The 56,457-nt window shown below is 61.8% G+C and carries 53 protein-coding genes (1 of these 53 running past the window's edge); 17 read left to right on the top strand and 36 right to left on the bottom strand.

Features of this window, described 5'->3' with window-relative positions; genetic code table 11:
- The 3 genes from BC363_RS36220 to BC363_RS10495 all read left to right on the top strand — a co-directional run.
- On the top strand, positions 1 to 1,742 hold a 1,742-nt coding region (locus tag BC363_RS36220), incomplete at its 5' end, for a type I secretion C-terminal target domain-containing protein (RefSeq protein ID WP_280139293.1).
- Positions 1,743 to 1,817: 75 nt separating this feature from the next.
- Complete coding sequence (locus tag BC363_RS10500; protein ID WP_065781757.1) at positions 1,818 to 2,183, top strand: hypothetical protein; 366 nt, start codon at positions 1,818 to 1,820, stop codon at positions 2,181 to 2,183.
- A 19-nt stretch (positions 2,184 to 2,202) separates the two neighbouring features.
- Entirely contained in the window at positions 2,203 to 3,411 is a 1,209-nt protein-coding gene (locus BC363_RS10495) for an ABC transporter substrate-binding protein (RefSeq protein WP_065781758.1), read from the top strand.
- Between the two features lie 188 nt (positions 3,412 to 3,599).
- On the opposite strand, the gene BC363_RS10490 is transcribed toward BC363_RS10495, so the two are convergent.
- Together BC363_RS10490 and oiaX are read right to left on the bottom strand one after the other, a co-directional pair.
- Positions 3,600 to 4,901 (bottom strand): four-carbon acid sugar kinase family protein, encoded by a 1,302-nt coding sequence (locus tag BC363_RS10490; RefSeq protein ID WP_065781759.1) that lies wholly within the window; start codon positions 4,899 to 4,901, stop codon positions 3,600 to 3,602.
- Positions 4,902 to 4,904: 3 nt separating this feature from the next.
- Entirely contained in the window at positions 4,905 to 6,161 is a 1,257-nt protein-coding gene (gene oiaX / locus BC363_RS10485; RefSeq protein ID WP_065781760.1) for a 3-oxo-isoapionate-4-phosphate decarboxylase OiaX, read from the bottom strand.
- Between the two features lie 149 nt (positions 6,162 to 6,310).
- On the opposite strand from oiaX, the gene BC363_RS10480 reads away from it, so the two are divergent.
- Entirely contained in the window at positions 6,311 to 7,027 is a 717-nt protein-coding gene (locus BC363_RS10480; protein WP_065781761.1) for a transcriptional regulator NanR, read from the top strand.
- A gap of 3 nt (positions 7,028 to 7,030) precedes the next feature.
- On the opposite strand, the gene BC363_RS10475 is transcribed toward BC363_RS10480, so the two are convergent.
- From BC363_RS10475 to BC363_RS10445, 7 genes are all read right to left on the bottom strand, one after another.
- The gene (locus BC363_RS10475; RefSeq protein WP_065781762.1) at positions 7,031 to 8,899 is read right to left on the bottom strand and encodes a hypothetical protein; all 1,869 of its coding nucleotides are present in this window, start codon (positions 8,897 to 8,899) and stop codon (positions 7,031 to 7,033) included.
- Complete coding sequence (locus BC363_RS10470) at positions 8,896 to 9,930, bottom strand: Gfo/Idh/MocA family oxidoreductase (protein WP_065781763.1); 1,035 nt, start codon at positions 9,928 to 9,930, stop codon at positions 8,896 to 8,898. Before BC363_RS10470 ends, BC363_RS10475 begins: the two co-directional genes overlap by 4 nt.
- Before the next feature lie 2 nt (positions 9,931 to 9,932).
- Positions 9,933 to 10,997, bottom strand: coding sequence for an ABC transporter permease (locus tag BC363_RS10465; RefSeq protein WP_065781764.1), 1,065 nt, complete (start codon positions 10,995 to 10,997; stop codon positions 9,933 to 9,935).
- The gene (locus BC363_RS10460) at positions 10,997 to 12,541 is read right to left on the bottom strand and encodes a sugar ABC transporter ATP-binding protein (RefSeq protein ID WP_065781765.1); all 1,545 of its coding nucleotides are present in this window, start codon (positions 12,539 to 12,541) and stop codon (positions 10,997 to 10,999) included. The genes BC363_RS10465 and BC363_RS10460 overlap by 1 nt, the downstream gene beginning before the upstream one ends.
- A gap of 2 nt (positions 12,542 to 12,543) precedes the next feature.
- Positions 12,544 to 13,182, bottom strand: a complete 639-nt coding sequence (locus BC363_RS10455) for a DUF2291 family protein (RefSeq protein ID WP_065781766.1) — start codon at positions 13,180 to 13,182, stop codon at positions 12,544 to 12,546.
- Positions 13,183 to 13,251: 69 nt separating this feature from the next.
- A complete protein-coding gene (locus BC363_RS10450) occupies positions 13,252 to 14,193 on the bottom strand; it encodes a D-ribose ABC transporter substrate-binding protein (protein ID WP_065781767.1) in 942 nt (313 codons plus the stop codon).
- 124 nt (positions 14,194 to 14,317) lie between these two features.
- Entirely contained in the window at positions 14,318 to 15,145 is an 828-nt protein-coding gene (locus BC363_RS10445) for a phosphogluconate dehydrogenase C-terminal domain-containing protein (RefSeq protein ID WP_065781768.1), read from the bottom strand.
- A gap of 585 nt (positions 15,146 to 15,730) precedes the next feature.
- Between BC363_RS10445 and BC363_RS10440 the strand changes: the two genes are divergently transcribed.
- The gene (locus BC363_RS10440) at positions 15,731 to 16,759 is read left to right on the top strand and encodes a four-carbon acid sugar kinase family protein (protein ID WP_065781769.1); all 1,029 of its coding nucleotides are present in this window, start codon (positions 15,731 to 15,733) and stop codon (positions 16,757 to 16,759) included.
- 3 nt (positions 16,760 to 16,762) lie between these two features.
- On the top strand, positions 16,763 to 17,464 hold the full coding sequence (locus BC363_RS10435) for a FadR/GntR family transcriptional regulator (RefSeq protein WP_065781770.1): 702 nt from the start codon (positions 16,763 to 16,765) through the stop codon (positions 17,462 to 17,464).
- A 77-nt stretch (positions 17,465 to 17,541) separates the two neighbouring features.
- Here the strand turns inward: BC363_RS10435 and BC363_RS10430 are convergent, their stop codons facing one another.
- From BC363_RS10430 to BC363_RS10420, 3 genes are read right to left on the bottom strand one after another with little or no spacing between them, the layout of a single operon-like run.
- Positions 17,542 to 18,660: an iron-containing alcohol dehydrogenase gene (locus tag BC363_RS10430; protein ID WP_065781771.1), complete on the bottom strand. Its 1,119-nt coding sequence runs from the start codon at positions 18,658 to 18,660 to the stop codon at positions 17,542 to 17,544.
- Between the two features lie 7 nt (positions 18,661 to 18,667).
- On the bottom strand, positions 18,668 to 19,624 hold the full coding sequence (gene pdxA, locus BC363_RS10425; protein WP_065781772.1) for a 4-hydroxythreonine-4-phosphate dehydrogenase PdxA: 957 nt from the start codon (positions 19,622 to 19,624) through the stop codon (positions 18,668 to 18,670).
- A complete protein-coding gene (locus tag BC363_RS10420; RefSeq protein WP_065781773.1) occupies positions 19,621 to 20,817 on the bottom strand; it encodes an exo-alpha-sialidase in 1,197 nt (398 codons plus the stop codon). The genes pdxA and BC363_RS10420 overlap by 4 nt, the downstream gene beginning before the upstream one ends.
- A gap of 237 nt (positions 20,818 to 21,054) precedes the next feature.
- On the opposite strand from BC363_RS10420, the gene BC363_RS10415 reads away from it, so the two are divergent.
- The 6 genes from BC363_RS10415 to BC363_RS10390 all read left to right on the top strand — a co-directional run bounded on the left by BC363_RS10415 (position 21,055) and on the right by BC363_RS10390 (position 27,925).
- Complete coding sequence (locus BC363_RS10415; protein ID WP_065781774.1) at positions 21,055 to 21,939, top strand: DMT family transporter; 885 nt, start codon at positions 21,055 to 21,057, stop codon at positions 21,937 to 21,939.
- A gap of 27 nt (positions 21,940 to 21,966) precedes the next feature.
- Positions 21,967 to 23,466, top strand: coding sequence for an ABC transporter substrate-binding protein (locus BC363_RS10410; protein ID WP_065781775.1), 1,500 nt, complete (start codon positions 21,967 to 21,969; stop codon positions 23,464 to 23,466).
- Positions 23,467 to 23,554: 88 nt separating this feature from the next.
- Positions 23,555 to 24,469: an ABC transporter permease gene (locus tag BC363_RS10405; protein ID WP_065781776.1), complete on the top strand. Its 915-nt coding sequence runs from the start codon at positions 23,555 to 23,557 to the stop codon at positions 24,467 to 24,469.
- A gap of 11 nt (positions 24,470 to 24,480) precedes the next feature.
- Complete coding sequence (locus BC363_RS10400; protein WP_065781777.1) at positions 24,481 to 25,404, top strand: ABC transporter permease; 924 nt, start codon at positions 24,481 to 24,483, stop codon at positions 25,402 to 25,404.
- The gene (locus tag BC363_RS10395) at positions 25,397 to 27,016 is read left to right on the top strand and encodes an ABC transporter ATP-binding protein (protein WP_065781778.1); all 1,620 of its coding nucleotides are present in this window, start codon (positions 25,397 to 25,399) and stop codon (positions 27,014 to 27,016) included. Before BC363_RS10400 ends, BC363_RS10395 begins: the two co-directional genes overlap by 8 nt.
- Before the next feature lie 27 nt (positions 27,017 to 27,043).
- Positions 27,044 to 27,925 carry a dihydrodipicolinate synthase family protein gene (locus BC363_RS10390; protein WP_065781779.1) on the top strand — a complete coding sequence of 294 codons (882 nt, stop codon included), beginning with the start codon at positions 27,044 to 27,046 and terminating at the stop codon, positions 27,923 to 27,925.
- Positions 27,926 to 28,000: 75 nt separating this feature from the next.
- Here the strand turns inward: BC363_RS10390 and BC363_RS10385 are convergent, their stop codons facing one another.
- Together BC363_RS10385 and BC363_RS10380 are read right to left on the bottom strand one after the other, a co-directional pair.
- On the bottom strand, positions 28,001 to 29,122 hold the full coding sequence (locus BC363_RS10385) for an HPP family protein (protein ID WP_065781780.1): 1,122 nt from the start codon (positions 29,120 to 29,122) through the stop codon (positions 28,001 to 28,003).
- Positions 29,123 to 29,183: 61 nt separating this feature from the next.
- Positions 29,184 to 30,212: a LysR substrate-binding domain-containing protein gene (locus tag BC363_RS10380; protein WP_244519844.1), complete on the bottom strand. Its 1,029-nt coding sequence runs from the start codon at positions 30,210 to 30,212 to the stop codon at positions 29,184 to 29,186.
- Between BC363_RS10380 and BC363_RS10375 the strand changes: the two genes are divergently transcribed.
- The gene (locus BC363_RS10375) at positions 30,187 to 30,858 is read left to right on the top strand and encodes a 5-formyltetrahydrofolate cyclo-ligase (RefSeq protein WP_065781869.1); all 672 of its coding nucleotides are present in this window, start codon (positions 30,187 to 30,189) and stop codon (positions 30,856 to 30,858) included. The genes BC363_RS10380 and BC363_RS10375 overlap by 26 nt on opposite strands.
- A gap of 39 nt (positions 30,859 to 30,897) precedes the next feature.
- Here the strand turns inward: BC363_RS10375 and BC363_RS10370 are convergent, their stop codons facing one another.
- Complete coding sequence (locus BC363_RS10370) at positions 30,898 to 31,281, bottom strand: hypothetical protein (RefSeq protein ID WP_139110149.1); 384 nt, start codon at positions 31,279 to 31,281, stop codon at positions 30,898 to 30,900.
- A gap of 178 nt (positions 31,282 to 31,459) precedes the next feature.
- Here BC363_RS10370 and BC363_RS10365 point away from each other — a divergent pair, with 178 nt between their 5' ends.
- Complete coding sequence (locus BC363_RS10365; protein WP_139110150.1) at positions 31,460 to 31,855, top strand: hypothetical protein; 396 nt, start codon at positions 31,460 to 31,462, stop codon at positions 31,853 to 31,855.
- Between the two features lie 40 nt (positions 31,856 to 31,895).
- On the opposite strand, the gene BC363_RS10360 is transcribed toward BC363_RS10365, so the two are convergent.
- Positions 31,896 to 32,225 carry a DUF6522 family protein gene (locus BC363_RS10360; protein ID WP_065781785.1) on the bottom strand — a complete coding sequence of 110 codons (330 nt, stop codon included), beginning with the start codon at positions 32,223 to 32,225 and terminating at the stop codon, positions 31,896 to 31,898.
- Positions 32,226 to 32,504: 279 nt separating this feature from the next.
- Between BC363_RS10360 and BC363_RS10355 the strand changes: the two genes are divergently transcribed.
- A complete protein-coding gene (locus BC363_RS10355; RefSeq protein WP_244519843.1) occupies positions 32,505 to 33,188 on the top strand; it encodes a pyrroline-5-carboxylate reductase in 684 nt (227 codons plus the stop codon).
- Positions 33,189 to 33,254: 66 nt separating this feature from the next.
- On the opposite strand, the gene BC363_RS10350 is transcribed toward BC363_RS10355, so the two are convergent.
- From BC363_RS10350 to BC363_RS10335, 4 genes are all read right to left on the bottom strand, one after another.
- Positions 33,255 to 34,865: a DHA2 family efflux MFS transporter permease subunit gene (locus tag BC363_RS10350; RefSeq protein ID WP_065781787.1), complete on the bottom strand. Its 1,611-nt coding sequence runs from the start codon at positions 34,863 to 34,865 to the stop codon at positions 33,255 to 33,257.
- Complete coding sequence (locus BC363_RS10345) at positions 34,862 to 35,959, bottom strand: HlyD family secretion protein (RefSeq protein WP_065781789.1); 1,098 nt, start codon at positions 35,957 to 35,959, stop codon at positions 34,862 to 34,864. Before BC363_RS10345 ends, BC363_RS10350 begins: the two co-directional genes overlap by 4 nt.
- A gap of 92 nt (positions 35,960 to 36,051) precedes the next feature.
- Positions 36,052 to 36,465, bottom strand: coding sequence for a cupin domain-containing protein (locus tag BC363_RS10340; RefSeq protein WP_065781791.1), 414 nt, complete (start codon positions 36,463 to 36,465; stop codon positions 36,052 to 36,054).
- 80 nt (positions 36,466 to 36,545) lie between these two features.
- The gene (locus BC363_RS10335) at positions 36,546 to 37,298 is read right to left on the bottom strand and encodes an SDR family oxidoreductase (RefSeq protein WP_065781795.1); all 753 of its coding nucleotides are present in this window, start codon (positions 37,296 to 37,298) and stop codon (positions 36,546 to 36,548) included.
- A 251-nt stretch (positions 37,299 to 37,549) separates the two neighbouring features.
- On the opposite strand from BC363_RS10335, the gene BC363_RS10330 reads away from it, so the two are divergent.
- Positions 37,550 to 39,145: a winged helix-turn-helix domain-containing tetratricopeptide repeat protein gene (locus BC363_RS10330; RefSeq protein WP_065781870.1), complete on the top strand. Its 1,596-nt coding sequence runs from the start codon at positions 37,550 to 37,552 to the stop codon at positions 39,143 to 39,145.
- Positions 39,146 to 39,383: 238 nt separating this feature from the next.
- On the opposite strand, the gene BC363_RS10325 is transcribed toward BC363_RS10330, so the two are convergent.
- From BC363_RS10325 to gspD, 10 genes are all read right to left on the bottom strand, one after another.
- Entirely contained in the window at positions 39,384 to 40,178 is a 795-nt protein-coding gene (locus BC363_RS10325; RefSeq protein ID WP_065781797.1) for a dipeptide/oligopeptide/nickel ABC transporter ATP-binding protein, read from the bottom strand.
- The gene (locus BC363_RS10320) at positions 40,171 to 41,124 is read right to left on the bottom strand and encodes an ABC transporter ATP-binding protein (protein WP_065781872.1); all 954 of its coding nucleotides are present in this window, start codon (positions 41,122 to 41,124) and stop codon (positions 40,171 to 40,173) included. Before BC363_RS10320 ends, BC363_RS10325 begins: the two co-directional genes overlap by 8 nt.
- Positions 41,111 to 41,953: an ABC transporter permease gene (locus BC363_RS10315; RefSeq protein WP_065781799.1), complete on the bottom strand. Its 843-nt coding sequence runs from the start codon at positions 41,951 to 41,953 to the stop codon at positions 41,111 to 41,113. Before BC363_RS10315 ends, BC363_RS10320 begins: the two co-directional genes overlap by 14 nt.
- Positions 41,950 to 42,969, bottom strand: coding sequence for an ABC transporter permease (locus tag BC363_RS10310; protein WP_083222684.1), 1,020 nt, complete (start codon positions 42,967 to 42,969; stop codon positions 41,950 to 41,952). Before BC363_RS10310 ends, BC363_RS10315 begins: the two co-directional genes overlap by 4 nt.
- 18 nt (positions 42,970 to 42,987) lie before the next feature.
- Positions 42,988 to 44,565 (bottom strand): ABC transporter substrate-binding protein, encoded by a 1,578-nt coding sequence (locus tag BC363_RS10305; protein ID WP_065781801.1) that lies wholly within the window; start codon positions 44,563 to 44,565, stop codon positions 42,988 to 42,990.
- Positions 44,565 to 45,728 (bottom strand): DUF917 domain-containing protein, encoded by a 1,164-nt coding sequence (locus BC363_RS10300; protein ID WP_065781804.1) that lies wholly within the window; start codon positions 45,726 to 45,728, stop codon positions 44,565 to 44,567. Before BC363_RS10300 ends, BC363_RS10305 begins: the two co-directional genes overlap by 1 nt.
- Positions 45,725 to 47,278, bottom strand: a complete 1,554-nt coding sequence (locus BC363_RS10295) for a hydantoinase/oxoprolinase family protein (protein ID WP_065781806.1) — start codon at positions 47,276 to 47,278, stop codon at positions 45,725 to 45,727. Before BC363_RS10295 ends, BC363_RS10300 begins: the two co-directional genes overlap by 4 nt.
- Positions 47,275 to 47,796 (bottom strand): Lrp/AsnC ligand binding domain-containing protein, encoded by a 522-nt coding sequence (locus BC363_RS10290; protein WP_065781808.1) that lies wholly within the window; start codon positions 47,794 to 47,796, stop codon positions 47,275 to 47,277. Before BC363_RS10290 ends, BC363_RS10295 begins: the two co-directional genes overlap by 4 nt.
- A 450-nt stretch (positions 47,797 to 48,246) precedes the next feature.
- The gene (locus BC363_RS10285; protein WP_244519842.1) at positions 48,247 to 48,819 is read right to left on the bottom strand and encodes an A24 family peptidase; all 573 of its coding nucleotides are present in this window, start codon (positions 48,817 to 48,819) and stop codon (positions 48,247 to 48,249) included.
- A complete protein-coding gene (gene gspD, locus BC363_RS10280; RefSeq protein ID WP_244519841.1) occupies positions 48,819 to 50,822 on the bottom strand; it encodes a type II secretion system secretin GspD in 2,004 nt (667 codons plus the stop codon). The genes BC363_RS10285 and gspD overlap by 1 nt, the downstream gene beginning before the upstream one ends.
- A gap of 395 nt (positions 50,823 to 51,217) precedes the next feature.
- Here gspD and BC363_RS10275 point away from each other — a divergent pair, with 395 nt between their 5' ends.
- Complete coding sequence (locus tag BC363_RS10275; RefSeq protein ID WP_244519840.1) at positions 51,218 to 52,828, top strand: GspE/PulE family protein; 1,611 nt, start codon at positions 51,218 to 51,220, stop codon at positions 52,826 to 52,828.
- Here the strand turns inward: BC363_RS10275 and BC363_RS10270 are convergent, their stop codons facing one another.
- The 6 genes in view from BC363_RS10270 to BC363_RS10245 are tightly spaced (at most 16 nt apart) and all read right to left on the bottom strand, a layout consistent with a single transcriptional unit that may run on beyond the window.
- Positions 52,829 to 53,281, bottom strand: coding sequence for a hypothetical protein (locus tag BC363_RS10270; RefSeq protein ID WP_065781814.1), 453 nt, complete (start codon positions 53,279 to 53,281; stop codon positions 52,829 to 52,831).
- On the bottom strand, positions 53,278 to 53,844 hold the full coding sequence (gene gspM / locus BC363_RS10265) for a type II secretion system protein GspM (protein ID WP_065781816.1): 567 nt from the start codon (positions 53,842 to 53,844) through the stop codon (positions 53,278 to 53,280). Before gspM ends, BC363_RS10270 begins: the two co-directional genes overlap by 4 nt.
- Positions 53,841 to 54,896: a PilN domain-containing protein gene (locus BC363_RS10260; RefSeq protein ID WP_065781878.1), complete on the bottom strand. Its 1,056-nt coding sequence runs from the start codon at positions 54,894 to 54,896 to the stop codon at positions 53,841 to 53,843. Before BC363_RS10260 ends, gspM begins: the two co-directional genes overlap by 4 nt.
- Positions 54,897 to 54,912: 16 nt before the next feature.
- Positions 54,913 to 55,794, bottom strand: coding sequence for a type II secretion system protein GspK (locus tag BC363_RS10255; RefSeq protein WP_065781818.1), 882 nt, complete (start codon positions 55,792 to 55,794; stop codon positions 54,913 to 54,915).
- The gene (locus tag BC363_RS10250; protein ID WP_065781820.1) at positions 55,781 to 56,446 is read right to left on the bottom strand and encodes a hypothetical protein; all 666 of its coding nucleotides are present in this window, start codon (positions 56,444 to 56,446) and stop codon (positions 55,781 to 55,783) included. The genes BC363_RS10255 and BC363_RS10250 overlap by 14 nt, the downstream gene beginning before the upstream one ends.
- Positions 56,443 to 56,457, bottom strand: partial view of a prepilin-type N-terminal cleavage/methylation domain-containing protein gene (locus tag BC363_RS10245; RefSeq protein WP_065781822.1) — the end only. The gene runs 399 nt beyond the window's last position; 15 of the gene's 414 nt are visible here — the last part of the coding sequence; its start codon lies beyond the right edge, outside the window; the stop codon is at positions 56,443 to 56,445. The genes BC363_RS10250 and BC363_RS10245 overlap by 4 nt, the downstream gene beginning before the upstream one ends.

Genomic DNA, 56,457 nt, shown 5'->3' with positions numbered 1-56,457 from the left:
TGAACCATGCGAACACGAGCAGCTACGACGAGGCGGTTTCGCTGGCCTCGAATGCGCTGCAGGCGGTTCTGACGGTGACGGACGGCGACAAGGACGTCGCCACCGATACGGTCGACCTCGGCGGCGGCCTCATCAAGTTCGAGGACGACGGAATTGCAGTTGGAACGGTCACCAATGCAATTCTCGCCAACGAAGTTGGAAAGCTGCAAGGTTTGTTGGCCTTTAATGCAGGAGCCGATGGCTTGGCGTCAGAGGTGATTTCCAGCATTTCCGGCCTTCCCCAGGGATGGACGACCAGTGCCAGCGGGAGTTCTTCGATCAACGTATTTGCGCCCGGATCAGCGACGCCCACCTTCACTATCAAGCTGAACCTGGACGGAACCTATGAGGTGACGCAGCTTGCTGTTCGACCAGGCACGACGTTACCGATTGATTTGGCCAGCAATATCAAAAACTCACCCACTGGAGATTATGATTTTGGCTTCGTAAAGCTCACGGCACTTGCCGACGACACGGGTGGGGCCGACAACTTCAATGCCTATGCTTTTGAGAGTAGTAATGCGTTTGGCTTGGGCAACACCACCTTTGACGCTAATGACAGTTTCACAATGGAATTCGCCAGCCCGGTCTCCAACTTCAAACTTAATATCGCCGAGGTCGACGAAGATGGATGGATTAATGTCACTCTATCGAATGGAGGGCTAAACCCCGTAACCATTCCGGTTAAGGTTAATGCAGAAGATACATTCGTCGAGGTTTCGCCGAGTGTATTTTTAGCCAATGAGATAACTCCTTTCAATTTTAATACTGTTACAATCACGGGCGTCGACGAAGCTGGAAATAAAGACATAAAAGTTTCCTTCACGACGTTGTCATATCAGGAATCCGTGGCGGCGACCGATATGAATTTCACCGTCAATGCGGTTGGTATGGATGGTGACGGAGATACGGTAAGTACCAGTTTTCTCGTGACGTCAGCTGGCGGGAGTTCAGCAAACAACACATTTACCGGCACTTCTGCTAATGAAGTATTTCATGGCGGTAGCGGCACAGACACCATCAACGGTGGCGCGGGTACTGACATTGCAGACTATACCCGCAGCAGCGGAGCCCTCTCGATCAACCTGACCGATGGGGGCGCAGCGTCAGGGGCCGAGATATTCAGCAACCCGGCCGAAGGCAAGATTGACGGCGGAGATGCCGCTGGCGACACTCTCGCCAACATCGAGGGGCTAATTGGCGGTTCGGGGAACGATCTCCTCTTTGGTAACTCTTCCGCAAACTATCTGTCCGGAGGTCTCGGCGATGACACTCTCTACGGCGAGGGTGGCGCCGATTCTCTCTACGGCGGCCTTGGCAATGACACGCTCTATGGTGGAACGGGCGCCGACCGGATGACCGGCGGTGGGGGTGGCGATACATTCGTTATCGGTCCTGACGCTCCTAGTATCGAAGACGTCATCACCGACTATAATCGCGGTGATGAGGATGCCGTCGATCTATCGGCGCTCCTCGGCAACCTCCCTTCGGACACCATCAACAACTTCGTGCGCGTTCAGGACGCCGGCGACGGCGATGCCAACCTGCAGGTGGACACCGACGGCAGCGCCGGCAATACTTCGACATGGCACACGGTCGCCGTGCTGGAAGATTTCCAGGTCTCGACCGAGGTGGTGAAGATCCTGTTCAACAACGAAAACGGGACGAAAACGTCGCAAAACATCACACCAGATGTTCCCTAAGCCAACGACGGTCTCGACAGCTCAGCGGTTCTCGGTCAACATCCGGGAACCGCATTTTCCAGGGGGAGTCTTTTCATGATCAGAAGCATGCTGGCGGGGGCGATGGTCGCTCTGATGCCTCTTTCAGGTTTCGCAGCCGATCTCATCGTCGACTATGCGCCGGCCGCCAGGCAGTGCACCGAGCTCAGCCAGTCCTCGTTGACGGTCGAGCAGGATGTCACCACCCTGACGAAGGAAGTCGTATCGCGCATGGACGAGGCGATCGCCGTTGCCGATGATCCGCGCTGGATCTCCTCGACGCGACCGGCCTTCGTCTGGGCGTCCGAGACCAAGGTCGCCTGCGGCAAGGCCTACGGTTACCTTCAATCCAATTGGCGCGACGAAGACTACCTCGCCAAGTGCGATTGCTTCTACGCCAAAATGCATCACTTCATGAACTGACACAGGCGGTCTGCTCGTCATGTCTCGCGCTGTCGTTTCGCCGGCCAAGTGTGTGTCGTTCCGCCGGCAATGGCTGACCCTCGGCGTGTTCGCGCTCGCTGTGCTCGCGGGCTGCCAGGGTGCCCCCTCCCCTCAAGACGTGCTCGACGTGGAATCGCCGCAGGCGATGCACGCCCGGCGTGCGGCCGAGCATGCGGCGAAACCGCAGGAAACATTCGGCAATGGCGCGACGCGGATCGCGCTCATCACCGCCCTCATGGCGCCGACGGGCGAAACCGTGCGCGAACGCGATATCCGCGACGGCGCTTCGCTCGCGGTCGACGAGCTTGGCGACGGCCAGCTCTCGCTACTGGTCGAGAATACCGACGGCTCGCCGCAACAGGTCAAGGACGCGGCAAAGAGGCTCGCCGATCAGAAAGTCGCGCTTGTCGCTGTGTCCGCCGCCGACGTGCCTGTCAGCACCTTGCGTGACGGGCTAGGCTCCGCCCGCACGCCGCTGCTGATGCTCCGCGGCAATGGCGCCGAGCGGCCGGCCGGCACTTTCGCTTTTGTGTCCGATCGTATCGACAGTGCCGTCGAGGGCGCTTCCTATGCGGCGGCGGCGGGCCGTAAGCGGCTCGTCGCGCTCCTGCCCGGCGATGTCTCCACCGGCGACCGACAGAGGCTCGAGCGCGGGCTTGCCGACTATGGCATCAAACCGGTTCTACTCGCCGTAACCGGCTCCACCGCGTTTTCCGGTGACGCGGCATCGAAGGCCAAGCTCAAGGATATCGACGCGGTGCTCCTGGTTGGCGCGGCGGATGCCGACGTCGGCGCGCTGTCGCAACTCAAGGCCAATGGCTATCTGAAGCCGAATGCGATGATTGTTGGAAGTTCCGGTTGGATCGCTGCCGCCTTCAAACGTCCGGAGCTTTCCGGAAGTCATCTCTGTCTGTTCGGTCCGGAGAACGGCTCCCGGATGACCTCGCGCTATCTCAGTCGTTATGAGCGCGCCGCTGCCGCCGATGCGGCCTACGGCTTCGATGTGATTGCGCTTGCGGCCGGCCTCGTACGCAGCCAGGGTGAAAACGCCATCAGCCAGGAAAGCATCCGGTCTCCCAACGGCTTCGTCGGCGCGGCGGCTGCATTCCGGTTCGAACCGAACGGCACTGTGCAGCGAACCTGCGCAATCTATCAAGTCACGGGCGGGAACTTGAAGCTCCTGGATCCGGCCCCACGCTCGTTCTGAGCCGAGTGCTCTGGCTCGTTGGTGAATTCGGGAGGCGCAACCAGCCCGCCTCCCTGAATGAAGCCGGAAAACTCCAGTCTCCGGCGGTCCGAGGTTTGGGGGCGGTTCAGGTGATGTTTGAACTGCGGACGAACTCCGTAGATTCCAGATCACGATGTTCTGTCATCCCGCCTTGCCGCAGGCTGACCCTAGAAACCGCCGGCGCGGATCATGGAAAAATAGTCGTCATCGCCCACCTGGCCGCCCTTGAGCGCGATCTCCAACCCGTCCGCTTCGCCGCCATGGGCGATACAGAGCGGCGAACCGGGCGTCTGTGGCAGTGGCATCTTCAAGGTCAGGGCTGAGATGCCCATCTCGCCAAGGGCGTGACTTGAGGTGTCGCCTCCCGCAACCACAACCCGCGCAAGTCCGGCACGCGAAACAAGTTCGGCCTGGATTCGACCAAGCGCCCTGCCGAGGCGATGGCGGGCGCCATCCGACGTATCGAGTTCGCGGCCCCTGTCCGCTGATGGCCCAAGCGCCGTATATAGAATGACGCTACGGCCACGTTCCAACGTGCTTAGGCCAGCGGCCACCGCTGCAGCAATTTCTCTCCCATCCGTGCCGCCGGAGAGCTCAAGCGGATCAAGCATGACACCTTCGAAACCGTGTGCGAGCGCATGATGGATCTGTCTCTCTGTCGTGGGTGAAACGCTGCCCGAAACGACGGCGATGCGATCGACCGGTCCGGCCGCCGCGAAGACGGGTTTGTTCCCGATCAGCCGTTCACTGCGCCAGGCGGGGATCAGGGCATATTCGACGCCGGAGGAACCGCAGACGAACCGGCTCTCCCGGCGGAGTTTATTCCAAAGCAGCGCACCGGCTGCAACCTGCGTTGCGTCGTCAACGACATCGAGGAGCAGCACATCAGCCTTCTCCGGCCGAATCGCGCCCGGAAGCGAGACAATGTCGACGAGCGCCGATGACAGCTTCGTCTGCCCTGCAAGATGCAGCAGCAGATTGGCCTCGTCCATCGGCGTAACCGGATGGCGCGACATGACCGGGTGACGATCAATGCGATAGTTGCGGCCCTGGTAGGCGGCGAAGAGTTCACCAAAGGCGGTATAGCGCCGAATCTGCGGCGCGCCGACGATGAGTGGCACCGTCTCCTCGCCGAAGACCTCACGCCCGATCTCGATCGCCCGGCCGATATTGCCGACATGCGGCGCGGAATCGAAGGTCGAGCAGACCTTATAGTGGCAGAGCTCGGCATCAAGCGTCTTCAGCCAGCCGAAGGCATCGCGGAGATGCACATCCATCCACGCCGGCGTTTCGCTGCGGCTGGTGCCGGCAAGCCCGAAGGCGCGCGCGCCAGAAAAGCGCGACAACAGGTCTGCATCTGGCACTTTCAGGAACAGAACGGTCTCGACGCCGTTCGAGGCAAGCGCCTCCATCACGTCCGTCGAGCCGGTGAAATCGTCGCCGTAGTAGCTGATCAGGGGTCGTGACATGATTCAGGCCGCCTTGCCGTCGGCAAACTTTTCGATCGATTGCGCCAGTTCCGGGTGATCCTTCGCATAGGTCTCAAGCGGCACACCCGCAACCGCCGCCTCCCAAGCCTGCTTGACGGCCTTCACACCGGCACCGGGTCCACCCGGATGGCTGACGATGCCACCGCCGCAAAGATAGAGCAGCTCGGTGGAGCCACCTGTGGCCGCAATCGTATCCGGCGCCTGTCCGCCCCACTGACCCGAGCCGATGACCGGCAGCGCCACGTCATTCTCGGAAAAGAGCGGCGTGCTGACGGCTCTGTAGGAACGCACGAAACTTTCATCCGGCTCCCAGTACTTCACGCGGATACCGTTGATCTGAAACTGATCGACGCCGAGCAGGCGCCAGAACTGCTGCCAGACGGAAAATTCGAACCCGAGGCCGGCATGGCGCGTGAGGATATCCCAACCGTTGCGATGGGCGTGCAGCACGAGGCCGGAGCGCTTACGCAGGAAGGCAAGACCACCGAAGCCAATCGAATTGATATTGACCACGGCGCAATTGCCACCGGCATTGTGCACGATGTCGTGGTTGCGCATCATTTCGTCAGGGTCGGCATGGCTGATGCCGAAGGCATACATCACCTTCTTGCCGGTTTTCTGCTCGTGATCGAGGATCAGTGGCATGATTGCGGCTACCCGGTCCTTCAGGGGCGAGTAGGCCGGGCTCATCAGTTTCTCATCATCCTTGACGAAATCGACACCCGCCTCGATCAGATCGCCGACCATCGCGGCGCTCTCGTGGGGCCGGAGCCCGAGCGCCGGCTTGACGATGGTTCCGATGATCGGCCGGTCCTTCACTCCAGTCAGCGCGAAACTGCCCGGCACGCCGAACTGCGGGCCCGGATGCGCAGCTGCGAACTCCTGCGGCAGTTTCATCCCGACTATGCGAATGCCCGTCATGCCCTTGATCGAGTAGACGCCGCCGATTGCAATTGTCATCAAGGCGGCGAGATCGGTACCGACCGCATCCATCGGAAAGTCGATATCGACGTCTGCGCGATTGAAATGCGTGTTCCCACCGGCCTCATCGGGAAGGGAGGCCTGGCTGGTCGCAGGCAGGGGACGGATGGCAACGACACGGGCAGCCACCCGTGCCTTAAGCTCTTCCGTCTCGCCTGGCAGGGCAACGAAGGTGCCCGTCGACTGATCGCTGGCGATCTTTGTCGCCATCGCTTCCACCGAGCCGGGCGTCTCTATCCGATAGGTCAGGCGGATCACGTTTTCTCCCCTCCACGACATGGCGGCATGCTTGTTAAGGTGCGCCAACTGGTATAATGAGTATTTATGTGATTGCAAGTCGTCTCCGGCAAGGCTATTGCGGCGATGGAACTTGATGCATATTCAAACCTGTCCAAATCAGGTGACCCATGAATGTCATTTCCGAACCGATCGTCCGCAAAAAACTCTCCGATGAAGTCTTCGCGCGACTGAAGCAGATGATCGAAACCGGTGAGCTGAAGGCGGGCGACGACATGCCCTCCGAACGCGAACTCATGGAACGCTACGGCGTCGGCCGCCCGGCCATACGCGAGGCGATGCAGGCGCTCGCCGGAAAAGGCCTCGTCGAAATCTCGCAGGGCGAGCGCGCCAAAGTCCTGCGCATCACCGCCGAATCCATCATCAGGCAGGTCGACCTGCCGGCAAAACTGATGCTCTCCGGCTCGTCTGACACGCTGGAACACCTGAAGAACGCGCGCATCTTCTTCGAGCGCGGCATGGTTCGCGAGGCAGCGGCCAGGGCAGACGCGACGCATATCGCCGAGCTTCGCGCCCTCCTCGACAAGCAAAAGCAGAGCCTCGGCGATGCGGATGCCTTCATCGACGCGGACATGGAGTTTCACCAGGCGATCGCCCGAATTTCCGGAAACCCGATCTTCGCTGCGGTGAGCGGAGCGATGCTGGGATGGCTCAAGTCCTATCATACGGAAATGCTCATCTGGACGGGTCGCGAGAATTTCACGCTCTCGGAGCATGAGGAAATCATCCGCGCCATCGAAAGCCGAGACGCCGATCTCGCCGAGCAGGCCATGGTCAAGCACCTGGAACGCTCCCGCGCACTTTACGCCCTCAAGGGCCAGAAATAGCGCTCAGAGCACGATCTCCACGCAGCCGTAGGGCGGCAGCGTCATCCGCTGGTGCGCCGGCAATTCAGCCCCTTCAGCGGCGATCATTGCAACCTTGTTCGGTGTGGCGGGCAACACAATGGATTGGACGGCAGAGGTGATGTTCGCGAGAAGCAACCGCTCCTTTGAGGCCAGTCCAACAACCGCGTCCGGTCGCGACGTCTCGACCGCATGCATTGGCTGATGTGACATGGCACCGAGGCGCGTCAGTACATGCGCCAGCGGCCGCAGTTCTCCCCTTGCCGTTGCCTCTCCATCGCCGGCCGAAAGCCCGAAGGGACCGGCAAGGGTCGAAAGCGTCAGGACCTCCAGCGCCGCCGTCGCCACTGTCGCGGCATAGGCCAACGTATAGGCTGCGCCAAACTGGCCATTGTGGCGCGGGTCGGTATCGGCCATCGGAATTCGGGACCCTGCCGGGTTTTCCTTCGTCGCGCTGCCATAGGGGTTCTGGCGCATGGCAATCGTCGAGGGGCCGATGCGGTAGGGCTTGTCGCCATAGATCGCCCGGGTGGTGCTGATGACGTAGCGCAATGCCTCGAAGGTCTGCATGACCGAAAGATCGTCGGCCGCATGCACGATCGGGTTCGTCGAATGGCTGACATAGTCGATCAGACCGGAAGGCACCCGCTTGCGATTGAGCTCGGTGAAATAGCTCATCATGCCGCCGCCAAGCCGGACGCCAGGAAAGGCGGCGCGCGCTGCGGCATAGACATCGGCGAGATCCGGGCATTCCGGCCACGCGCTGCCGGGCGGCGTTGACTGCCGATCCACAGACGGAGAGACGAACAGCGTATCAAGCGCAAGACCCGCGCGATCGACGAGGGCCGCAAATTCCGCCATCTCCTCTTCGAGCGGTCGCGCGCACGGCACGGCAAGCTCCAGCGTTACCTTCAGGCCGGACCGAGCCGCGATCGCAGCGTAGCCCCTCAGCGCCTCAAGCCCATGTCCCGCGCCGGGATCGAAATGGGCGATCAGATGCTCGGCACCAACCGTCGTCAGCGCATGGAGCGAAGCCAGTTCTTCCTCGCGGCATTCAGGACGCAACCCTATGCCGATCGCCGGAAACCGCATGTTTGTCGGCACCAGTCTCACCGCAATCGAATCCGAAGCTCCGACCGCCGATGCCGCGCCCTCCTCCGCCCGGATTTGCGCAGAAATCCGCTGGCAGAAGGGCTCGTTCTTCGGCACAAGATAGGGCCAGGGCAGAGCCAGCGGTCGCACGTAGGTCTTATAGGAACCATCCGTCCAGTTCCGCTGATCTTCCATTTCGAAGACGTCGCCCACGAATTCCGTTGTCGCCACAATGCCGGGTGCAACGCGGTGCGTGATCGCGGCGATGTCCTTGAAGGGCTGCCAGGGCTCGATCTCATCGGGCCAACGAGCGTCTTGCATGCTGCCGTCACCATGCCTGACCTCGACAGGTTCTCCAGCGACACCGACGACGGGGTGCAAGACCACGAAACCCGCCCGCGCGGTTTCGAAATCCGCGTCGCTGACGCAGTCTGCAGTAAAGGTCACGCTGTCCGACGTTCCAGTGATCGCTATGTCGCAATCAAGATTTGCGCCGCACGGCGCGGTAAAGCGTGCGTGATAACGGAGCAAGAAGCCGTTTTTCCGTTCCGTCACCGCGAGACCGCTGATCGTTGCACTGCAGGTGCCCCAATCCTTGTCGCGCACGAGGAAGGAAATGGCGCGCAGGACCTCGTGACCGCGGAAACGCAAACCGTGCAGATTGCCGTTCTGCAGCTCGACGCTCAAATCGCCGGCGACAAGCATCCGGCTTTCCGGCTCGCGCTCCGCCGTGCCATAAAGTCGGAGCGTGTCTTGGCTCATGCCAGCAAGTCTCCAACGGCGACGGTCTCGCCGCGCGCGGCGCTCAGATAGGCAGCCTCAACCAGCGCGAAGGTCTTCAGATTGTCCCGGCCCGAAGTATCGGGTTGCTGGCCGGACGCCAGCCGCTCGATCCAATGCTTCTGGATGAGCGCGACGCTCTCCTGAATGTTGTGCCAGGGCCGCGAGGCCCAGGGCAGCAGGTTCGGCGCAACGACGCTTTCCGTCGTGCCATCCGGGGAGTGGACGGTAAGTCTGTAGCCCTTGCCGAGGCGTAGCGTACCCTTGCTGCCATCGATCTCCACGAAGGTTTCCGGAAAGGGTTCTTCCGGAAGCTTGGTTGCATAGCTGACATCGACAATCGAGGTGATGCCATTGTCATGGTCAAGCAACATGGTTGCGACGTCCTCGCCAGCGATAGTCGGGTTGATGCGGGCCGTGCGGGCTGTCATGCGGCTTGCATCACCGAACAGGAAACGGGCGATGTCGAGCGAATGGATGCCGAGATCCTCGATGATGAAGCGCTCGCCTTTGGCGAGGTAAGGTTGGCCGGAAAAGACGTCGAAGCCGGAGCGGAACGAGATGCGACCCCAGAACGGCACGCCGATCGCACCGCTCGCCAGCACGTCCTTGATCGCGAGGATCGGCGTCTGCCACCGAAAATTCTCGTGGATCATCAGGGCGATACCCGCCTTTTCGGCGATCTTCACCATGGCCTTGGCGTCCTCAAGCGTCGGTGCGAATGGCTTCTGGCAGATCGCCGGTACTTTGGAAGAGGCGGCAAGTTCGACAAGTGCACGGTGGCTGCCAACCGTCGTGGCGATATCGACGAAATCAAAACCGCCATCGGCAAACATCGCCTCCGCCGACAGGTAGCGCCGTGCTATGGAGAACTGATCGCCGACGAGCCGAAGCCGTTCCGGATCGCGATCGCAGATCGCCACGATCTCGACATCAGACAGGTCCTTCCAGCCGTGCATCTGGTTGACTGCAAAGAAGCCGCAGCCGATCAGCGCGCCCTTGACCTTCGCCATGCTCAGCCCGCCTTTGCCATCTGCATGAGAGTGACCCGTTGCTGCAGGCGGCGCTGCGCCTGATCCACCACAACGGCGACGATGATCACCAGCCCCTTGATCACCATCTGCCAGAACGAACTAACGCCCATCATCACCAATCCGTCAGAGAGAATGCCGATCACGAAGGCGCCGATGATCGTCCCGCCGATCGTCCCACGCCCACCCGACATCGATGTACCACCAAGAACGGCCGCCGCAATGGCATTGAGTTCGAGATTGGTACCGGTTGCCGGGTGCGAGGCCATCAGTTCCGACGAAATGACCAGCCCAACGATTGCGGCGCAGAAGCCGGAGAACATGTAGACGAACATTTTGACGCGGTTGACGCGGATGCCCGACATGCGCGAGGCGCGTTCGTTGCCGCCGACGGCGAAGATATGCCGGCCAAGCGGCACGAAGCGGGCAAAATAGGCAGCCCCAAGCGCAACGGCGACGAGAATCCACACGGAGACGGGCAATCCGAGGATCGTGCCTGAACCGAGGTAGCTGAAACCCTGGTTGCCCAGGTCCTCGCGCCCCGTGAGATTGGGCAATGTCTGGCCATCCGAGTAAAGCAGGGCCATCCCGCGCGCGACATAGAGGGTACCAAGTGTCGCGATAAAGGGGGCGACGTTCAACCGGGTGATCAACAGGCCGTTGATCGCACCGATCAGGATGCCGACGACCGCGACGATGATCGCCACCTCGATGACGTTGAAATACATCGTATAGCCGAGCGGCAACGCCACGCCGTACATGATGAGCCCGCCGGCGATCATGCCGCAGAGGCCGACGATCGAGCCGACCGACAGGTCAATGCCGCCGGTAATGATGACGAAGGTCATGCCGATCGCGAGGAAAGCGTTCTGCGTCGCGTGCTTCGTCATCAGGATCATGTTGGCGGTTGAAAGGAAGTTTGGCGCGAAGATCGAGAAGAAGATGATCACCGCGAAGAGCGCGATGAATGTCCTCAGCTTCATGAGCGTGAGGAGCGCCGACCCGCTGGAAAAGCTGTCGGCGGCGGCAGTTTGAGTTGCTGTCGTCATCACGCATGCATCCTTTTGGTTTTATGTCCCTCTGCAGAGGCCGAAACGATCATCTCATCGGTCGCGTGCCTGCGGTCGACCACGGTGACCAGCCGGCCGTTGCTCATGACCGCGATGCGGTCGGAAAGTGCCATGACCTCTTCGAGGTCCGAGGTGGAAAACAGGATGGCGAGGCCCTCGCCCGCCAGGCGCCGCATGGTCAGGAAGACATCGGCCTTTGCGCCGACATCGATCCCACGGCTCGGTTCGTCCATCAACAGGACTTTCGGGCCGGTCATGAGCGCCTTGCCGATCACGACCTTCTGCTGATTTCCACCCGACATAGACGTCACGTCGAATTCCGGGTTTCTCGCCTTGATCGAGAGATTGCGGATCGCCTCGTTGATCGCCTTGGCTTCGCGCGCGACGTCGATGTGGAATCCCGCCCTCAGAAACTGACCAAGGCTCGCCATGGTCAGATTGTTGGCGATCGACATCGACTGAACCAGGCCCTCGCGCTGGCGATCTTCGGGGATGAGCGCCAGCCCGTTGCGAATGCGGCGGGTCGTGTCGCGCCCCTTGAGCTCCTGGCCGTCGACATAGATCTTGCCGGTATAGTGTTCGTGGCAACCCATGATGCACTCGAAAAGCTCCGAGCGGCCGGCGCCCATCAGACCGTAGATGCCGAGGATTTCGCCCTTGCGCACGCCGATCGAAACGTGATCGACGGCAAAGCCGCCCTGCGCCCTCGGCAGGCAGATGTTCTCGGTGCGGAAGACCTCTTCGCCCGGCTCGTGGTCCACCTGCTTGGCGAAATCCTTGGCGTCCGAACCGATCATGGAGCGCACGATCCAGCGCGTGTCGATGTCCTTGACCATGGCATGGCCGGTGATTTGGCCATCCTTCAGGACGGTGATGTAGTCGCCGATACGCATCAGCTCCTCCAGCCGATGCGAGATGTAAACGATCGCAACACCCCGCGCCTTCAGATCGGTGATGACCCGGAAGAGAACGTCGACCTCGGCCGCGCTCAAAGCCGAAGTGGGTTCGTCCATGATCAGGATGCGCGTGTCGAGCGATACTGCGCGTGCGATCTCGACGAGTTGCTGCTGGCCGATCGGCAGGTCCTCGGCAAGCGTCTCGGCAGAGATCCCCGCTTCCAGGCGGTTGAGGAATTCATTGGCTTTCTCGACCTGTGCGCGGTGGTCGATGCCGCGAATGCCGCGGGTAAGCTCACGGGTCGCAAAAATGTTCTCGGCAACGGAGAGATTGCCGAACAGGTTCAGTTCCTGGAAGACGATGCCGATGCCGTGACGCACCGCGTCGGCCGGGCTGTCGAGGTGTATGCGCTCGCCGTCCAGCCAGATTTCACCAAGCGTCGGTCGTTCAACGCCGGCGATGATGCGCATCATCGTCGACTTGCCGGCGCCGTTTTCACCGACGAGTACGTTTACCGCTCCGCGCCGGAGTTTGAGGTCTGCCTTTTTCAGCGCCACGATGCCGGAATAGGCCTTCGTGATCTCCTTCAGTTCAAGGATGACGTCGCCGTCGTCGATGCCGCTCATGATTAGCCTCCAACGGTGAGGGTGGCCGGCACGAATTGCGGCAACTGGCCCTTGGTCGGCAACGGGTAGGCGCCGGTAGCCTTGATCTTCTTGCCGGCCAGGCCGTCGCGCGGCAGTTTTTCAAGCAGCGCGCCGTTCACGTAGGTATTGAACGACTTGCCGTACTGCGCCCATTCGATCTGGTTCTTGAACTCGTTGAAATTCACGAACTTGAGGCTGTCGCGCAGCGCCGTGCCGCGAATGGCCGGGCCTATCGAGACGCGGACATCCGCCTTGCCGTCGCCGTCGACATCCACATCGACATAGGCGGCGCGTGACTTGGTTTCTTCTCCCACGATCACGCCGTCGATCCTGGCGGCAAAAGTCCAAGGCGCATTGCCCTGTTTTTCCTTGTGGCCGTATTTCTCCGCCGCGGCACTGAGGTCGGTCGCGGCAAGCGCCGAGACCTCCTGGAAGGCGCCGGCGCGACCATCAAGGTAAGGAATGACCTTCGCGTCCCAGATATCGACGACCAGCTTGTCGGGATTGAACGCACCTGCCGCCGCCTGCCTTTGCTCATCCTCGGTCTTGACGAGCTTGCAGCCGCCAAGCGCAAGAGCGCCGGCAAGCATGAGTGTGCATGCAGCCTGAAACCTGGGCATTCCCATTCTCCGTCATGAACATAGGACGCAAGGCGGGGTTCGGCCCGCCTTGCGCTATCGTGGGAAAAGTTATTCGGAGAGCGCGAACGTCTCGAGCTTGTCTGCGTTGTCAGCGGTAATCAGAATGCAGTCCATAAGCTGCTTTTCTTCCGCCGGAGCCTTGCCGGTCGTGATGTACTCGTGCGCCTGGGTGACGGCGAGCTGGGCCTGCGCGTAGGCCGGCTGCATGACGGTTGCCTTGATGCCGCCCGCATTGATCGAGTCGCGAACGTCGTTGGAGCCGTCGAAACCAACGACAGTGACGTCCTTGCGGCCGGCGGCCTGAAGCGCTGCGATCGCCCCCATGGCCATCGTGTCGTTGCCGGCGATCACACCCTGGATGTCCGGGTTGGCCTGGAGGATCGTCTCCATCTTGGAGTAGCCCTCGGTCTGGCTCCAGTTGGCCGACTGCTGGGCAACCATCTTCATTTCCGGATATTCGTCGATGACATCGTGATAGCCCTTGGAGCGGATACCCGCATTCAGATCGGCTTCACGACCAAGCAACTCGACGTAATTTCCCTTCTCGCCCATCAGGCGCACGAACTCTTCGGCACCGAGTTGCGCACCCTGATAGTTGTTCGAGACGATCTGCGAGACGGCGACGCCGGTCGCATTGATTTCGCGGTCGATCAGGAAAGAGGGAACGCCTGCGTCCTTGGCCTTCTTGACGGCAGCAATCGATGCTTCGGAACCGGCGTTGTCGAGGATGATCGCCTTGGCGCCGCGGCCGATGGCCGTATCGATGAGCTGCGACTGCTTGTTGGCGTCGTCATCGTGCACCAGAACCAGTGTCTCGTAACCGAGTTCCTTGGCCTTGGCCTCTGCGCCGACGGCTTCCGCCTTGAAGAAGGGATTATCATGGCTCGGCGTGATGATCGCGATGAGGTCTGCGGCGAAAGCCGGCATTGCGGCGCTGGCGGCCATGACGGCGGCGAAGCCGACGGTGATCAATCTGCGGGTAACTTTCATATTCTCCTCCCAGTTAGGCACAGGACTTCCTCGACCACCCCTCCATTGAAAGTGGCCCTCCGGTGCAATCGCTTCTTTCGGGCGCGCAAGACGCCCTAAAACGGCGGGCAAAGCCCGCCACATGTCAGGTAATGCGTTGAATGCTGGCCGCAATTTCCGCAGGCTCGAACACGCGCCTCCAATCGTCCCTCATGAGCACCGGCTTGCCGAACTCGATTGCCTTGTTGCAGGCATCGGAGAAGACCCCCGGAGTCTCCTCGAAAATCACGGCGCCGAGCACGTTCATGTGGCCGAGCAGGAAGTCGCGAGCCGCTTCTTTGGGAACGCCGCGGCGAACGCACTCGTCCATGGCCTCGCGCATGACGACGAGCAGTGAGGCGCAGACCGTTTCCGAAAGTCCTGGCTCGAGCAGCGCCATCTGCTCGACCGTGACCCGGTGCGACCGCATGACCGGCGCCCAGATCACCTTGGCGATCTCTTCACCGAGTGCATAGGCGCTTTCAGGACCCTGCATCAGAGCCGAAACGATGTGCTGTTTTGCAGCGATGCCGCCGAAAAAGTCCCGTTTGGCGGAAGGGTCCGTTTCATCGTTGAAGATCGGCGGATGGCAGGGATGCGTGACGAAATAGGTAAGGTCGGCACGCTGCGGCAGGTGGCCAGCAAACGGCGCCGCGGCGTCGAGCGCGATGACCATCGCGCCCGGCTCCAGCTTGTCGACGATGCCGGCCGCGACCTTGCCGATCGCCGTGTCGGGAACCGCGAGAATGACCACCTCAGCCCCACCGAGCCCCGCATCGGCCGAAACGCAGGCTATGCCGAGTTCGTCGGCAAGCCGGGCCTTGCCGCTGTCGCTGACCTCGATATGCCGGACATCGAAGCGCGACCCTTTTAGGTTCTTGGCAAGCCGATAGCCCATTTTACCACCGGCACCAAACAACGCGATCGATGTCATCGAAGTCTCCTTAAATGCCTGAGCTCACCCATCTGGGTCAGCTGGATGTCCACGCCTCTCTCCAGCGTCGAGGATATATTTCGCAACTGGTATAACATGTCAATAACTATCTATCATGATATGTGATGTGCGCGATCTCGCCGGCTGCTCGAGCGGACCCGTGGGTCTACGGCTGCGAGATGCGCCTCAGATCGAACTCCAGCGGCCGCGCAAAACCTCGAAATGGTTCGTGCAATCTCACGTCACCCTCAGGTCGCGACACGACAGCCGTCATCTCAATCTCCCACGGCACGCGCTGGCTTGAACCGACGAGTGGCTGCATCGTGCCTTTTGTTTTCTTCGCCAGCACTTGTGACGGACGCGCCCGTGAAAATAGAGGTGGAGGGGATCTGCGAGGAACCGGACGCTGGCGGAATGTCCTACTACGATCGACAGCGAATGCGGCCGTCTATGAAGGCATGTCACGCCTCCCTTGGCAGCCGCCTATCACATAGGCATATTTGTAATATCGCAATCAAATTTCCTTGACATTTCAAACAAAAGTGCCTGAATTAAAGATAACAACAAATTATCGGAGTTGGTTTGATGCTGGCCATTGTCGCCGATGACCTGACCGGCGCCCTGGATGCAGCAGCCCCGTTCGCCAGCAGGGGACTGCATACGGAGACAGCGCTCACTGTCGGAGCGATTCCTGAGGCCTTGAACGAGCACCCGCAAGTGATTTCAATCAATGTTGGCTCACGGGAATTGGACGCCGCAAGAGCACAGAAAGCAACAGCGGCGGCGCTCGCCGCGTTGCCGCCTGGCACACGCCTGTTCAAGAAGGTCGACTCGCGCCTCAAGGGCAACATAGCCGCCGAGCTCGACGTTACACCTTTTCACGCAGCACTCGTTGCACCTGCCATTCCGGATTTCGGGCGGATAGTGAAGGCCGGCCATGTCCAGGGTTTCGGCGTCGACATACCGATATCGATAGCCGAAAAGCTCGGCCGGCACGCACGCCGCATGACGATCCCCGATGTCGCGACCCCGCAGGAAATGAACGACTGGCTTTTATCATCGCAGCAATCGGGGGCGGATCTGCTGATCGGCGCGCGCGGACTGGCCGAGGCACTCGCCTACCAAATGAGCGGCGGAGCAGATGCGGTTGCGGCCGGCATCCCACCGGGACCGGGACTTTTCGTAATCGGTTCGCGCGATCCGATCACGCTGGCGCAAATCGAAGAGTTGCGTGCCACATGCAGGCCGCGTTACATGCCTGCGCCAAATGGCCGGCTTGCCAATGCGATCCCGGATGGGAGCCTGATAACTCTGGTGCAGGCGGTTCCAGGGGCTACACCGACGAATTCGCAGGAAGTGTCCCGATTTTTGGCGGAAAGCGTCTTTCCAACACTGACTGAGGTCGCTTCCACGTTGCTTCTTTCCGGCGGCGCCACCGCGGAAGCCGTGTTAGAGAAAATGCGGATCACGCGTTTCAGGTTGGTGGGCGAGTGCATGCCAGGGCTGGGCTTGGCCCACGCCGACGGTCGTTGCATCATCGCCAAATCCGGAGGATTCGGACAACCGGGAACGCTGAGGGAGATTGCGGACAGGATTCTCCGCAATATGGGATGACAAATGGGACTGGAGAACGGAACGACACGCAAGAGCCTGGCCGACCTCATCTTCGAGCGGATGCACCGCGCGATCAAGTCGGGCGCATATCAACCCGATGAGCGCCTGCCGACCGAGCACGACCTGGCAGCGGAATTCGAGGTTTCGCGGCCGGTGATCCGCGAGGCGTTGCGGCGCCTGCGCGACCAGGGGTTGATCTATTCGCGCCGGGGAGCCGGCAGTTTCGTGCGCGCCGTCGGCATGAAGGAGCCGCTTGGCTTCGGACAGCTGGAGAATGTTGCGGATCTGCTGAACTGCTACGAGTTCCGGCTGACGGTCGAGCCGGCAGCCGCCGCCGCCGCGGCGGCTCGCCACGATACCACCAGCCTCGGCGCAATTCGCCAGGCGCTCGAGTTGATGCGCGACGCCACCAATCGCCAGTCGCACCGCGAGGACGCCGATTTCCAGTTCCATCTGGCGATCGCGCGCGCGGCCCAGAACAGCTATTTCTCCACCGCCATGGAAGCGCTCAAGGACCATATTGCCGTCGGCATGAAATTCCATGGCGCATCGGTCAAGCGCGAGGCCGCCGGCCTTACGCGTGTCTTCGCCGAACATGAGGCGATTGCCGATGCGATTGCCGCCGGCGACGGCACGAGGGCAAAGCAACTCATGCATGATCACCTGACCGGCTCGCGCGAGCGCCTTTTTCAGACGACGAGATAGACTTACAGCGCCTCAAAGAAAAATGCCTCGGCTTTCCGCCGAGGCATTTTTCTTCAGGGGAAGGCAGGCTGACCCGTCTAAAAGGCTGCGCGATACACAGACAGGACATCCTCGACACTCATATCGATCGGATTGTTGTCCATCAGGCGGCGGTTTGCGTGCGCTTCACTTGCATAGCGAGGCAGATCATCCGCCGTCGCGCCGTGAGCTGCAAGCGACATCTCGATACCGAGGTTGCTGCAAAAGCCGTGTGCAGCGCTCAAAAGCTGAGCTTCGGACAGGGCTTCGCCGAACCCGAGGGCAAGCGCGACCTCATCCGTCTTCTTCGCCGCAACCGCTTGGTTGAAGGCGAGCACGTGCGGAAATATGATGGCGTTGGCGAGCCCGTGCGGCAAACCGAGCCGTGTCCCAAGCGGATAGGCAATGGCGTGTCCGGCTGCCGTGTTAACTGGGCCGAGGCAGATGCCGCCGTAGTAGGACGCAAGCATGAGCCCTTCCCGCGCCTCTGTGTCTGACCCGTCTTCGACCGCGCGCGCCAGATATTTGCCCACGAGATGGAAGCCCATTCGCGCAAACCCATCGATCATCGGATGCGACCGCCGATTGGTGAACGCCTCGACACAATGGGCCATCGCATCGACGCCAGTCGCTGCCGTGACCGCCGGCGGCACCGAATAGGTCAATTCCGGGTCGAGGACGGCAAAATCCGCGATCATGTGCGGGCTTTCCACGGCGATCTTGTTGCCCTTTGCGGGGTCGGTAATCAACGAGCGGATACCCGCCTCAGAGCCGGTTCCCGCTGTTGTCGCGACCTGAACCAGGCGCGTATTGCGGCCAGCAACGCGGTTCGGCCCGGCGACGTCCGCAAGCGTCTGATCCGAATCCCAAAGTACGGCAACCAGCTTTGCCACATCGAGCACCGAACCACCGCCGAGCCCGACGATCAGGTCCGGCTTGCACCGGCGCGCTGTATCGAGCGCCGCCTCCAGCGTCGCGATATCCGGTTCCCCCGGGATTGCGTCGAACACCGTGATGCGGCCGGAAAGCTTCAGCCGATCGGCAAACCCGGCCGTTATCGGCGTTGCTATCACCAAGGTGGACTGCGCGTCTGCCGCCCAGGCGCCGACCTCGCCGATGAGACCGGCTCCGACGGCCAGCCGGCGGGGTTGATGAAGGGTGATTTGAGCGATGGTCATGGCTTGGTCATCCTTGCTTGGCACGGCCGGCGACGAGCTTGCGCGCGTAGGCGATGGCGGAGTTCATGTTGCCGTGGTTGGCGATGCCCTTTCCGGCGATGTCGAAAGCCGTCCCGTGGTCGACGGACGTGCGATCGATCGGCAGATCCACCGAGACGTTCACAGCGGTGTCGAAGGCGACGAGCTTGATGGGGATGTGTCCCTGATCGTGGTACTGGGCGACGATGAGATCGAACGCACCGGAATAGGCGCGATAAAACACTGTGTCGGCCGAAATCGGCCCATGAACGTCGATCCCTTCCGCACGCGCCGCTGCGACCGCGGGCGCGATTTGATCGTCATCCTCTGTGCCGAACAGGCCATTCTCGCCGCAATGCGGATTGATGCCGGCGACCGCGATTTTTGGCGCGGCGTAACCGATGCGCTTCAGATGCGCGTCGCCTGCCCTGATCGTCGCCAGCACTCTGTCGGTCGTCGCCCGCCTGATGGCCTCCTGCAGCGAGACGTGCGTCGATACGTGGATGACCTTCAGCCGGTCGGAGGCGAGCAGCATATAGGCGGCCTTCGACCCGGTCAGGCTGCGCAGCATGCCGGTGTGGCCATCATAGTGATGGCCGGCGAGGTTCAGCGCCTCCTTGTTGATCGGTGCCGTGACGATGCAGCCGATCGCACCGGTTTCGGCGTCCCGCACCGCCTTCTCGATAAAGCGGAAAGCCGCGTCGCCGGCGACCGCGCTCAATTGCCCCCACGGCAGAGGTGCGCCCTCGATCGGCAGATCGACCACGAAAGGTGCAAGATCGATATCAAGGCCGAGTGCGGATCGAGCTGTTTCGAGCGTGGTCAGATTGCCGTAGATCCGCGTCTGGGCACGATCCTCAGGGGACATTTCAGCCAGGGCGCGGACCGAGATCTCGGGACCGACCCCACATGGGTCACCCATGGTTATTCCGATGATGTTGCTCATGAAACACTCCGTCGAGCCGCACTGTCCCAGCCGGGAGCCAGGCGGACATATTTGATCGCGCGCCGATGATAGGTGTAGGCGAGATGCATGGTGCCGTCGGGACCTTCGAGCAGCCACGGGTAGGACATTTCCTGGTTGCGGCCATCGGTCGAATCATTGGACAGGCAGGTACCGGGACCATCTTCGATTGACTGGCGCATCGCAAAGGAGCGCCCCCCATCGTCGGAGAGGCAGAGCGCCACGGGTGCGCGCGGCACACCCCAGACCGGAACGCAACCTCCGCTTGGATCCGCATCGGGCCGGCTATCCTCCTCGCCCAGCTCGTCATAGAGCGAGGCGCGTCGATCGGTCGACGAGAGCGCATTGACGGGATTGCAGATCATGGCGATCCGACCGTCGCGAAGACGGGCGGCGGCAAGTGATGAATTATTGTTCGGCACATCAGTGGCGTGAGGCACGGACCAGGACCGCCCGCCATCGCTGCTGTCGCTGCGATAGACGAAGTCGGCCTGCCGACGGCGAAAGAAGGCGGCATATCGGTCCTCTCCGAGCGCCACGGGCGACATGTGCACGCAGCCCGTGGACTGGTCGATATCGTCGAGGTGCCAACTCTCGCCGCCATCGATCGATACGCCGACGGCTGCCGTATCGTGGCTGCCGTTCCATTTCTGGCCGGGGCGCTGCACGCAGCGGAAGATCGGCAAGAGCCACGCTCCGTCATCGCGAACGACAACGGGCGCGCGGACGAAGCAACCACGCGGCAGATCGAGATAGTGACCTTGTTTGGCGACGAGCTTTTGCGGATCCGCTGGATCGCGCACTACCTCGGCCATGCGGATCCGGCATTCATCCTGATTTCCGGAAGGCTGGGAAGTATGAAAGAGCCAGAGTGCCCCGCCCGGCGCGGAAAACAACACCGGGTTCTGCTCCGAGTGCGAGGGATCATCACTCAGGCGCTGGGGCGGTCCCCAGGTCGTCGCGCCTTCCGTCAGCACCGAAGCGAAGATGGAAATATCCGACTTGCCCTCGAGCGTTCCACCGAACCAGGCGCACACGAGCGTGCCGTCATCGAGCAGGTGCAGAAATGCCGCATGATTCTGAATCATTGGCGAAGGCAGCAAGGCTTCGTCGCGCCCTGGGGATGCGGATCGAAGCACGCCGTTCATGTTGCGAGCGATTTCATCGGGATGCATTTAGGCCCTCCAGTCACGCTCGAAAATCGCCAAATTTTCCAAGTTGTCAAGTTTTTTAATGTTATTTTGTTAGCATATGCAACATTACATCACATCTTATCTTATTGAAGATAAAGCATTTTCTCGAAATGAAAGATCGAAAATAAATTTTACATAGCAAAATAATTTGACAAACTTCTTCGAACGTTAGATGGTCACGACAACCCGGCGCGAGGATGCCGGGGACGGAGGACCTTCATGCACAACGCCAGCAGCCGCCACCAGGCTACGACGGCCGTCGTCTTTGCAGCGGGAGCAGCAACGCTCGCAGCGACAGATGCCGTGATCGTGCGGGCGCTGAGCGGTGCGGTACACCCTTTCGTCATCGGATTTTTTCGCGCGTTCTTCGGCGCGCTCATCCTTCTTCCCTGGATCGCGCTGCGCCCATCCGTTCTGCGTACGACGCACCCGATGCGTCAGCACGCGCTCCGCGCCGCTTTCAAGCTCCTTGCGATGATCGCACTGTTTGCCGCCTTCAGTTGGGGACCGCTGGCCGACGTGACCGCCATCGCCTTCACCTCCCCGATCTTTGTCGTGCTTGGCGCAGCATTGACGTTGGGCGAGCGACCAGGCCCGGCGATGATAGCAGCGGTCGCCCTCGGTTTTGCCGGCGCCATGCTGGTGATCGGCCCGTCGGGAACAGGCTTCACGCTGGCGATCTTGCTGGCGCTTGCAGGCGCCATGCTTCAATCAGCGATCCAGCTGATCCTGAAATCCATGTCGAAAGGTGACGCCACGTCGACGCTCGTGGTGTGGAACCTTCTCCTGACCGTGCCGATCGCCCTGCTGCTCGCCATCCCCTTCTTCGCCATTCCTGGCCCAAGGGAAATGGGGCTGCTTGCGCTTCAGGGCGTGGTCGGTACCGCCTGCATGGGACTGATGACCCATGCCTTTTCGTTGGCGCCGACGACCGTCGTGGCGCCGGTGGACTTCCTGCGCCTGCCGCTTGTGGCCTTCGGCGGATTTGCCCTGTTCGGCGAAACCGCCGCGCTGACCACCATCGGCGGCGGTGCGCTCATATGCTGCGCCGCATTGATGGCCGCGCGTTCCGGAAAAATCGGATCTGACAACACGTCGAACTGAACCAGACTTTCTAGGGAGGAGAATGCAATGAAGAAAACGCTTATCCTGGGTGCGCTTATGTTGGGCTCCGCCATGTCGCCCGTCTTTGCAGCATCAGGGCCGATCAAGATTGTGCTGGCGGAGGAAGCCGATCTACTCGAGCCCTGCATGGCGACCCGTTCGAATATCGGCCGCGTCATCATGCAGAATGTCAGCGAAACCCTGACCGAACTCGACGTTCGCGGCGGCAAGGGCGTCATGCCGCGCCTTGCCGAGAAGTGGGAGCAGAATGAGGACGGAAGCTGGCGTTTTCATCTTCGCCAAGGGGTGACATTCTCTGATGGCACGACCTTTGACGCCAAGGACGTCAAGCATAGTTTCGACCGCATCATGAGCGACAAGAATGCCTGCGAGTCCCGCCGCTACTTCGGCGGGATGACGGTCACCGCGAACGTCGTCGACGATCATACGATCGATTTCAGCGCCGATCCGGTCCAGCCGATCCTGCCGCTATTGATGTCGCTGGTCACGATCGTTCCGGAAGAAACGCCGCTCGAGTTCATCCGCGAGCCGATCGGCACCGGCCCCTACAAGCTGACCAACTGGACGCCAGGCCAGCAGATCGTTCTGAGTGGACGCGATGACTATTGGGGCCAGAAGCCGCAGGTCACGGAAGCGACCTATCTGTTCCGTGCAGACCCGTCCGTGCGTGCCGCGATGGTTCAGGCCGGCGAGGCCGACCTCTCGCCCTCCATCTCGCAGCTCGACGCAACAAACCCCAAGACCGACTTCTCCTATCTCGACAGCGAGACCGTCTATCTGCGCATCGACCACAACATCGAGCCGATGAACGACGTGCGCGTCCGCCGTGCCCTCAACATGGCCATCGACCGTCAGGCGTTCCTTGGCACTCTGGTTCCAGACAGCGCGCTTCTCGCTACGGCAATCGTGCCGCCGCCGACGCTCGGCTGGAACCCGGACGTCAAGGTTTCCCCGTTTGATCCGGAGGGAGCGAAAAAGCTGCTGGAAGAAGCCAAGGCGGAAGGCGTGAAGGTCGAGACACCGATCACCATCGTCGCGCGCTCGGCAAACTTCCCGAACGTGACGGAGATCATGGAAGCCATTCAGGCCCAGTTGCAGGAAGTCGGCTTCAAGATCGATCTCAAGTTCGTCGAGGTGGCAGAGCATGAAGGCTACTATTCCAAGCCGTTCAAGGAGGGTCGCGGCCCGCAGCTCGTCGCCGCCATGCACGACAACTCCAAGGGTGACCCATCCTTCTCGATGTTCTTCAAATACGCAACCGAGGGCACGCAGTCGGGCTTCTCCGACCCCAAGGTCGACGATCTGATCAAGCGCGCCTCCGCCGCCGTTGGCGACGAACGCGCCAAGCTCTGGTCGCAGACCATCGCTTATGTGCATGATGAAGTGGTGGCCGACGTGCTGCTCTTCCACATGGTCGGTTTCTCGCGCGTTTCCGAACGCCTGGACTTCAAGCCCACCATGGCGACCAACTCGATGCTTCAGCTTTCGGAGATCGGCATCAAGTGAACCGTTCTGGCGATCGTCAGATCCGCCAGGGACAGACGCAATCAAGGCGGCGGGACGATCTCGCCGCCCTATGCAATGGAGGGGCACAATGATGAGCTTCATTCGTAAACGCGCCGTGGCCAGCCTGATTTCCCTTATCGGGCTGATCGTGATGGTCTTCTTCCTCTCGCGTCTGACGGGAGATCCCGCCGCCCTGTTCCTTCCCGTCGAAGCCTCGGCGGAAATGAAGCAGCAATTTCGCGAGATCCACGGCCTCAACGATCCGCTCATGGTTCAGTTTGCCCGCTATGTCGGTGACGTCGTAACCGGCGATTTCGGCGCGTCCCTGCGCAAGGCACGCCCGGCGCTCGACGTCGTTCTGGAAGCTTTCGTGTGGACGCTCTGGCTTGCCGCCATCACCATGTCCCTGGTGACAGGCGCTGCCATCGTCGTCGGCTCGCTGGCAGCATTCCGCGCCGGCGGCTTTTTCGATCGCCTCTCTTCGGTCATCTCGTTGATCGGTGCGGCCGTACCCGATTTCTGGCTCGCCATTGTCGCGATCGTGGTTTTCTCGGTGAACCTTGCCTGGCTTCCCACATCCGGCACCGGTTCGCTTCTGCACTGGATCCTGCCCATCTGCGTGCTTTTCGTTCGCCCGTTCGGCATCATCGTCCAGGTCGTTCGCGGTTCGATGATCGGCGCGCTTTCTTCGGCTTACGTCAAGACGGCACGCGCCAAGGGCGTCAAAGCAGGGCCGATTATCTTCCTCCACGCGTTGCGCAACGCCATGCTTCCCGTCATCACCGTCATCGGCGATCAGGCGGCCAGCCTTTTGAACGGCGCGGTCATCGTCGAAACCATTTTCGGTTTTCCCGGCGTTGGAAAGCTGATGATCGACAGCATCCTGCAGCGTGACTTCAATGTTGTGCTCGCCGCCATTCTCGTCACCGCGCTCGCGATCTTCGTCATGAATCTGCTGATCGACCTCGCCTATGCGCTGCTCGATCCACGCATCCGTCATTGAAGAGTTCTGCCATGACCTTACAGACGACAGATACGACGATCGCCGCCGAACCGGGGCTCGTGGTCCGCATGGCGCGCATGCTTTGGGCGGACAAGTTCGCCCTCTGTGCCGCCATCTTCCTCATCGTCATCCTCGTCCTGGCCATCGTCGGCCCGAGCTGGCTCGGCGATCTTGCGACCAAGCAGAACCTGCGGGGCCGAAATGCTGCCCCGTTCGAGTGGGAACGCGGCTGGGTCTGGTGGATGGGGGCGGATGCCCTCGGGCGTCCGCTGTTTGCCCGCATCATCGTGGCGACGCAAAACACGCTGATGGTCGCGGCCGGCGCCGTGGCGATCTCCGCCGTCGTCGGCACGACCCTCGGTCTGATCGCGGGCTTCTCCTCCGCGCGCGTCAACCAGATCATCATGCGGCTGGCCGACGTCATCATGTCGTTCCCGTCGCTCTTGATCGCGGTGATCGTGCTTTATGTCCTCGGTTCGTCGATCCTGAACCTGATGCTGGTCCTCTCGATCACGCGCATTCCGGTCTACCTGCGCACGACCCGCGCCGAGGTGCTGGAGATCCGCGAGCGCATGTTCGTGCAGGCGGCGCGCGTCATGGGCGCATCGAGCAGGCGCATCCTGTTCCGGCATATCCTGCCGGTGGTTCTGCCGACGCTGACAACGCTCGCCACCCTCGACTTCGCCTATGTCATGCTGGCGGAAAGCGCGCTTTCCTTCCTCGGCATCGGCATTCAGCCGCCCGAGATCACCTGGGGCCTGATGATTTCCCAAGGGAGGCAGTATCTCACCAATGCCTGGTGGCTGTCCTTCTGGCCTGGCCTCGCAATCATCCTGACGACGATGTCGCTGAACCTGCTTTCGAACTGGATGCGCATCGCGCTCGATCCCGTCCAGCGCTGGCGCCTGGAAATGAAAGGCCGTAGGAATGGCTGACCATCTGCTGGAAGTGCGCAACCTCTCGGTTGAATTTCACACGGTCATGGGCGTGGTCAAAGCCGTCCGCAACATCTCCTACCATCTCGATCGCGGCGAGACACTGGCGATCCTTGGAGAAAGCGGGTCGGGCAAGTCGGTCTCCTCATCGGCGATCATGAACCTGATCGACATGCCGCCAGGGCATATCAGCTCGGGCGAGATCCTGCTCGACGGCGTCGACCTCCTGAAGATGCCGGCGCAGAAACGACGCGAGGTGAACGGTCGCCGCGTTGCGATGATCTTTCAGGATCCGCTCAGCCATCTGAACCCGGTCTATACGGTCGGCTGGCAGATACGCGAGGCATTGACGACCCATGGTGCCGCGAGCGCCGCGGCACAGTCGGAGGCCCTGCGCCTGCTCACCCGCGTCGGCATTCCCGACCCGGAAAAATCGCTCGACAAATATCCGCACGAATTCTCCGGCGGCCAGCGCCAGCGCGTCATGATCGCCATGGCGCTTGCGCTTCGCCCCGATTTGCTGATCGCCGACGAGCCGACGACGGCGCTCGACGTGACGGTACAGGCCGAAGTGCTGGCGCTTCTCGAAGAGCTGCAGCAGGAAACAGGTATGGCGGTTCTCATCATCACGCATGACCTTGGCGTCGTCGCCGAGATCGCCGACCGCGTCGTCGTGATGGAGAAGGGCGAACTGGTTGAGGCCGGAACGGTCCGCGATGTCTACAAGAACCCGCAGCACCCCTACACGCGCAAGCTGATCGCCGCCGCCCCCGGAAAGGGCAAAATGCACGCGCCAGGCGCGCGTGGCGAGCCGGTTCTGTCGGTCCGCGACGTGCGCAAGCATTACGGCAACTTCGAAGCGCTGAAAGGCATCTCCTTTGACCTCATGCCCGGCGAGACGATGGCCGTCGTCGGCGAGAGCGGTTCAGGCAAATCCACTCTCGCGCGCATTCTGCTCAGGCTGGACGAGCCCGACAGCGGCAGCGCGCTGTGGAAGGGCCGCGATCTTTTCCGGCTGTCGCCGGCAGAACTCTACAAATTGCGGCGCGACCTGCAGATGGTGTTCCAGGATCCCACCCAGTCGCTCAATCCGCGCATGACCGTCTACCAGTTGATCTCCGAGGCCTGGGTGATCCATCCGGACATTCTGCCGAAGTCAAAATGGCGGGAACGTGTGGCCGAACTCCTGGTTCAGGTGGGCCTTGGCCCGGAACACATGGGGCGATATCCGCATCAATTTTCCGGGGGCCAGCGCCAACGCATCGCCATTGCCCGGGCGCTGGCGCTCGAGCCGCAGTTGATCATCTGCGACGAGGCGGTTTCGGCGCTTGACGTCTCGGTCCAGGCCCAGGTCATTGCCTTGCTCGACAAGCTTCGCAAGGACATGGGCATCGCCTTCATCTTCATTGCGCACGACCTTCCCGTCGTGCGTGACTTCGCCGACCACGTCATGGTGATGCAGAAGGGCAATGTCGTGGAATTGGGCACCGTGCAGGAGGTATTCGAAACCCCGCGCCAGAACTATACCCGCGCGCTGCTGGCAGCCGGACTTGATCCCGACCCCGATGTTCAGGCGGCCAATCGCACTGCCCGGCTCGAATGCGCCTCTTGAGGCGTCCCCCAATCCCTGGAGACTGAAATGTCCAAGCAAGCCTTTGTCGCGCTCGTCACCTGTTTCAACGACGATGAGACAATCAACTACGAAGCAACGCGCGCCCAAGTCCGCCGACAGGTCGACGCCGGCAACAACATCATGTGCGCGGGCACCAACGGTGACTTCAGTGCCCTCACCTTCGAAGAAAAAGTTCGCCTGACGACGGAGGTGGTTGATGAAGTCGCCGGTCGCGTCAAGGTAATCGTCAATGCGGGCATGCCCGCCACCTTCGAAACGCTGAAGCTCTCACGCGAATTCGACCGCATCGGCGTCGACGGTATCGCCGTGATAACGCCGTTCTTCATCGCCTGCACTCAGGACGGTCTGATCCGTCACTTCTCGACCGTCGCCGATGCCGTCGAAACGCCCGTCTATCTCTACGACATTCCCGCCCGCACGCAGAACCACATCGAGCCGGAGACCGCCCGCACGCTGTCGCGCCACGGTAACATCGCCGGCATCAAGGATTCGGGCGGAGCGAAAGAAACGCTTGAGGCCTATCTCGAAGTGGCCGGAGACGTGAAGGGTTTCGAAGTCTACTCCGGCCCCGACCATCTGGTCCTCTGGGCGCTGCAGAACGGCGCCGCCGGATGCATATCGGGCCTCGGCAATGCCATGCCGAACGTTCTGGCGGGGATTTTGAACGCCTTCAACACCGGCGATATCGCCGAAGCCGAGCGGCAACAGGCGATCTACTCCGCCTTCCGTACGGATCTGTACGCCCTCGGCTTCGCGCCTGCGATGGTCAAGCGCTCGCTCTATCTGCAGGACGCCTCCGTCGGCGCCAGCCGCCAGCCGGCCCTTTTGCCCAACAGGAATCAAGACGCCCAGATCGAGGAAATTCTGCGCCGGTACGAGCTCCTGTGACCGGCGCCACCTTTCGCCATCGCCGTTAAATCCCTCCAACGCAGCCGATGGACCCAATCGGCCGTGCGTTGTCGATTACGCCGCGTCCTCGTCGGCAACCCTGCTTTCAAAAATCGCTCTTGCGGTCGCAGCTAACAGATCGGTCTGAGAGATTAGCCCCAGGACATGGCTGTTTTCATCGACGATGATGACGGCGTGTATCCTGCCGCTCGTCAAGGCGGGCAGAAGGCTCATGGCCCGGTCCTGCGGGCCGGCTGTTACCGGCACCGCGAGACTGTTGGAAAGCGTCGTGCCGGCTTGTGAGAGCTCTCTCAGCCCAACTGTGCCCACGAGCCGATCATCCCCGTCCTTGACCGGCAGAATGCGAACATTGTGCTTGAGCAGAAGCGAGCGCGCCAAATCACTGTTGTCTTCATCACGCACGCTGATGACGTCGCGCGACATGATATCGCGGCACAGAATATTTGGTGTCGCGCGGATCGCAGCCTGCAATTCCACCTGCCGCAACAGCCGATCGAGGTCGTCGCGACTAATGTCGAAAGTCTCCTCGAGCGCCTCGAGTGCCGCGTCGACGTCAGCACTCGTGAAACCGACACGTCGATCCGACGGTGGGTCAACTGTCTGATGGGCATTCGAAACCGGCGCCGCGACATGAGGGTAGTTGCGTCTGGCGAGCTTGTGAAACAGGACGCCGAGCGCAACCAGCAGGCACGAATTGAGCGCAACGGGCACCAGAGGGAACCAAAGGCCCCAATTTGCAACGACCGGACCTCCAAGCACCGCCGTCAAGGCGGCAGCGCCGCCTGGCGGATGGAGGCAGCGGGCAAATGACATGGCAGCGATTGCAAGCGCAACACCGATACCGGTCGCAACTAGCGGGTCCGGTATAAGCATCGCTGACAGGACGCCGATAAACGCTGAGATCGTATTGCCCCCGATGATTGACCAGGGCTGAGCAAGTGGACTGGCCGGCACAGCGAACAGGAGAACTGCGGACGCACCCATGGGCGCCACGATCAGCGGAAGGCTGGCACCAGCACCGAAAAAGCTGCCGCTAATCATACCGGTCAACAGGATGCCAACCAGTGCCCCGAGGCAGCCGAGCAGACGCTCGCGCAATGTGGCTCCGGCAAGAATTGGCACAAAGAAACGCCGGGGCGGCCTTGCGGGCGGCACGATGTTGGGTGAATCGACCATGGGGTTTTCCGTTACTGCCGGTGCGTTCGAAATCGAGATAGCCGATTGCCGGTTCGAGAAGTCAGCGTGCGTACGGGCCGGGATTGGCCAGCATCGCCTGATGCAGGATCTCGACCGCCGGGCAGCGACTGCCCTTGCGGCAGATAAGCAGTGTCTGGACATCGCGCAACGGGTATATCCTGACCGCACCCGGCCAATCCATGAGATCAAATACGGATCTTGGCATCACACCGATCGCGTCGCCCGCTGCGACGCTTGCCAACATCGCGTGGTAGGACGAGACTTCCGTGGTCGTAATCGACCCGGCTGACCTGATCCAGGTTTCCGCCACGCGCCGATAGGTGCAGCCGGGCTCAAGCGCTGCCAAGGAAGTGACCCGCACGTCGGCAGCCGTCGTGATCGGCGGGTGGGAAGCGGGCAAAACGATGAGCACCTCCTCCTGGTAGATCGGCTCAGCATCAAGATCATCTGATATCTCTGACCATGCATCGACAATGTCGGCTGGCATCCGTGCGATCAAGGCGCAGTCGATTTCCTCGGCCAGGACAGCGCGGGCCAATTCCTCCGACGAACCCATTGTCAATCGGACGGCGATATCCGGATGGGCCAGATTGAATGCCTGCAGCACCAGTGGCAGACGTGTGGCGGCGGTACTTTCCATGCTGCCTACCCGCAGCATGTTGGGCATCGCCGAAGGCTTGAGCGCGTCGCGCGCTTCTTTGCCTAGCGCGAGCAGACGGCTGGCATAGGACCGAAACGTTCGACCATCGCGCGTCAAGGTCATCTTCTTGCCTTGGCGACTGAAGAGTTCGACGCCCAGTTCCTCCTCAAGGGCACGAACGCGGTTCGTCACATTGGATGGTGCGCGACCCGCCGCAGTGGCTGCCCGCGTCACGCTGGCATGCTCGGCGACCGCCAGAAAGATTTCGAGACTCGTGAAGTCCATTATCAGCCTGCAGGAAGAATGAAACTGCCTTATTGTTCTCGATGTCGGAATGACAATCAAGGCGGCCGCAGGAATTGGATTTCGAAACTTCGCCGGATCAAGAGAAAGGCAGACGATCATGAACGGAAACAATGAGGACGACATTTCGCCGACCTATTCGTCGTCACCATGTCGCATGAACGAGGTGGATCCTACCTATATCGGTCTCGGAGAGGCCGAACCGAACTCGACCTACGAATGGCGCAAACCGTTGCGTCAAGCGCTGATCAATTCGAGACAGACCCCACTTGCTGCGGAACGCGCAGTGTGGTCACAGGCGATCCAGGCGGCGATTGATCCACTCGTGCCTGACGTCGAGGGCAAGGCGATTGCTCTTTATTGGCCGTTTCGTGGCGAACCGGACCTGCGCCCCTGGATGAACGCGCTCGTTGAGCGCGGAGCCCTCTGTCTGTTGCCGGTCGTTGTTGCCAAAGCGCAGCCGTTGAGTTTTCGATCATGGCGACCGGGCGAACCGCTGGAAAGAGGCGTCTGGGGCATCCCGGTGCCGGCCGGCGGACAGCCTGTCGAACCGTCGGTCGTCGTTGCACCTGTGGTGGGTTTCGACAAGGACGGTTTTCGCCTGGGCTACGGCGGCGGCTATTATGACCGCACGCTGGCCGTTCTCAGGCCAAAACCACTTGTGATCGGAGTGGGTTTCGAACGGCAGAAGATCGAGAGCATTCGTCCGCAATGGCACGACATTGCCATGGACGCGATCGTCACCGAAATGCGGACACGGTTGCGAACATGAGGCCAATGCACGGGCCTGCGCCTACTCTCGGGCCGGTGGTCAAACGGTTGAAACCAACAGCCCCCCTAGCTGCAAATAGACGCAAAGGGCGACGGTCGAGATGATGAGCGAGGTCGTCTGCGACATCAGCCGGCCAGCCACAAGCGAAAGTCCCACTCCAAACAACACGGCTGCCACGCCAAGCCACAGACCCTGATAGCTGAACACCAGTCCGAGCGCGGTCAGGCCGACGGACGTCGCGACAGTTGCCCGCACCGCGTTGCCGCGCGCCACCTGGACATGCTCGCTCAATACGGAGCAGACCCCCTTGAGACTGAGCCCCATCGAAATGCTCAGCAACAGCGATAGCAGCAATCCATTCCACATCGTCTCTCCAACCCTTGAGCTCGTGCGCCAGATGGAGAGAAGCAAAAGGCGGGCCATCCGGCGACACCTCGCTTCGGCGCGCTTAAACCTACGCAAAAGGAAACGGTTTGCGGGAAAATCCGGCACGCGGCCGGGCAGATTGCCCGTTCGTTGTGCAGATCAAGCAATCGCAGCGAGGGCTTCAGCAAGATCATCCCTCAGATCCCGCTCGCGCAATTCACCTGAGCGTTCTTTGTTGGAACGCAAGTTCAATACGGCGAGATCGCGACCACCGCCGCTTTTCTCCCGCTCTGGCATGAATGCACTGCAGACAACGGATCGCCGCCGCTGCAAAGACCTGAGCGCGTTGCCGCAGACGCTTTTCGTGCTCGCGCTCGCAAAGGTCGAGGTGTCGCTCGATCAGGAATTCGCAGAGCACCGCTGCCGAAATTGGCTCACCCACTGGTCGCGGCACGAGCCCCGACGGCGCGGTAAAGGGAACATCGGCATCTCGCCAATGGCGAACGCTTCTGGACCCATGCCTTCGAATAAACGCGTGAGCGTCATTGCGGATGACGCAGTGAGCGCGGATCTCGGCATCGACCTTTTGAGCCAGGCGGGCAATCGGGCGCGCTTCAGTCTCGTGGCGTAGGAACCGGGCGCAACGGAAGTCAGGGCGACGTGGGCGGTCGTCAGCGACACGAACCATGGTTACCGTGACGGCGGCGCCAACTGGCCAGACGCTCGCGATCAAACGAGAAAACTTCGTCCATCACCGTTCCGTCGGCAGAAACCGTCGCGGTCCAGAGGCGACCCCCGCATCGCAACGTCAGTCTGAATGTTCCGGCGTGCTCACCTTGACCGATCTCGACCTGGCTTTTGACTTCCCCGCGGCTCAGGCGGTTCTTCAACTCCGCCGGCGGCAGGCGAAGTGCTGACGACATCGTTGCTGCCGGAACGGAAAAATCACCGCCGGCATCGCGCTCGACACGTAAAACCCGTCTTTTTGTCAGCGTCGGCATTGAACTGCTCTTCCTGAGGATGCGGCTCTCTCGACGAGGCGCAAAGCGCCGATGATCGCCCTCTTCGAGTTTCGATCTTCGCGCTACCAGCCAAGCCAAGGCAATAGCGAATGGTCGTAAAATGGGATCTCAGACCTGTTTCCACCGATGAAGGACTGTTGTGACAAATAAGGTTACGCGGGCATCCATCCTGATCACCATGGTCATCACGGCATGCGAGCTCACAGATCACAACAAAACCGCTTCCGGCCATCAGAAGGTCCTCGCCAGTCGCCGTTCATGCTTTCGTCGCGCAATGCGGAAATTTCCGCAAAACTCGCCGCCGATCTCCCCAACGTTGTCGTCTCAGTCGACAACCAGACGATCATCGATGAGTGCGATACCGTCGTCCTTGCGATCCGGCCGCAGATTGCCGAAGCGGTCATCCGCCCCCTCCGGTTCCGCAACGGCCAGAAGGTAATCAGCGTCATCGCCGCAACCGGCCGACCCGTGCTATCGGACTGGATCGGGGCGGACGTGCACCTGACCCAGGCTATTCCACTGCCTTTTGTGTCCAGGCGGAAAGGTGTCACGGCCGTCTATCCGCCGGATCGCGAAACCGCTGCGATCTTCAATTCGCTCGGCAACGCCGTCGAATGCGATACCAGGGAAGAATACGATCTCCTCGCGGCGGCGAGCGCCTTGATGGGCACATACTTCGGCATCATGCAGCGCACGACGGAGTGGCTCGCCGATCAAGGGCTGCCGGAAGGAAAAGCCCGCGCCTATCTCGCTCCCCTGTTCGTGGAGCTGTCACAAACGGCGGCCGCGGCGGGCGAGGACGTTGCTTTCATCGAGCTCAGCCGCGAGTTTTCCACCAAGGGTGGATTGAATGAGCAAGCTTTCCGGGACTTCGAGCAAGAAGGCGGATCAGACGCTCTGGCGCGAGCGCTTACCAATGTGCATGCGCGAATTAAGGGTTAGTTTTCGAGAGGATCGCCTTCATTGCCGCGATCGATGATCCGGAAAAATCCTGTTCGGTCCGCCTTTTCACAGTTGAACTGCCTTGCCTTGCATCCGCCGAGCGGGTGCCCTTGCATATCGGGACAATCCGATCTTGATGCCGACCAGCAGGGGGGCGGCGATCAGAAAAAGCAGGGCGACTGCGTTGAACGCAGCGTCGAAGGCAATCACCGTCGACTGACCTGTCACGACCCGGCCCAAAAGGCTCGTCGCGGCCCGGCTTGCGGCGGCTCCTTCCATCCCTTTCGCCATCAGCATGGCTGTGGTGGTCTTCAGCCGTTCGAGGACCGCAATCTCCCCTGCGGTTACGTCGGCGGCAAGCACTGCGACATTGGCGGCGACGTTGTGATCGATCAATGTCTGGAGGCCTGCGACCCCGATAAGTCCGCCAAGCTGGCGACCCGTATTGAACAAGCCGATCCCGGCAGCGAGATTTCGGCTGTCGAGGTTGCTGAAGGCAATCAGGGTAATCGATAGAAACAGGAAGCCAAGACCCAGACCGCGCAACAGGATCGCCGCCATCATGTCGTCCGCGCCACTCTCGCTGGTCGAGCCGGACAGCATCCACATCGCTCCCATGATCATCAGGATGCCAAAGGGCACCGTGGCAAAAGGAGGAAGGTGGCAGGCCTGCATCAGGAAGGCGGCCAGAAGAAGCGCGCCGATGAAGAGTGCGCCGCTCGGCAACAGGAGCTGCCCGGCGTCGGTAGGGGTGAACGCGAGAACGGACACGGCAAATGACGGAATGAGGAAGGCGCTCCCGAACAATGCGGCGCCGGCAACGAAGCTGACGATGAAGGCGAAGCTGAAATCCTCCGATCTGAACAGGGTAAAGTCGAGCAGGCCCTGACCTTCAGCGAGTATCTGCTGGCCGAGAAACGCCAGCAGCGTGGCCGTACCAATCACCGTTAGCCACAGGATGCGCGGCTCCTCGAACCAATCCCATCGGCTGCCCTGGCCGAGGACATAAGTGCCGCAGAAGAGCGTGACGGACATCAATGTGAAGCCGATCCAGTCAAACGGTCGTTGCGCGGTCCTGGCGGGCATTGGTCCGTCTGCAATCAGCAGGAGCCCGGCCGCAGCAAGCGACACCGGGACGATGCTGAAGAAGATCCACATCCAGGATTGGCTGTCTAATAACCATCCCTGAAGGGCCGGCGCGATCGTCGCGGGCGCGACAACGGCTCCCATGGCGAACAATGCTTGCAGCACCGGCTGGCGGGTTCGAGGATAGGCAAGGAAGATAATCGCCTGGCCGCTAACCAGCAGGGTGCCGCCGGAGAAGCCCTGGATCAGGCGAAGGCCGACCAGCAGGTCCAGGCGAGCTGTCATGGCGGCAATGGCGCACGCCATGCCCATGGCAAGTGTCGAGCCAAGGATCAGCGCCCGTGGATTGATGCGGCTTAGCAGCCAAGGGGTCGCCATGAAGCCGATGAGCTTGAGAGTGGTGTATCCGATGTCCAGCCAGGCGAACTCATCAGGCGTTGCATAGGTGTCACCGATGATATCACCGCGCCCCAGCGACAGGGCGGTGCTGGCAATCGCCTCCGTCAGTGCGGCAAGCACGATGCCCGCGACAAGAAGGGCCCCGGTTGTCGACCTCTCACGGCTCGGGATTGCGGTAACGCCCGTCGTCATGATCCCCTCCCCAGCTCGATCGCTACGCGCGCGGAAAGGCCTGGCACGAGACGGCCGGGAAGCGGATTGCCGGCAAAGCGGATCTTCACCGGAACGCGCTGGACGACACGAACGAAGTTGCCTGTGGCGTTGTCGGCAGGGAGCAGGCTGAAGGCAGACCCGCTGCCGGGCGCAAAACTGTCGACCACGCCCTCAAGGGCCTCGTTGGGATAACCGTCAACGCGAATGCGAGCGCGCTGGCCGGGCCGGATATGTTCGAGCTGGGTTTCCTTGAAGTTCGCCACGACCCACACGCCGGCGACCGGAACGATATCGAGCAAAGCGTTGCCCGGCGCAACAAGCCTGCCGACGCGAACCTGGCGGTTGCCGACAACACCGGAGACAGGCGCGCGAACCACTGTGCTTTCGAGATCGATCTGGGCTAAATCGCGAGCCGCCTCTGCCTGCGCCACGGCCGCAACGGCCGCTTCGCGCTGCGCTGCCAGGACGGCGATGCGTTGCTGTTGAGCCTCGACCGTTGCGGAGGCGGCGGATACGCTCGCCTCGGCTCTCGACCGCGCCGCGTCGCTTTCATCGACATGCGCCTGACTGATCGTGTTGCTGCGAATAAGCTCACGTCGACGCCCATAGGCCTTGGTCGCCAGATTCATCTCAGCGACGGCCGAACGTCTCTGAGCTTCGGCCTGTCGAATGAGCGCCCGCTGAAGCTCAGACTCCGCATTAACATTGATGAGGCGGGCTTGAGCGGCTTCCACATTCGCGACCGCCTGGGCAAGCCGTGCCCTGTAATCTCGATCGTCGATCCGGAACAGCACCTGCCCTGTGCCTACGGTCTGGTTGTCGTCAACCTCCACCGTCGTGACGTAGCCCCCAACTTTTGGGGCAAGCGAGGTAACATCTCCGCGCACATATGCATTGTCGGTCGATACCTCGCCGCTCGGACGAGCCCAGGCCCATCCGCCAGCAACGGCTATCACGGCGCCAAGGCACAGAAGCAGACCGACGACCTTTTTCTTGTTGGCTGGCGCGACGGCGCCACCGATCGCGGCGCGCTTGCCTGCGACGATGGCGGCCTTGTCCTCGAGCGAATCCATTTTCTCAGTTCCTGCTGGGTGTGGGTGACCGCGGGGCAGCCTTTAGACGGGAATTGCCGAAGGCTGCCCGCGCAGAAAAACGTTCGATGCGGCTATTCGCCGATGGGCGTGGTCAGTTCCTTTTCGTCGGTGTCGACGATGAACACCGCGAGCAATCGCGCCGGCTTCGTGTCGCTGGCGTTCGCGCTGACGCCGTGACGAGCGCCGGGCTCCTCGTAGAAGTTCTCGCCGGCTTCGTAGACCCGTTCCGGCGCGCCATTGACGCTGCTGCGGATCGAGCCTTCAAGCACCGTTGCGTAGATGAAGGCGGAGTCCGGATGCGTATGGCCGGGCGATGCGCCGCCCGGCCCATATTCGACGAGCACTCCCTTCATGCTCTTGCCGGGGGCATTCGGAAGGGCGTGATCGAAGACGATCGTCACCTTGCCCTCCGGCTGATCGGCGGCCGACGCCGTGGTGATCGAGAGCGCGGTCAGGGCAAAGGCCTGAAGTAACCGTGTAAGCATTGTCATTCTCCTTCGAGAGTATCTATCGGGAAGTGGCGCCCGGTCCCGGGCGAGGCTCTACTGTTTTGTCCGCGCAAGCCTCAGTGTGCGGCTTGCTGGCCGAGCCAGTCCTCGAAGCGGATCCTGCCGAGGCGCGGTTTTTCGCCTGGTGTCAGCGACTGATCGGCGAGCACGGCGCCGAAGTAGCGTGCGTGAACGTCGGGCACGACCTTGCGCGTGTCGCGCTTTGCCTTCAGGAAGCGCCTCACCAGTTCATCGAGCGGAACAGCCTCCGGGCCGGCGACTTCGACCGTGCCGTTGACCGGCGGTGCGAGCGCGACATCGGTGAGCGCGGCCGCCACGTCGTCGGACGCGATCGGCTGGAAGAGCGCCGGCGACAGGCGGATCTCGCCATCGACGGTGGCCGATTGCGCAATGCCGTCGACAAACTCGAAGAACTGCGTGGCGCGCAGGATGGTGTAGGGAATGCCGGACGCCTTGATGAGGTTTTCCTGCGCGATCTTCGCTCGGAAGTAGCCGTTGTCCGGAAGCCGCTCGCTGCCGACGATCGACAGGGCGATGTGATGGCGAACGCCCGCCGCGGCTTCGGCCGCCAGCAGGTTACGACCCGAGGTCTCGAAAAACTCCAGCACGGCCTTGTCTTCCCAAACCGGCGCATTCGCCACGTCGACAACGATCTCGGCTCCATCCATCGCTCCCGCGAGGCCCTCGCGGGTAATGGTATTCACGCCCGTGTTGGGGGCGGCTGCGAGCACGTCATGACCGCGCTCGCGCAGGTTCTTCACAAGTTTCGATCCGATGAGGCCGGTGCCTCCGATGACGACGATCTTCATGGGTTTTCTCCGCTCTTCCCGACCGCAACCATTGCCGTCTATGCAAATGGAGAGTACCTGCGGGTATGCGAGAAGTCCTTGCGGCAGGCTTGAATTGCCCTTGGAGGATGCTTGAATATATGTCCAAGACGCCTGCCTGGCCGACGCCCTTGCGGGCGGGTGGGCGGGCCAGGCGTTCGCCATCGATGTCAGATATTTTTCGTCAGTTGCCTCGGCCGGGAGCCGGTGGCGCGCGGTCAGGGATGCCGGCCTTGCGGTTCATGTTTGGAGACTACGTGCTCGATCAGGAGCGCAGGGAACTGACCTTGCGCGGGCAAGTCGTGGGCGTTGGACCGCAGGTCTTCGACCTTCTGCTGCCCCTCGTGGCGAACCGCAACCGGGTCGTCAGCAAGAACGACCTGCTGGAGGCGGTGTGGGGCGGCCGGGTGGTCTCGGAATCGACGATCACCAGCCACATCAACGCGGTTCGCAAGGCCATCGGAGACAGCGGCGAGGAGCAGCGCCAGGTTCGCACCATCGCGCGCAAGGGCTTCCGCTTCGTGGGCGACATCGCAGTCGATGAGACCGGACAGGCGCGCCAGCCTGGCGGGGCTGGCGCCACTGAAGACGCCTCCGACAGATTGAAGGAGCAACCGTCTGCGCTCGTACTTCCGGACAAGCCATCCATGACCGTCCTGCCGTTCCAGAACCTGAGCGGCGATCCGGAGCAGGAGTATTTTGCCGACGGCGTGGTCGAAGACATCATCACGGCGTTGTCGCGCATCCGCTGGCTGTTCGTCATCGCGCGCAATTCGAGCTTTACCTACAAGGGCCGAGCGGTGGATGTGAAGGAAGTCGGCCGGGAACTGGGCGTGCGCTATGTGCTCGAAGGCAGCCTGCGCAAGGCCGGCAGCCAGGTGCGCATCACCGGGCAACTGATCGACGCCACGACCGGCGCGCATCTGTGGGCAGAGCGCTTCGAGGGCACGCTCGACAACATCTTCGAACTTCAGGATCAGATTTCGGCAAGCGTCGTCGGCGCGATCTCGCCGCAACTCGAACGGGCGGAAATCGAACGCGCCAAGCGCAAGCCGACGGAAAGCCTGGATGCCTACGACTACTACCTGCGCGCCATGGCGAAGCTGCATATCGGCACCCACGAAGCGATCGAGACCGCACGCACCCTGTTCTACAAGGCAATCGAGCTCGACCCCGAATTTGCATCAGCCTATGGCGGGGCGGCCTGGTGTTATTTCTGGCGCAAGCTGAACGGCTGGATGGTCGACCGACCCCGCGAGATCGCCGAAGGCGTGCGGCTGGCGCGGCTGGCCGTGGAACTTGGCCGGGATGATGCGGTGGCGCTGACGCGAGGCGGGCACGCGCTCGGGCATCTTGCCGGCGATCTTGACGGCGGCATCGCGCTCATCGACAGGGCGCGGCTGCTCAATCCCAATTTTGCCCCCGCCTGGTTCCTCGGCGCGGCGCTGCGCGTTTTCCGTGGTGAAACGGGGAGCGCGATCGAGGATCTAGCCCATGCCGTTCGCCTGAGCCCATTGGATCCGGAGATGTTTCGCATGCAGGCCGCGACGTCTCTCGCGCATTTTTTTGCCGGGCGCTTCGATTCCGCCTCTGCCTGGGCGGAGAAGGCGCTCGGGAACTTGCCGAGCCTGCTGGTCGCAGCCGCCCTGTTGGCGTCGAGCCAAGCGCTTGCGGGAAGACAAGAGGAAGCGCGGCAGGCGATGCAGCGCCTGCGCACGCTCGACCCATCCTTGCGCATCTCCAACCTCAAGGACTGGCTTCCGATCCATCGCTCGGAGGATTTTGGGCGGTTCGCCGATGGCCTGCGCCGGGCGGGGTTGCCCGAGTGACCACGGCGCGATTTCTCCCCGCCGACGCTTCGTCGGATCACGGTCCCCCGCCCGCACGCAAGTCAGAACTTGGGCCGGTGCGGCAGCATGTGCACCAATAACCGCACCCTGGCTCTCTCCGCACTCGCTGTTGAAGGCATGACCTATTCGGCAGGCTGCCGCTGTGCCCCTAAGACGGAAGCGACATCCTCCCGAAATGCCTCCTCGCCAATCGGGCCAACGAGAGCGGTGCCTTCCATCATCTGGACCTATCGCGCAGATTGCCCCCATATCCCATCAGCTGGCGCGTGTACTCCTCCGCTGGTGCAAACGATATCTGTTCGGTCGAGCCGGCTTCGACGACCCGACCGCTGCGCATGACGACGAGCGTATCGGAAACATGCCGGACAACCTTGAGATTGTGCGTGACGAACAACATCGACAGCCCCAACTCCTGCTTGAGGTCGGCCAATAGGTTGAGGATCTGGGCCTGCACGGAAATGTCGAGTGCCGAGGTCGGCTCATCGAGAATGAGGAGCTTGGGCTGCAGCACCAACGCTCGCGCGATGGCGACACGCTGTGCCTGCCCACCTGAAAGTTCCCGCGCCCGACGGCTGAGGAAAGTGCCGGGCAGCCCACAACGTTCGAGCATGTCGGCTGCACGCTCACGCAGCTCCTGGGCAGGGACACGGCCTTGTGCCGTCATAGGTTCCGCCAGGATTTCCGCGATGGTCAGCCGCGGACTAAGGGAGAGGAAGGGGTTTTGCGCAACGACGCCGATCGCGCGGCGGCGCTCGCGCAAGACCTGTTCCGGCAAGGCCAGCCAGTCGTCGCCGTCGAGCCGGATGGTGCCGCTTTCGACCGGAACAAGCCGCAGGATGGCCCGCAGCAGACTGCTCTTGCCCGAGCCGGATTCACCGACGAGACCAAGCGTGCTGCCGCTCGCCAGTTCGAGGCTAATTGCGTTCACAGCCGGTGGCGGCGGGGCCGAGAAAAAGCCCGTTCGGCGATAGCGCACCACGAGATCGCGTATCTGCAGCAACGGCTCATCCATGGTGGGGCTCCAGGTGGCATGTCCAACAATGCTGCCCATCGCCCCGCTGCGGTGGCTTCGCCTCGCGACAGATCGGCAAGGCGCTTGCGCAACGCGGCGCGAAAGCACAGCCCTGGATCACGGCAAAGGGAGGTGGAATGTGGCCTTCGATCGACGCCAGCTTCTCGCCTTTGGCCACCGCATCCGGCAGTGCGGCGAGCAGAGCCCGTGTGTAGGGATGGCATGGCGTCGCCAAGAGCTCGCTCGTGCGTCCGGTCTCCACCGTATGGCCGGCATAAAGCACGGTGGCGCTGTCGCAACATTCGACAACAACGTCCATATCGTGCGTGATCATCAGCACCGTCAGTGCACGCTCGCGAACAAGCCGCTTCAGCAGCGCCAGCACCTGCGCGCCGACCGTCACGTCGAGCGCAGTCGTCGGTTCGTCGGCGATGATGAAGTCGGCGCCGGTCGCAAGCGCCTGCGCGATGACCACACGCTGCTGCATGCCGCCCGAAAGCTGATGCGGATAGCTCTTCAGGACCCGCCGCGGGTCCGGAAGACCGGTCGCCGCCAGCAATTCCTCGGCCGCTGCGCGCCGCTGGAAGCGCGGCAGGCCGCTGTGGCTCTTGAGCACATCGTCCATTTGCCTGCCGATCCGCAGCACCGGGTTGAGAGCTGCGGCCGGGTCTTGCGAAATCATGGCAATGCGCCGACCGCGCAGGCTTTTGGCGACATCGAGAAGATTGAGGCCGTCGAAGCGAAAGACGTCGGCCGAAACGCGCGCACTTTGCGGCAACAGGCCGAGCAGCGCCATGCCGGAGATGGTCTTGCCGCAGCCGGATTCCCCGATCATGCCATGGATCGTCCCGCGCTCGATCGTCAGGTCGACGTGACGAACAGCATGGATGGGATTGTGGAGGCTGCCAAAGCGGATCGACAGGTCCTTGATTTCAACGAGCGGCATCGCCCAGCCCTCCATCGTCGCCGCGCAGCGCGTCTCCCAGCACCGAAAAGGCAAGCGCAAGCACGAAGATGGTCACGCCCGGGGCAGCGGCGTACCACCAGCGCAGCGGAAAGAAGGAGCGACCGGCATTGACCATCTGCCCCCAGTCGGCCGTCGGCGGCAGGATGCCAAGTCCAAGAAATGACAGCGCTGACGCCGTCAGGAGTGCCGGACCGAAATCAAGCGCCGCCTGCACGGCGAGCGGCCGGCTGGTGCTCGGCAGGATGTGACGCAGGATGATCGTGCCATGAGAGACCCCCATCACCCTTGCCGCCTCGACATAGGGCTGGCCGCGCAGGACGAGGACTTCGGCACGCGCCAGCCGCGCATACCACGGCCACCAGGTGACGGCGACAGCAACGGTCGAGTTGACCATGCCCGCTCCCATGGCCGCCGCCATGAGAACCGCGAGCAAAAGCGCCGGGAAAGCCAGGAAGACATCGGTGACGCGCATCAGCGCATCATCGATCCACCCGCCGAAATAGCCCGCCAACAGGCCGACAGGCAGCCCGATTGCCAGCGAAAGGGCAACGATCAACATGCCTGTCGTCAAGGAGACACGAGCGCCATAGATGACCCGGCTGACCATGTCGCGCCCAAGATGATCGGTACCCAACCAATGCTCGGCCGACGGCGGCATCAGCTTGTCGGTGATATTGGGCGTGCCCATGCCCTGTGCCGGAAAGGGCGCGACCACAGGTGCAAGGATCGCCAGGAGAAAACAGAAGACGATGATCCCGAGGCTGATGGAGCCGGCCCAGCCCAGCCGCTTGAAAAGACTGCGCATCATAGGGCCACCCTCGGATCAAAGATCGCCTGTGCAAGGTCGATCAGGAGGTTCATCGCGACATAACAGATCGTCACCACCAGGGTTGCCGCCGCGATCACTGGAAAGTCTTTGGACAGGATCGCCTCGGAGACATAGCGGCCAAGGCCGGGCCAGGCGAAGATGATCTCGACCAGCACGGCTCCAGTCAGCGCATAGGCAAAACTCAGGCCGACAACTGTCAGCGCGGGACCCATGGCGTTCGGCAGCGCGTGTCCGAAGAGGATGCGCGACCCCGACAGGCCGAGCGCACGCGCGGCCACGATATGCCGTCGCTGCAGGATCTCGATCATGGCCGATCGAGTGAGCCGCATGGCCACACCAGCGGGATAGCTGGCAAGGGTCAATGCCGGCAACACGAGATGCGACACGGTATCGAAGAACGCCGCGGGGCGCCCGGCCAGGAGCGAATCCACCAGGTTGAAGCCAGTGACGGTTGGCAGCGGCGCAAGCACCGCGAACTCCTTTGACAGTCGGCCCGAAAGCGGCAGGATGCCAAGCCACTGCGCAAAGAAAGCCTGCAGAAGCATGGCCAGGAAGAAGGTGGGCATCGCCACAGCGGCAATCGAGCTTAGTCCGCCCAGCCGATCGAGCAGCCCGCCGCGCCCGGCTGCCGTCAGCACACCGGCCGGCACCCCGATCAACAGCGCCAGCACAGTGGAGAAGACAGCGAGTTCCAGCGTCGCCGGCAGAAAGACGGACAAGTCGTCGGCGATCAACCGCCGCGTCTTGTAGGAAGCGCCGAATTCTCCGGTAGCCATTCTGGCGGCGAAGGAGAAGAAGCGTTCATGCAGCGGCGCATCGAGCGCCAGCACCCTGCGCGCCGTCTCGATCTGTTCAGCCGTCGGCCGAGGACCGGCATAAAGTGCCGCCGGATCGGAGGGCACCACCTGGGCCACGACGAAGACCAGCAGAGTGACACCGAGCACGACGAAGACCGAGAGAACCAACCTTCGCAACAAATAACGCATCAGGTGCATGACGCCTCGCTCCCCGCCTCAGCGGCTCAGTTCGTGGACGAAGGTCACATGGCCATAGGCCGGGTTGTCAGCGTAGTTCTTGATATCGGCGCGAATGATGTGAACATTCGGCTTGTCGACGACAAAGACGGCAGCCGCCTCTTCGATCAGGATGCGCTGCGCCTTTTTGAAGGACGCCTCCGCAGCATGCCTGTCGGTCGCCGATCGTGTGTTGGCCTCATCAATCAGCTTGTCGAATTCCGCATTGGCGTAATAGCCGAGGTTGAAATTCGGCGCCGTCTCGGAATGGAAGAGATTGAACAGGTAATCGTAGGGCGTGACGAAGGTCGGCCACCAGTACATGAGGAAGATATCCTGCCCCGCCGCGGGATCGGCCTTGGCCAGTTGCCATTGCGCCTCCCAGGCCATCGGCTGCAGCGTCAGCGTAATGCCCAACTGCTCGAGATTGGCCTTCCAGAGTTCGCCGGCCAGCGCTTCGAGCGCGTCGCCGGTCGCATAGGTGAGCGTCAGCTCCAGTCCGCCTTCGGCAATGCCGGCTTCCGCCAGCAATGCCCGTGCCTTCTCGATGTCCGTTACCGGGATCGGCGCCTCCGCATCGTGCCCCCAGATACCAGGCGGAATGACCCCCTTGGCACGGGCGCCAAGGCCAGCGGTTCCGGCGGCGATGACGTCGTCATAGGGAAATGCGATGGACAGCGCCTGGCGGACCTTGACGTTGTCGAGTGGAGCACGGCGCGTGTTGTACATGCCCACCAGCGTTTCGAAGGACGGGTTCGCCACGACAGCCAGTTCCGGGCGTTCCTTCAGGCTTTCGAGATTGTCGTAGGGAATGCCGAAGGTCCAGTCGGCCTCTCCGCTTTCGAGCTTGTTCTGCGCCAGCACCACATCTTCGATGACCTCGAAGACCACCTTGTCGAAGGCGCCCTGCTGCCACCCGCCCCAGTAACCTTCGTTGCGGGTGAGGATCGCGCGTTGGCCGGGCTCGTAGGATTCGATCTTGTAAGGGCCGGTGCCGGCGCTGTTGCCGGCGTTGAACCAGGCATTGTCCTTGTCGATCGAGGCGGGGCTATAGATCCAAGCGGCAAAGCCGGCTGCCGCGGTTATGTCCATTGGCTGCGCCGTCTTGAGACGCATGATCACTGTTGCGGCATCCGGCGTCTCGATCGTCTCGACCGGCGCCCAGATGAAGGAGGCGCCGCCGGCTATCTTCTTGGTCCGTTCGATCGAGGCTTTTACCGCCTGCGCGGTCAGCTCCGCCCCATCATGGAACTTGATGCCGGGGCGCAGGCGGAATGTCCAGGTCAGGCCGTCCGGCGAGGACTGCCAGCTTTCGGCCAGCAAAGGCTCCACCTTGGCCTCGACACCGTCGCGTGCGGGAATGTAGCGCGTCAGGGTTTCGTAGGTATTGGCCAGCACAGCACCGTCATTCGAAAACGAGGTGGCGGGGTCGAGATCGGGAAAGCCCGCGGGATAGGCGAGCGTGAAGATCGACGTGCCATCGGCGGCCATCGCCTGGCGCCCACGCAAGGCAGGCACCCCGGCACCGAAGGCAAAAGCAGCAAAACCAGCAGTTTTCAGCAGATCACGACGGTTCATCACAGTGCTCCCACGGGAGCCGAAGAGGTTTCGCGCTCCATCTGTTTGTCGTTGACATAGGCATGCACGGGCTCGGCCATGTTCGGCTTGCCCAACGGCTCAAAATCAAACCCGTAGCCGAAAGCACGCGGGCCGACGGACGCAAGCGCCCGCTCGGTGCGCAACAGCGCCGGCGACGGGATCGCGAAGACGCTGACACGCAGACCGTAGCGCTGCTCTTCCGTGGCGATCGGCCGCCCCGTTTCACTGTCGACCATGCAGATCAGGTCGGGGACCATTGCCAAAGTCCGCCCGTCCTCGCGTGCGACCAGATATTCGTTCTGAATGTCGACCTCGACCGAACGGCCCGAGAACTGACCCAGTCCGGCGATCGTCATCCGCCCGCGCACGAAGCCGCCCTCGATCTTGCGACCGATATCGATGACCTTGCCCTGCAGGAGCAGCGTTCCGCCTTCCTGGTTCAGCACGGCAGCCACCGGGTCCGTCTTGGCAGCGCGCGCTGCAAGGACGGCATCGCCGAGCCGCCAAGCCTGGCTCACTGTGTGCGGAACGCCGAAACGGCGGACGAAATCACCGGTCATCGGCGCCGTGCACATATGCGCTGTGCACCCCATCGCAATCGTTCCGGCACGCATCAGCTTTTCCAGCATTTCCGGGCTGGTCGCTTCGGTGACGACGAGCACATTTCCGGAGGCATCGGCGAGTGCAGAGGGTGCAGAGGGATGGCCGTTGATGAAGAACGTGGTCATCTGCACTTCGGGAAAGGCGCGCCCCATGCCGTCGGCATCGACGACCGGGATGTCGAGTTTTGCCGCGGTGATCATCGGCGAGATGCCATTGGCCCCGCCGATCTCATCGGCGATGACGGCGTCGATCTGGCGGCCGATCAGCGCTTCGATCGAGCGCAGCACCCGTATGCCTTCGTCGCCCTCTTCCATCTTTTCGATGCCGACGGTCGGCGCACCGATGCCGCCAAGCGCCAATATCATGGAATCCGGCGCCAGGTCGGCCGGGCGGACCACCCTGATTTGGCGCCCCTGCCGAAGTTGCGCCTTGGCCATCAGCGCGCCGAGATAGGGGCTGCCGCCGCCACCGGTGCCGAGGATGCCGGCACCAAGCGCGATCCGGTCGATATCGGTTTCCTGCAAGTTCCAGAACTTCATGGGTTGAGATCCCCTACCACCTTGGCCGCGATCCGCATGGCATTGCCGGGCAGATAGGAGAGCGGCGTTTCATCGATTTCGGCGAGCGTCACGGTTGCTTCTGCCGCCCCTGCTTCGACAGCACGCCGGCGCGCCTCGGCGATAACGCCATCAAGCGCCGCCTGTCGCGACTGGCCATCAAGCGACACGATGTTGTCGACTTCCCCGGAGACCTGGGCGATCGCTGCACCGATGGCGTTTGCCGAACCGAAGTGGTCGGGCCGCAACGAGACGCTCGTTCCCTCCAAGAGGCCATCGACCAGCACCGAGCCGCCGCCGACAAGGATCGCCGGAATGGGCTCAGGCCCCGGCTTCATCTGGTCGACAACGGCCTCGACATCGCTTTTCATCTTGGCAAGCGCAGCCGCCACCATTGCGCCGTCGAGATGTTTCAGTCGCGTCTTGTCGCCAAGATCGACGAGCCCGGCGGCAGCGGCGACATCGGTCGCCGTCAAAGTGTCCCCGCCAAAGCAGAGCGCCTTTTCCGGCAGACGGAAGCCAACAGACTCTGGCCCGATGCGCAATCCACCCTCGTCACGCACGAGGCTGCCGCCCCCGAGGCCGAAGGAGAACACGTCCGGCACCCGGAAATTGGTTGGTACGCCGGCAATCGATGCACCCTCGCCGCGGCTGCGCGGGAAGCCGCCGATCAGCATGCCGATATCTGTCGTCGTGCCGCCGATATCGATGACGACGGCATCTTTCAGGCCGGTAAGGAAAGCCGCACCGCGCATGGAATTGGTCGGGCCGGAAGCGATGGTGAAGACGGGAAAGCGCTCTGCATAGTCCGCCGACATCAACGTGCCGTCATTCTGGGTGAGGTAGAGTGGGCAGGACAGTCCGAGCTCGCCGAAGGCCTGGCGAAAGGCCGCGATTGTCTCATGCCCGATGCGGTGGAGGCTGGCATTGAGGATCGCGGCGCTCTCACGCTGCAAAAGCCCGGTGCGGCCAATGCGGTGGGACAGGCTGATTGAGGCGCCGGGCAATTCCTCGGAGACGATTGCAGCCGCCTCCTGCTCCATACGGGAGTCAACCAGTGCAAACACCGAGCAAATGGCAATTGCGCCGATACCGCGGTCGCGCCAGTCGCGGCAGGCCTGCCGGATCGCATCGGCGTCGAGCGATGCGATCGCCGAACCATCGTAGTTCACGCCGCCGCCGACAAGTGCGGCGCCGCCATCAACGACAAGCCTGAGATCTTCGGGCCAGTCGATCATCGGAGGCAGTGCCCGCGTGGAAGAGCCACAGAGCCTCAGCACGCCGGTGCGCTGCAGGCGGCGGCGCTCGACCAAGGCATTGAGAAAATGCGTCGTGCCGATCATCACTGCGCCGACCTGATCACCAGGGATGCCCGCAGCCGAAAGCACCGACCGGATCGCGCCCGAGACGCCATCGGTGACATTCTCCGTCGTCGCCGTCTTCACCGTCGCAAGAACTTCGTTGCCCCGCAGCAGCGCCGCGTCCGTGTTCGTTCCTCCGACATCCACGCCAATGCGCAAACGCTCCGTCATTTAGTCCTCCTGGCGCGGCGCCCCGCTCCGTTTGCCGACGGCTCGCGCTGGCTCAGCGCCGTCGTGCGAGTGCCGTAGATCTTGTACATCCGTAGGATCATGTTGGTGACGACCCGGTGCACCCCGGGGATCTTGCCGACAGTGCCCTCGGTGAATTCGAAGAGTTCGGCATTGGTATCGAAAAAGACCGAAGCAGCGAGCGCGTAGCGCCCGGTGATCGCCGCGAGATATCCGACCTCGTCATACTCGCCGAGTTCGGCTGCGACCTCATCGGCCTTGCCCGGCTCGACCTCGATCAACAGCTCTGCCTGAACGTCACGGCCGATGGCCGTTGGATCGGGAATGGCGCCGATAACGATGTGCCGGTTCTGCAGGAGCGCGGCGATGCGGTTACGCACCGTGCGTTCGGAAACATTGCCGATGCGCGCGGCGATTTCCGATGCGGAAAGCCGCCCATCCTCGGTCAGCATGGAAATGACCGTTCGGTCGAGCTCGTCCAGATCGTCTCGGTTCGTCACCAGCTGCTCCTCAGGCTTATCTAACCAACAGCTTATTTTCCGAACCGGCATAAAGTCAATTACATTATTCCGAATCGGCATAAAATATTTCCAAGGTGCCGTTTCGGAAAACATATTATTGCCATAGCGGCAACTCTCAGCGACTGCGCAGCAGATCGGCAAGGTGTCGCGCGAAGACACCCTGCTTGCTGGATCGGGACGGTGGGGGCGAAGTGAGCGAAGAGCGTATCGGTGGCGTCGAGAGCCGCTTCCCGTGCTGTGATCCTGAGACGGACGCTGCCGCCCTCGTCGCTGAGAGCGAAATCAAGCCGCCCGAAGTTTTGACGCCATCGCCCAGGCACTCGGCGACATCTGCAACCTCTCCGGCGTGGATAATGCCGCAACGGCTCCAAGACCGCCGGATATGAGGCCAATTAAACGCGACAAGCGCCAGGACACGCAGGCGACAATTTATCTAAAGACCTGGGCTAAGTACCATGCGCCCCAAACTGCCGGGGCTAGAAACGAGGCGTAAGGAATGCGTCGCCCTGCCGGCCAATGACCGTGCTTCATCGTCGAACCCAGTACGAACAAAAGCGCGCCCAAAGTTGCACAAAAAACAACCAACGCAAAATTTTCCCAGCCGATCCAAATACCTGCAGCAGCGCCGAGTTTGATATCGCCCAGTCCTAACCCCTCGACACCGCGGAGCCTGAAATAGAACTCTCGCACCAACAGCAATGCCCCGCCGGTCAGTGTGGCATCGCGGGCGATCTGAAGGAGAGTTCGCGACGTCGCCACTCCCACCGGATCGACGCCAACGAACCATGCTGTGATACCGATAACGGCGACCATCGCATTCGTAAAATCCGAAACCCTGAGGCTTCGCCAATCCTGAAGCGTGATAGCTGTCATGCAGCCAGCAAGGAGCACCGACAGAAATACTCGCGCCGCTTCGAGGGTTGCGAGCCCAACCACGAGCGCAGCCACGGTCGCGACGACGACCGGAAGTAAGTCCGGGCCAATGTGCTTGGAAAGCAGCACTACTTCAATGCTTTCGAGCCCATGCCCCACATCCGCCCCTGCAGCTCCTCGGCAACGCTCTGCGCATCGCGTGAATCGCGGATGACCATCGGCCTGATCATGATCAGCAGCTCGGTTCGCGCATTCGACCGGTTTTTGCTGCCGAACAGGCTACCGACGTGCTTCAGGCGGCTGAGGAAGGGAATGCCGTCTTTCCCGCGCTCCTGCGTTTCGCTGATCAAGCCGCCAAGCAGCACCGTCTGGCCGTCGAGGACCGATACCGAACTCGAAATGCTTCTGTTGGAGATGACCGGCGTCAGGCTGTCGCCATTGGTTGCGTTCGATATTTCCTGGTCGATTCTCATCGCCACCACGCCGTTCTCGGCGATCCTCGGGCGCACGTTCATGATGATGCCGGTGTCCCGGTATTCCACCTGGTTGCTGACCGGCGCATCGGCGGTTTCGACGGGCACAACCGTACGTGTAATGATCGGAATCTGATCGCCGACCTGGAAGCGCGCGACTTCGTTCTCGACCACCACCAGCGACGGCGACGACAGTATCTGAACGTCAGTGATCTTATCCAGCGCGCTGATGATCACATCCGGGCTGCTTTCCGAACCCAGGACGAAGTTGAAGCCGGGAACCTCGCGGGCAACGTTGTCGGCCAGAACCTTGAACAGACCGAACGATCCGTTGTCGGTGCCCAGACCGACCGATTTGCTCTTCACGAAATACTGGACGCCGAAGCGCAGTTCGTCGGTGAGCCGAACCTCCGCCATCGTCACACTGATCGCGACCTGCAGCTGAGGAACGTCGATCCGCGTCAGGGCGGCAAGCACGCGCTTGCGCATCTCGAGATCGGCGTAGATCACGATCGAATTGTTGGATGGATCTGAGCGGATGCGAACCGGCTCGGCCCCAAGCTCCGGTTCCAAAGGAGCGCCAAAGCGCGCCGGGTCAATGTCGACGACATCTTCGCCGGTGGCCGCTGGCTCCTGCGTGGCTGCTTCATCGGGCGCCGCCTGCTCTTCGCCTTCAGCCTCTTCGTTGGCCGCAAACAGGCGCTGCAGAAGTTCGGCAATCTTCGTCGCGTCGCGATATTTGACGCGATAGACATGAACGCTTTGCCCGAGATCAGGATTCTCCCGGTCGAGACGGCGGACCCAGGTGTGGGCGCGTTCCGTCAGTGTCCGGTTCTGCGAAACCGCCAGGACTGCACGCAGCCGCGGCATCGACATGAACTGTATGACGTTGTCGCCATTGCCGCCTTTGCTGGCGAAAATCCGCTCAAGCTCGGGAATGACGGCTTCGGGGCGGGCATGCTGCAGCGGCAGGACTGCCACCGACTGATCCTTCATCCAGTCGACGTCGAATGCCGTCACCGTCTCCAGCGCCGCCTCGCGATCCGGCCCGCTGCCGGCGATCAGAATCGCGTTGCGCGTGGTGTCAATTCGCAGCGAGCCCGGACGCGCGCCGAAGCCGTCGACGAGTCGCGAAAGCGCCTGCGCCGAAACATACCTCAGCGGCACGACCGTAATGCCAAAGCCCGTCGGGCGACCTTTCATGCTGACCTGGCCGGCGACCGAAGATCCAGCCTCGACGATCTGAAAGGCACTGCCGCGCCGAACCAGATCGGCACCATTCATTTCAAGCAGCGTTTCGAGAATGGACATCAGGTCGTCACGGGGAACCGGCCGCGCGCTCGACAGCGTCACCGTCCCACTTACCGTTGGATCGATCGTGTAAGTCTGGCCAAGCGTATCGCCAAGGATGGCTTGCACGACGTCACGAAGCTCGGCCCCCTGAAAATTCAGATTGACACTATCGCCGCTTGCACCTTCCCCGCCACCTGGAGCGGCGACAACCCCGAGGCGAGAGCTTGAATAGATCGCCGGCTGGCGGGCGTCTGCCGATCCGGCAGACGCATAGCCCATCGTCGAATTACCACCATTTCTGAGTGTGCGCGCCTGCAGGTCCGCGCTTGTCACCGAGCCAAGGATCGAGTCGACGTCGTTTCCCAATCGCCCCTCTTCCTGAGAGACGCAGCCCATGGCCAGCAGACAGACACCGAAAAACAAAGCCGTCCGAAGAACTGTACCGCTAGATCTCATCTCGTCACGACTGATTCTCGCTTCACTCATGTCGAAGCCTAGCATTTCTGAAAGAGACCACTATTATTATCAGCGGCTAATCCACTTCTTCCATCACGGTTCTTGGGGATAACCGCATCCGGTCGCCAAGGCCGGCATGTAACAGTCCTCGATGTCGCCGAGCCGCCAAAGATGGCGGCTGAACGAACGAGGCGGTGCGGTGGCATACGGCGGCGGGACGGATGAATACGGCAAAGACTGTAACGCAATTCATTCGCTATCTATTGACGAGGGAGGACCTGGTCGGACCATCGGAAAGGCTGACCTTGGAGCGCTTTCTCGCGGATACGCCCTCAAATTACGCCGGCCTTTGGGAAACTGGGCTTTTGTCGGGAGAACTGCTTGCCGACGCAATTGCCGAGTTTCATGGCTTGGGCCGGGCCGCATTCGACCACATCGAGTTTCGTCCCGAGCTGACTGAAGATTTATCGGCACGGTTCCTGCGCGCCGCATGGGTCGTGCCGGCGCTCGAGGGCGAGTGTCGGTTGCTGGTCGTTGCCGATCCGAGCCGAAGCGACGCGATCGAAGCAGCCTTGGCGGCCCTTGGCCAACAGGTGGAATTGCGGATCGCGACGTTCGAGGAAATGGCGATGCTGTTCGAGCGCATGCTTTCCCAGGAGCAGGTCGAAGACCAAAGGACAGAGCAATCGGCGGCACCTGTTCCTGGCGATCGAAACGAGGAGGATCTCGATCGCCTCCACGATATCGCCAGCGGGGCGCCGATCGTTCGGGCCGTGGACCAGCTCCTTGAAACCGCCCTCAGCCTATCGGCAACGGACATTCACATCGAGCCTCAACCTGACGGCGTAAGGCTGAGGATGCGCGTCGATGGAATGCTGCGGACGATGCAGCCGCTTTCGAACGAGATCGCGCGCGGCGTCATCTCACGTATCAAGATCCTGGCAGGGTTGAATATTGCCGAACGCCGGCTGCCGCAAGACGGCCGCGCGCGCATATTGATCAATTCGACTCGGGCCGATTTTCGGGTCGCGACGATGCCGACGCTGCACGGAGAGGCTCTGGTCGTGCGCATCCTTGTCAAGGGTGCCGAAGCCCTCGATCTTTCCCGTCTGGGCATGTCGTCGCGCGACTTCTCCGTTCTCCATAGGCAGCTGGCCGAGCCTCATGGCCTTGTTGTCGTGGCCGGCCCGACGGGTTGCGGCAAGACGACCACACTGACCGCGGCATTGTCCAATCTGAACAGCCCCGAACGCAAGATCATGACGATCGAAGATCCGATCGAGTATCAGATGGCGGGCGTCAGCCAAACCCAGGTCAAGCCGTCCATAAACCTGACGTTTGCCAATGCGATGCGGTCGTTCCTTCGTCAGGACCCCGACATCATGATGGTGGGTGAGATGCGGGACAGCGAAACCGCCTCGATCAGTCTCCAGGCAGCGTTGACAGGCCACCTGGTCCTAACGACCCTGCACACCAACAGCGCGGCAGACGCCATCATAAGGTTGATGGATCTGGGCGTCGAAACCTTCCTTCTGGCGTCCGCACTGCGTTGCGTCATTGCTCAGCGCTTGGTCAGAAGGTTGTGCGAGCGTTGCAAGGCGCCGATTGAAGACGAAGCGCACGCCACCTCGACATCGGCGGCGCGTCAGCGCTTTGCCGAACGCCCCGGCGACACCTGCTTTCGCGCGGTCGGCTGCTCCTATTGCGGTGACAGCGGCTATCGCGGGCGCGTTGGAATATTTGAGGTCCTGCCTGTCGATGGCGAGATCACCGCACTGATCCGAAAGGATGCGGATCCTCAAAAGATTCAGACCGTCGCCGTCCAGGCGGGCATGACAACCATGATGGAAGACGGGCTTGCGAAGTACCGGCGCGGCGTCACCTCGATCGAAGAGGTTCTGCGCGTAACGGTCTGATCATCGAATGGGCAGAAACATCTTGTACTCTTGGCTATGCCCACTCTGCTCGAAGGCGACGGTGCGGCTGTCGACAATCGAGAGGTTCCAGTTCCGATATTTCTCGCCGTCCTTGAGGCGATGAATCTGGCCACTTGCAGCATCCTGGAGAAGGGCTTGCCGACTGTCTGTCGTCGATATGATGCCGACGAGCTTGAGCTCCGGCGGGGCGTCCGGCACGGTCTCAACGTCGGCGGCGGCGACCGGCGCCGGCGTATCCACCGTCTCGTCAACAACGGGAGGCTGCCGCGTCGGCGTAAACAAAGGATGCAATCTCGTCGCCTCGAGCCTGTCGAGGGTCGCCCCCTGAAGCCAGGGGGCCTCGTCGGGTGTTGGTGATTGGGACGACGCGGGGCCTGCGAAAAGCAGGACGGCAATGAGCACCGACAAACGCGGATCCGACAGGGCCGTCATCGTTCAGCCCTCCGCCAATAGCCTTCGACGAGCGCCAAAACGCGCAATGTCGGCGATGCATGGGGCGCCTCTTCATCGAGCGCCAGGCTCTCGATGTTGATGGATTTGACAACCAGCGCTGTCGTGTTGGTCTCGGTCGCGAACAGTATCTTTTGCAAGGGTTCGATGCTGGTGTGGAAAAGAATCCGCATTTCGACCGTGCCCCCGGCGGGGTCGGTCTCTTCGGACGCGACAAATTCGAACTGCGAGACCACAGCACCGGTCTGGCCGATGATATCGGTGACGAGCCGCTGAAGCTCGGCGCCTGCAATAGCGGGCGTATCCCCGGGCAAATAGGAGCGTACGCTCGCGCCATCACCAACGCCGCCCACACCGCCGCCAAGCGCAGACAGCCGAGCTTTGAGTGTGTCGACCAGGGCCGTGTCGTTCCTGTTCTCCTCAGCAAGACGCGACACGACTATGGCACTCCACGCAACGACAAGGACCGGCAGCACCACCAGACAGGAAAGTGCGGCAATCGCCGCTACCCTGACACGTCGTGTGCTGCCGCGTGGGGTTCTCATTGTCTACCCGTTTCCGTAAAGCGCGCCAGGATCTCAAATCGTTCCAGTTTAGTATCATTGTCACGAATGATGGGTGCGGAAAAACCGGCCGCCTCCAACATATCCGAGTTTTCCAACAGGCTGATTAGATTGGCCGCGTTTGTGGAAAGACCTGTGACCCGGACATCGCGATCGTCTACGTCGAGAGTTGTGAGGTAAGTGGTGTCCGGAACTCGCTTGGAAAGTTCATCCAGCAGCAAGACCATGGGTACGGCGTCCCATTTGCGCGCCAGGTTGAGCCCGGGGTCCTTCGTCGTCTCTGCCTCCTTACGGGCCACCTCGATGGCGCCACGCAGGCTTGCGAGAGAGGCGTCGATGCGGGCTGCCTCCGCGGCGGCACGATTGACGCGCCAGCCGGCGCCCGTCACCAGGATCGCGCCCACGCCGGCCAAGACGCAAAGGCAAAACAGGGAAATGTGCCGTCGCCTCTCGCGCAACGCCGCCTTGGCGCCCGGCAAAAGGTTGATCGTGCTTGGGCTGTCGGGCGGGTCCGACGCAAGACCCACAACGACCGGCGTTATGCCGACTGCTTGGTACGGTTCGATGGCGCTGCGCATCGTCGTGAGCGACGTCGCGACAAGCCGCACATGCAAGTGGCCGGAAAGCCTGGCGGCCTCGTTCTCCTGGATGTCGTAGTCGTACACCATCTTCTCCGATGGCCACGGCATGATCTGCTCGATCTGATGCCGGATGATCGCCTCGATGTGACCGCGGCTGGCGGCCGGCAGACGCAGAGAACGCACCACAACCCCGTCACCCGCCAGCCGCAGCTCGACGGGATGTGCTCCGACTATCTTGTTGAGCCAGCCATTCCGCAAATCCGCACGCGCGCCGTCCCCCTTGTGCACCGGTCGGGCGCGGCCGACGCGATAACAGGAGAGCTTCGCCCGTTCATCGACAAGAAGAAATTTACCACGCGCCGCGTGCGGGAGCCCGATCATGGCCTGCCACGACGTCATCTCGTCGAGAAGTGCAGCCATCCCGCGCTTGATGTATGCGACAAGACCACTCATCCAATCCGCCCCGCCATCAACGAGCCGCCCGACCTGCAGGAGCCCATTCGTACACAGCATATCCCTTCGCCTCGTCTTCGGCATCCGCTATGATGGCGTGCGCAGCGCTTGTCCTGCCACTTTCGCTGCGGGCGATCACATTAAGCCGGTATACTTTAGGGCGCTCTTGCGTGACGAATTTGTCATACCGCTGAAACAGCCCTCGCAATTCGCCGTCGTCACTTTCTGCGCCGCCCGTTTCACTGGCGGCCAAGGCCGAGGCATGCCTATCGCTCATCTCAGGGACAGCCATCAAGACACGGCGCGACAAAGCTGCCGGATAGAGCAAGCCCGTGCGGTTGTAGACGGTGACAAACGCTTCCAGGCGCAGATAGTCGGCTTCGCTCAAACCCCTGATGAAGCGCAGTTCGCTCACAGACTGGAACGCAACGTTTGCCGGTAGGCCGTTTGCATCGCTTGCCAAATAGTCCGCGCGCTCGGCGCCGCCCGTCGTTCTTTCATCGTCCTCATCACGCCAGTCGACGACCCGCGCGGCGAACGACTTGGGTGAAAGCGACTGCCCTCCTGCGGCCTTGAACACGCCCTCCAGCAATTCGGGTGGTGACGCGTTCAGATCCACCCGTCCAGTCTCCGCCGAGACATGCAAGGTAACGCTGCCGCTTGGCAGACGAATTGTCCTTCCATCCACCGACGCGGCATCGATATCCGCGATGACGAGAAGGTATGCAGACGCTGCAACGCCGCTTTCCAGCAGGTTTTCCATCACGAGGTCGTCCGCCCCCAGCCTTGTCAGCACGAGTGCCGGCCGCGACAGCAGCACCAACATCGATACAATCCCGGCCAGCAGGCCGCTGACGACAAGCACGGCAAGCGTGGCAAATCCGCTATCGCGCCGCATTGCCGCCTCCCCTGCAGACGTCTCCCTCGCCGCAGGCCGAAGGCGAGTCGACGTGCGGTGAGATCATCAGCGTCAACGGTGCCCGCCGCTCGTCGGACCTGTCCCAAATCTGCAGTCGAACAATGTCAGGAAGCTTGGACTGCGCAACCCAGGATCCGCGCCAAATGGTCCCGCGCTCCGTAATCTCGGCAAAGGAAAAGCGCCAGCGCCACGCCCCCTCGAAGAATGCGATCGGCGCGGACGAGCGAGCCCTTTCGAAATCAGCCGCTCCAGGAACCCGCACGGCTGAAGACCTTGTGAGCGCGGGCGGCTTGGACCTCACCGCAATCCACACCGTCTGATCCGCCCCAAACTGCGCCTCGACCCTGATGGCAAACCCGAGCGCCTCGTCGCTGCCATAAAACAGGAGCGGCGCATTGGCTGCCGCGCCTGTCTTGACTGCGGCGATCTGTGAAAGATCTCTTCGCAATGCGGCAAGGCCGGTCGTAAGCTCTTCGAGTGTGGCGGCCCCTCTCGAAGCCGCGGCCGACGAACGTGTCACAAGCGAAACCGCGAGCATGAGTGCGTGCAAGACGAGTGCGCTGAGCAGGAGCACGGCCAGTGCTTCAAGAAGCGCGAAACCTTCGTCTTTCGGTGCCCGCACTCTGTTCATTGGGCAACCCC

This window comes from Ensifer sp. LC384, from assembly GCF_001695865.1.
Taxonomy (GTDB): Bacteria; Pseudomonadota; Alphaproteobacteria; order Rhizobiales; family Rhizobiaceae; genus Ensifer.
Note: the sequence above shows the minus strand (reverse complement) of the source record. Positions and strands in the feature narration are given on the sequence as shown.

Excerpts from the sequence above, each read along its gene's own strand:
- BC363_RS10500 (WP_065781757.1), top strand. The coding sequence starts at position 1,818 with ATGATCAGAAGCATGCTGGCGGGGGCGATGGTCGCTCTGATGCCTCTT.
- BC363_RS10495 (WP_065781758.1), top strand. The coding sequence starts at position 2,203 with ATGTCTCGCGCTGTCGTTTCGCCGGCCAAGTGTGTGTCGTTCCGCCGG.
- BC363_RS10490 (WP_065781759.1), bottom strand. The coding sequence starts at position 4,901 with ATGTCACGACCCCTGATCAGCTACTACGGCGACGATTTCACCGGCTCG.
- BC363_RS10480 (WP_065781761.1), top strand. The coding sequence starts at position 6,311 with ATGAATGTCATTTCCGAACCGATCGTCCGCAAAAAACTCTCCGATGAA.
- BC363_RS10475 (WP_065781762.1), bottom strand. The coding sequence starts at position 8,899 with ATGAGCCAAGACACGCTCCGACTTTATGGCACGGCGGAGCGCGAGCCG.
- BC363_RS10470 (WP_065781763.1), bottom strand. The coding sequence starts at position 9,930 with ATGGCGAAGGTCAAGGGCGCGCTGATCGGCTGCGGCTTCTTTGCAGTC.
- BC363_RS10465 (WP_065781764.1), bottom strand. The coding sequence starts at position 10,997 with ATGACGACAGCAACTCAAACTGCCGCCGCCGACAGCTTTTCCAGCGGG.
- BC363_RS10460 (WP_065781765.1), bottom strand. The coding sequence starts at position 12,541 with ATGAGCGGCATCGACGACGGCGACGTCATCCTTGAACTGAAGGAGATC.
- BC363_RS10455 (WP_065781766.1), bottom strand. The coding sequence starts at position 13,182 with ATGCCCAGGTTTCAGGCTGCATGCACACTCATGCTTGCCGGCGCTCTT.
- BC363_RS10450 (WP_065781767.1), bottom strand. The coding sequence starts at position 14,193 with ATGAAAGTTACCCGCAGATTGATCACCGTCGGCTTCGCCGCCGTCATG.
- BC363_RS10445 (WP_065781768.1), bottom strand. The coding sequence starts at position 15,145 with ATGACATCGATCGCGTTGTTTGGTGCCGGTGGTAAAATGGGCTATCGG.
- BC363_RS10440 (WP_065781769.1), top strand. The coding sequence starts at position 15,731 with ATGCTGGCCATTGTCGCCGATGACCTGACCGGCGCCCTGGATGCAGCA.
- BC363_RS10435 (WP_065781770.1), top strand. The coding sequence starts at position 16,763 with ATGGGACTGGAGAACGGAACGACACGCAAGAGCCTGGCCGACCTCATC.
- BC363_RS10430 (WP_065781771.1), bottom strand. The coding sequence starts at position 18,660 with ATGACCATCGCTCAAATCACCCTTCATCAACCCCGCCGGCTGGCCGTC.
- pdxA (WP_065781772.1), bottom strand. The coding sequence starts at position 19,624 with ATGAGCAACATCATCGGAATAACCATGGGTGACCCATGTGGGGTCGGT.
- BC363_RS10420 (WP_065781773.1), bottom strand. The coding sequence starts at position 20,817 with ATGCATCCCGATGAAATCGCTCGCAACATGAACGGCGTGCTTCGATCC.
- BC363_RS10415 (WP_065781774.1), top strand. The coding sequence starts at position 21,055 with ATGCACAACGCCAGCAGCCGCCACCAGGCTACGACGGCCGTCGTCTTT.
- BC363_RS10410 (WP_065781775.1), top strand. The coding sequence starts at position 21,967 with ATGAAGAAAACGCTTATCCTGGGTGCGCTTATGTTGGGCTCCGCCATG.
- BC363_RS10405 (WP_065781776.1), top strand. The coding sequence starts at position 23,555 with ATGATGAGCTTCATTCGTAAACGCGCCGTGGCCAGCCTGATTTCCCTT.
- BC363_RS10400 (WP_065781777.1), top strand. The coding sequence starts at position 24,481 with ATGACCTTACAGACGACAGATACGACGATCGCCGCCGAACCGGGGCTC.
- BC363_RS10395 (WP_065781778.1), top strand. The coding sequence starts at position 25,397 with ATGGCTGACCATCTGCTGGAAGTGCGCAACCTCTCGGTTGAATTTCAC.
- BC363_RS10390 (WP_065781779.1), top strand. The coding sequence starts at position 27,044 with ATGTCCAAGCAAGCCTTTGTCGCGCTCGTCACCTGTTTCAACGACGAT.
- BC363_RS10385 (WP_065781780.1), bottom strand. The coding sequence starts at position 29,122 with ATGGTCGATTCACCCAACATCGTGCCGCCCGCAAGGCCGCCCCGGCGT.
- BC363_RS10375 (WP_065781869.1), top strand. The coding sequence starts at position 30,187 with ATGAACGGAAACAATGAGGACGACATTTCGCCGACCTATTCGTCGTCA.
- BC363_RS10380 (WP_244519844.1), bottom strand. The coding sequence starts at position 30,212 with ATGTCGTCCTCATTGTTTCCGTTCATGATCGTCTGCCTTTCTCTTGAT.
- BC363_RS10370 (WP_139110149.1), bottom strand. The coding sequence starts at position 31,281 with ATGGCCCGCCTTTTGCTTCTCTCCATCTGGCGCACGAGCTCAAGGGTT.
- BC363_RS10360 (WP_065781785.1), bottom strand. The coding sequence starts at position 32,225 with ATGCCGACGCTGACAAAAAGACGGGTTTTACGTGTCGAGCGCGATGCC.
- BC363_RS10355 (WP_244519843.1), top strand. The coding sequence starts at position 32,505 with ATGCTTTCGTCGCGCAATGCGGAAATTTCCGCAAAACTCGCCGCCGAT.
- BC363_RS10350 (WP_065781787.1), bottom strand. The coding sequence starts at position 34,865 with ATGACGACGGGCGTTACCGCAATCCCGAGCCGTGAGAGGTCGACAACC.
- BC363_RS10345 (WP_065781789.1), bottom strand. The coding sequence starts at position 35,959 with ATGGATTCGCTCGAGGACAAGGCCGCCATCGTCGCAGGCAAGCGCGCC.
- BC363_RS10340 (WP_065781791.1), bottom strand. The coding sequence starts at position 36,465 with ATGCTTACACGGTTACTTCAGGCCTTTGCCCTGACCGCGCTCTCGATC.
- BC363_RS10335 (WP_065781795.1), bottom strand. The coding sequence starts at position 37,298 with ATGAAGATCGTCGTCATCGGAGGCACCGGCCTCATCGGATCGAAACTT.
- BC363_RS10325 (WP_065781797.1), bottom strand. The coding sequence starts at position 40,178 with ATGGATGAGCCGTTGCTGCAGATACGCGATCTCGTGGTGCGCTATCGC.
- BC363_RS10320 (WP_065781872.1), bottom strand. The coding sequence starts at position 41,124 with ATGCCGCTCGTTGAAATCAAGGACCTGTCGATCCGCTTTGGCAGCCTC.
- BC363_RS10315 (WP_065781799.1), bottom strand. The coding sequence starts at position 41,953 with ATGATGCGCAGTCTTTTCAAGCGGCTGGGCTGGGCCGGCTCCATCAGC.
- BC363_RS10310 (WP_083222684.1), bottom strand. The coding sequence starts at position 42,969 with ATGCACCTGATGCGTTATTTGTTGCGAAGGTTGGTTCTCTCGGTCTTC.
- BC363_RS10305 (WP_065781801.1), bottom strand. The coding sequence starts at position 44,565 with ATGAACCGTCGTGATCTGCTGAAAACTGCTGGTTTTGCTGCTTTTGCC.
- BC363_RS10300 (WP_065781804.1), bottom strand. The coding sequence starts at position 45,728 with ATGAAGTTCTGGAACTTGCAGGAAACCGATATCGACCGGATCGCGCTT.
- BC363_RS10295 (WP_065781806.1), bottom strand. The coding sequence starts at position 47,278 with ATGACGGAGCGTTTGCGCATTGGCGTGGATGTCGGAGGAACGAACACG.
- BC363_RS10270 (WP_065781814.1), bottom strand. The coding sequence starts at position 53,281 with ATGACGGCCCTGTCGGATCCGCGTTTGTCGGTGCTCATTGCCGTCCTG.
- gspM (WP_065781816.1), bottom strand. The coding sequence starts at position 53,844 with ATGAGAACCCCACGCGGCAGCACACGACGTGTCAGGGTAGCGGCGATT.
- BC363_RS10260 (WP_065781878.1), bottom strand. The coding sequence starts at position 54,896 with ATGAGTGGTCTTGTCGCATACATCAAGCGCGGGATGGCTGCACTTCTC.
- BC363_RS10255 (WP_065781818.1), bottom strand. The coding sequence starts at position 55,794 with ATGCGGCGCGATAGCGGATTTGCCACGCTTGCCGTGCTTGTCGTCAGC.
- BC363_RS10250 (WP_065781820.1), bottom strand. The coding sequence starts at position 56,446 with ATGAACAGAGTGCGGGCACCGAAAGACGAAGGTTTCGCGCTTCTTGAA.